We start from the raw sequence: 54,452 nt of genomic DNA, 5'->3' as shown, positions 1-54,452 counted from the left end.
TGGGAAAAGCCCATGGTTGTTCTCCTGATGAACGAGCGATGACGCGGTGGGTAGGGTTCAGAGGACCAGCTTGATATCGCTCAGGCCGACGTTTTCGTTGACCCCGCCCAGGTCGAGGGCGACCTGGTTGCTGCTGTCGGTGGTCACGCCGGTGACCAGCGCGTACTTCAAGGTCGTGGCGCTGACTGCGCTGTCGTCGGCGGTGGCGCTCACGCTGAAGGTGTAACTGCCGTCGGCGGCGGTGCTGCCGTCGTCCTGCACGCCGTCCCAGTACAGCGACTGGGTGCCGGCGCTCATGTCGCCCGCGTCCAGGGTGGCGACCACCTTGCCGGCGCTGTTCTTGACCGTGACGGTGACGTCGTCGGCATCGCTGCCCAGGGTCACGCCAAAGGCAGTGGCGACACCGCTGGCGACCTGGATGGTGTTGCCTTCGATCAGCACGCCGTTGCCCACCAGCGCCGAGGCCTGCAGGGTTTCGGCAGCGCTGATCTGGCCGGAAATGCCCTCCAGGGTGGTGGTCACTTCCTCGATGCTGCTGATGGTGCTGATCTGCGCGAGCTGGGTGACCATCTCGCTGTTGTCCAGCGGGTCGGTCGGGTCCTGGTTCTGCAATTGCGTGGTCAGCAGGGTGAGAAACTCATCCTGCAGCCCTGCCGCACTGGAGCTGGAACTCTCGCTGGTGTCGCTGCTGCTGTTCATGGTCGAGAGGACCGAACTTGCGATGGTGCTGGTCATGGATTACGCCTCGCCGAGGGTCAGGGTCTTGAGCATCAGTTCTTTGCTGGCGGACATGACTTCGACGTTGGCCTGGTAGGAGCGCGAGGCGGAGATCATGTTGACCATTTCGCCCACCGGCTCGACGTTGGGCATGGTGACGTAGCCCGACTCGTCGGCCAGCGGGTCGCCGGGGCGGTATTCCTGGCGCATCGGCGACTCGTCCTCGACCACCTGGCTGACCCGCACCCCGCCCACCTCGGTGCCGCCCTGGTACTGGCTCTCGAACACCACCTGGCGGGCGCGGTAGGCCTCGCTGTCGGGGCCGCTGGTGGTGTCGGCGTTGGCCAGGTTGCTGGCGGTCACGTTCATGCGCTGGGACTGGGCGCTGAGCGCCGAGCCTGCGATATCGAAAATGCTGAACATCGACATGCTGGGTTCCCCGGAGGTTATTCGGACTGCATCGCGGTCTTGAGCGACTGCAGGCGGTTGGTCAGGAAGGTCAGGCTGGCCTGGTAGCGCACGCTGTTGTCGGCGAACTGGGCGCGTTCGCGGTCCATGTCCACGGTGTTGCCGTCGAGGCTGGGCTGGTCGGGCACGCGGTACAGCAGCTCGCGGGTCGAGACGCCACTCGACGACGCCCGCAGGTGGCGATCCGACGTGGTGGCCAGCGACATGCCGCGCCCGCTGGCGCGGTCTTCGCTCAGGGAACTGGCGAGCTCGGCGGCGAAATCGAAGTCCCGTGCGCGGAAGTCTGGGGTATCGGCGTTGGCGATGTTGTTGGCCAGCACCTGCTGGCGCTCCGCGCGCAAGTTCAGCGCGTCTTGCTGGAAGCGCAGCTCGTTGTCGAGTTTGTCGATCATGCCCGCGGGCCCGTGCGTCTGTTTGAACGGCCAGCAGATTAGTGGCGCCAGGGACAGGGCAAAGGCAGGAACAGACCGCTATTTGGCGAGCAATTCGAGCTTTGCCCTGGCGTGGGGGCGCCTAGAATTGCGCGGTGGCTGGGGCAAGCATGTCGAGAACTCTTCCGGGTTTTCGAGATCGAGCGCCGCCCGCGCGGCGCATCGCCGGCAACGCCGGCTCCCACATTCGTTGCAACGCGCCATAGCCAGTGAGGTCTGCGCCGTCAGCCTTTGGATGCAAGACGATCTGTCGCTGAGACGTTTTTGAGGTCGACTCGATCGTGGGAGCCGGCGTTGCCGGCGATGCGCCGCAGAGGCGGCGCTCAATTTCAAGAACACCGCAACGCCTCCCTCAATGATTTCGAGACCTACTGATCCTTATGTCTATGAAAGGCACGATGTTGGCCGCACTGCTCTGCCTGCTTCAAACCGGCACCACGCTCGCCCGGGACAGCGGGTTGCAAACGCGGATAACGCAGTTGGTGGAGCAACACCTGGCCGCCGGCAGTCGCCTGACCAGCGTGGACATCGGCCAGCCGGCGGAGCGGATCCTGGCCTGCGTCGAGCCACGGCCCTATCTGGTGCATCCGCGTCGCCTGCCTGTCGGGCGGGTGGCGGTGGGTGTGAACTGCGGCGCCGATGAGGCCGTGCTCGGCTATTTGCAGGTCAAGGTCGCCGCGAGTGGCAGCTATGTGGTCAGCGCCCGCAAGATCGACGTCGGCGAGACGATCAGCAGCGACATGCTGGCCAGCCGTCGCGGCCCGCTGCAAGACCTGCCCAACGGCAGCGCCTTGCGCGCCGATCAAGTCGTCGGCCGGCAAGCCGCGCGGGGTGTCGGAGCCGGAAGCGTGGTGGCGCTCAAGGCGCTGCGCGAGCGCTGGCTGGTGGAGCGCAACAGCCGCGTGTCGCTGCGGGCCCAGGGCGCAGGATTCAGCCTCACCCGCGACGGCAAGGCGCTGGACAACGGCAGCCTGGGCAACACCGTGCGCTTCGTCGGCAACGACGGGCGGATGCTCGAAGCCCAGGTGGTCGGCAAGAACCAGTTGCGGCTGCGTGACTGAAATTTTTCATCGAAATCCTATCGCCGGCCAAAGGTGGCCCTCGCCAATGCCGATAGTTGTTGCAACCACAGCCAACCGAAGCCTCTATCGTGAAAATCATCAGCTCCCCGCCCCCCAGTCTTCCCCCTTCGACCGACAGCAGCCAGGCCGGCGCCGCGCCGGCGCGGGTCGAGTCGCAGGCGCTGGACTCGCTCCAGGACGGCGCCGTGCAGCTCTCGCAGGTCGCGACCCTCACCGAGTCCGACGCGGCGACGACGGTCGATCTGGAAAAGGTCGCCGCCCTGCGCCAGGCCATCGGCGACGGCAGCTTCAAGGTCGACCCGGAAAGCATCTACACCGGCCTGGTGGCCGACGCCCGGGAAATGATCGACATCGAGCCGACGTGAACGTCGGCGCGGCAGATCAGTTCTGAAAATGGAGTGTTTATGAGTCTGGACAGACACCTCGGCCTGCAACATCAGGTGGTCGAGCAGTTGTTGCAGTTGCTGGAACAGGAGCGCCTGACCCTGGCCCAGGCGCGGGTCGACGCCGAGCGTCTGCGCGAACTGGTGGCGGGCAAGCAGGCGGCGTTGCTGCGGCTGGAACAACTGGAGGCGATGCGCGTTGGCGCGCAGTTGAAGCTTGGCTACGGCCCCGGCCGGGAAGGCGCATTGCGCGCAGTACGCGAGGCCGACTGCCTCGCCGCCTGGCGCCGCCTGCGGCAATCGGCACTGCGGGCGCGGGCGCTGAACCGGGTCAATGGCGAGTCGCTGGGGATGCGCCTGAAGGGTAATCAACAGATCCTGGATTTTCTCGACCGGATCACCGCCGACCGGCTGTACGGCCCGAACGGGCGGCCATTGCCCAGCCTGTCGTAAGCGCTCGCGGCATCAGAGCGCTGTACGCCGGAAACCGTTCGGCGACACCCCGCTGAGCCGCCGGAAGAACCGCGAGAAATACGCAGGGTCGGCAAAGCCCAGGCTGTCCGACACCTGGGCCACGGTCATGTTGGTGTAGATCAGGTTGCGCCGCGCCTCCAGCAGCAGGCGCTGGTGGATGATCTGCAAGGCGCTCTGCCCCGCCGACTGGCGGCACAGGTTGTTCAGGTGCACGGCAGACATGCCCAGGCGGTGGGCGAAGGTCTCTACGGTCAGGTGCTCGCGATAGTGCTGTTCCACCAGCTTGATGAAACGCGCGAGCACATGACGGTTGCGCTCGTCGCGGCCACTGGCCGGGGCATTCTGCTGCTGGTGCCGGCTGATCCAGACCATGAGCACATTCACCAGCGAACCCAGCACCAGGTCGCGGGACGCGGCGCTGCCTTCGTACTCCTTGAGCAGGGCGTCGAACAGCGTGTTCAGGTAACGGCGGTTGTCGCCGGCCGGGTAGCAACCCGACGACGCCAGCACCGCCAGCGGGCCGCCCAACTGCTTTTCCAGTTGCTCCACCAGCGGCGCGCCCAGGGTCAGGACGTAGCCCTCGATGTTTTCGGAAAACTGAAAGCCGTGCACGCACAACGGAGGAATGACCTGAATCGACGGCTCGCCGATCTCGCTACGCCGCCCTTCTACCTCCACCACCGCCCGTCCGCGCTGCACGTACAGCAACTGGAACAGATCGGCATGCCGGTGCGGCTTGATCTCCCAGTGATGCAGGCTGCTGCGCTTGGGGATGGACTCGCAATGCAACAGGTCCGGCGTCGGCCAGGCCTGGCTCTCGCCGTAGAGTTTGAAAACAGGAACGCCTGGGTTGCCGGATTTCATGGTCGGGCCTGCGCGAGCACGTCGAAAAACGCGAAAGGCCGATAATCGGACACATTTTCCAAAAGTGCAATTTTCAAGCGGGATATCACCTTCTTTTCACGGTTTCGTCAGCAAAAAATACAGGTGCATCCCTAACAACAGGTTCGCGGCCACGACCCGCAACCCTCTGACGAGACAACAATAATGAACACTCAGGTTGCAATCATCGGGGCAGGTCCGTCCGGCCTGCTGCTCGGCCAGTTGCTGCACAAGGCCGGCATCGACAACATCATCATCGAACGCCAGAGCGCCGAGTACGTGCTCGGCCGCATCCGCGCCGGCGTCCTGGAACAGGGCACCGTGGACATGCTGCGCGAAGCCGGCGTCAGCCAGCGGATGGACGCTGAGGGCCTGGTCCATGAAGGCGTGGAACTGGTGTTCGATGGCAAGCGCGTGCCGATCCACCTCAGTGAACTCACCGGCGGCAAGAGCGTGATGGTCTACGGCCAGACCGAAGTCACCCGCGACCTGATGGACGCCCGCGCCGCCAATGGCGCGCCGATCATCTACTCGGCCAGCGAGGTCGAGTTGCACGAGGTCAAGGGCGAGTCGCCCCACGTCACCTTCGTCCAGGACGGCCAGCCACGGCGCATCGACTGCGACTACATCGCCGGCTGCGACGGTTACCACGGCGTCTCGCGCAAGACCATTCCCGAAGGCGTGCTGACCGAATACGAGCGCATCTATCCGTTTGGCTGGCTGGGCTTGCTGTCCGATACGCCGCCGGTCAACGAAGAGCTGATCTACGCCCAGCACGAACGCGGCTTCTCCCTGTGCAGCCAGCGCTCGCTGACCCGCAGCCGCTACTACCTGCAAGTGCCGCTCACCGACAAGGTCGAGGACTGGAGCGACGAGCGTTTCTGGGACGAACTCAAGGCCCGCCTGCCGCAAGAGGTGGCCGAGCGCCTGGTGACTGGTCCGTCGCTGGAAAAGAGCATCGCGCCGCTGCGCAGCTTCGTGGTCGAGCCAATGCAGTACGGCAAGCTGTTCCTGGTCGGCGACGCTGCCCACATCGTCCCGCCCACCGGTGCCAAGGGTCTGAACCTGGCGGCCTCGGACGTCTGCTACCTGTACCGCATCCTGGTCAAGGTCTACCGCGAGGGTCGCACCGACCTGCTGGAGAAATACTCCGAACTGGCCCTGCGCCGGGTGTGGAAAGGCGAACGCTTCAGCTGGTTCATGACCAACCTGCTGCACGACTTCGACGGCGCGAAGGACGCCTGGGACCGCAAGATGCAGGAGGCCGACCGTGAGTACTTCCTCAACTCCCACGCGGGGCTGGTGAATATCGCGGAGAACTATGTGGGGCTGCCGTATGAGGAAGTGCGATAGGTTCGATGCAAAAGGCCCGGAATCCCGGGCCTATGCAATACCTTGCCATGCATCACGCGGAGAGGACGAACTCGGCTCGCAGACTGGTGAGCAACTCAAACGTGTTCATGTAGGGGACATCGAACATCCGACAGATGTTGGGGATGATGAACTTGCGTTTCACCTCCAGATTCAACACCTCGTGAGTGACCACAGTGGCGCCTGTGGACATGGCTTTCGCGATCAACCACGGATCGGCGCCACTCAGGAACTCGTCTAGCGCACCGACCTTCATGGCGGCACTCAGCGGCGCAATGGCCTCAACCAGTTGCGCGAACGCATGCTGGGTCGGCGCGTCGCTGATGTCGTGGAAAAGAACGGGATTATCTTTGGCCCAGTCGGCCAGTTCATCCCTGCCTCTGGTAAGTTCGTCCTTCACGGGAACGATGCTGGCAAGCTCGAAAGCCTGGTTTTGCAAGACCAGCCACGACCAGTAGCCGGGACAGATCTTCATGCCGTAATAGCGATTCTTCGCTTCGATCAGCGTGTTGGCATCCAGTAAGTGCTTCATTCCATTACCCGGCTGGCGTAATTCCTGATCTTTGCCGGCTGCACACCCAATAGCCGGCCAGCGTCACGCAGTAGCATTCGCCCACTCAGTGCCTCCGCCACCACCGCTCTGCTCAGGCGCGCGCTGTTCTTGGCTTTGGCGGTGGCATAGAAGTCGCCTGCGCCACCTTCTTTTTCCTGAAACTCCCGGAGCACCTGACGGTAATAGGCGCCGTACTCCTCGCTGGGCACCAAGCCAAGATCGCGGGCTCGGCGACCGATCACCAGCTTGCTGACATGAAAGCGGGAAGAGAGCGGCGCAAGATTGGCCTGCCAGTGCACCTGTAGGTCCCAATGCGCTCTCAGCAGATCCTCGGGCACCAGGAACTCTCCCGCTACCGCATTGCAAAGCACTTCTTCTCGCCGACCACCCGGCTTTCCGCCATCGGAAACGCCGCTGCTGCCGATCCAGATATGCGCCATTTCGTGCATCAAGGTAAACAGCCGGGCCGCAGGGGCGTCGGCGCTGTTGATGAAAATGACAGGCGCGAAGACGTTGCTGATGGCAAATCCACGAAACTCCGCGACATCCAGTTTGCGATGGGTGTTGCCCAGAGCGACGCCACTGCGCATGACCAGAATGCCCAGCGACTCGGCAGCCTGGATCAGGGATCGGACATAAGCGTCGTAGTTGAGACGCGAGGCGTGGGCGTCGACGTTCAGTGTCTTGCGGATGTCGGCAACGACATCCCTGACAGGGCTGTTCGAGGTAAATCGTCCAACGAAAGGCAAGCGTTCAGCCTGATGATCCTGCAGGTACTCGAGATACCACTCCTGCTTGCGCAGTACGTCCTTCACCGTGTCCATCAGGTTCAGGCTTGGCTGTTCGGGAAGATGCCCCTCAATCGTGCGCAGATCCGGCAATGGCAGGTGCTCGACCGGCGGCTCCCTCAGGAACAGAAAGCCGAAAGGCACGTGAGCGATGCTTGCCCAGTGCTGCGCCTGCTTGAAGGTGGGCTTCTTCACTCCGGACTCCCAGGCAAGCACGCGCTCAGGCTTGGCGGGAAGTCTCCTGGCCAGCTCTTCGGTGCTCATGCCGGCCCGTTCACGGGACCAGGTGAGGATAGCGGGGTTGATAAGGGCAGCTTGGCTCATGCAGCAACTGTGGGGGTGTTCTGAAGGTTGGGTGACTATAGGTGCGGGTCTTCGGGGGCGTCAATTTCCATGGGCGTTGACTGACATACCTTTCAGACCGAACGCACACAGGGCCTTAAAAGTTTTGTCCATGACGCTTTTCAATCACCTTCATGCCGTTTTCAGCCTTGCCCCCAAGCCCCGCGTGCACGATTCTTGAGGTATCTGGCGTTCCGACACCCACCCCAACAGAGGGCGCGCAATGAAGACCGTGGCACAGCTATTGAAGTTGAAGTCCCAGCACGTTAACGAGGTGTACACCATCAAGCCTCACCAGACGGTACTGGAAGCCTTGATGGTGATGGCCGAGAAGAACGTCGGCGCACTGCCGGTGGTCGAGGACGGCAAGGTGGTGGGGATCGTCAGTGAACGCGACTATGCGCGCAAGATGGTGCTCAAGGGGCGCTCGTCGGTGGGCACGGAAGTGCGCGAGATCATGAGTTCGCCGGTCATCACCGTGGACTCGCACCAGAAAGTCGACACCTGCATGAACATGATGACCAACAGCCACCTGCGGCACCTGCCGGTGGTCGAGGATGGCAAGCTGCTCGGCCTGCTGTCGATCGGCGACCTGGTCAAGGAAGCCATCGCCGAGCAGGCCGATCTGATCCGCCAACTGGAACAGTACATCCGCGGCGAGTGATCGCCCGCCTCAGCGGTATTCGCCCTCCAGCTCGTCGAGCTGGTGGTCGAAGCTGCGCAACCGCGCCGACCAGGTGTACACCAGCACTTCAAGGTCGCGGTTGAGCACTGCGGCACCGCGCCTGGCACTTTGCTGCGAGTCGCACAGGTCCAGCTGATAACGCTCCCGCGCCATCGCCGCAGCCACGCTCGAGAGTTCACGGGCATTGTTCAGCCAGTGGCGGCGGCGGTCGTGGATTTCCTGGTCGAGCTCCTGGCACTGGGCCTTGAGGGCTTCGAGGCTGCGCTCCAGCGGCGTGCCTTCAAGCTCGCCCATGACTTCCTGGAAGGTGCGCCCGGGCTGCCAGTAACTTCCCCAGAAATAGCGGTCGAACACGGTTTCGACCCGGCGCAAGGCCACCTTGGTGTTCCAGATGGCTACCAGCGTTCGCCCCTGCTCCAACTGACGTCGACGCACCTTGAGCAGTTGCCAGCGCAACCACGCCAGTGAGGTCAGAGCGAGGGCCGCGATCAGACCGGCGGCACCGTAGAGGAACTGCCGGGCCTGATCGAGCTGGTGAACTTCCCTGACCCCGTAGAAATAACCGGCGGTCAGCAGGCCCAGGGCGGTCACGGCAGCCCAGAAGCCAACGGCGTAGGGGTCTTTCATTGGCGCTGTCCCCTTGTTGTTTTTTTCTGAGCATAGCAACGCCAATCGGGATCATAGGGTGCCGCTCAGCGTTTATTTCTGAGGGCGACGTTGAGTTGATCGATGGTCATGATCCAGTCCGAGTCGGCGATGTACTCGGCCTTGAGGAAGGCACGCTGGCTCTCGCTCCAGAACGGCGCGTCCACCAGCTTGATTTCGTTCTTGAGCGGGGAATGGCTGGTGAGGAATTGCTGGATGCTGGTGGCGTCCGAGGGCAGGCCAAGCTGCTCGAACAGGGCGGAAAATTCGTGGTGGGAAAGGTCCATGGGTCACTCCTTTGTGTGGGTCGGTCAAGGGATTGATCGCCTCGGGGAGTGAAAGTTTAGGCCAGGGAATGCTCATCGCCTGACACAAAACCTGTGGGAGCGGCTTCAGCCGCGAACGGCGGCAGAGCCGTCGTAAAACCTGAATCCCGGATTGGACTGACGCAACAGGGATTCAGGTTTTGTGGCCGCTGCGCGCCCATTCGCGGCTGAAGCCGCTCCCACAGGTCCAACCGCAGCAACAGGACAAACGGACTACCAGCCGCCGCCCAGGGCCAGGAACAGGCCGATCTGCCCCATCGCCACCTGGGTGTTGGCCGTCGCCAGTTGCGCACGCATGTCGGTGTAGGTGCGCATCGCTTCGAGGTCGGCGAGGAAGGAGGCCCGACCAGCCTGGTAGAAGCGGTGGGTCTGGTCGGCTGCCAGTTTTGCCGAACGCTCGGCCTCTTCCAGGGCATCGCGGCGGTCCAGCAGCGCGCTGTACTGGGCGAGGCTGGTCTGGGTCTCGCGGATGGCGTTGAGCACCACGCCGTCGAAGCTGGCCAGCGCCGCCTGGGTGCTGGCCTCGGCCTCGCGGATCCGGGCGCGCGAGCCGTTGGTCGGTACGGTCCAGGTCAGCAGCGGGCCGAAGCCCCAGCGGTTGGTGGCCGGCTTGCCAAGGTTTTCCAGGATACCGATGGTGCCCACCTGGGCGCCGATGCTGATGTCCGGGTAGAGCTGGCCGGTGGCGACGCCGATGGTGGCGGTGGCCGCCGCCAGTTGCCGTTCGGCACGGCGCACGTCCGGGCGGCGCTTGAGCAGCGCAGCGCCATCGCCCACCGGGATCAGTTGGGCGATGTGCGGCAGTTCGGCGCAATCGGCGGTGCCGGCCGGCAATTGGTCAACAGGCTTGGCCAGCAGCATGGACAGGGTGAACAGCCCGGCCTCCCGTGCCGCCTGATAACGCGGCAGCTCGGCCCGCAGCGACTTGAAGCGGGTTTCCGAACGGGTCACCTGGGTTTCGTCGCCACGCCCGGCATCGCGCAGGCGGCGGGTCAGGCTGACGCTCTGGTCCTGGAGGTCCAGCGATTCGCGGGCGATGTGCAGTTCTTCGTTGGCCGCGCAGACCTGGGTGTAGGCGCGCACCACGTCGGCGACCACGGTGATCCGGGCGGTGTCGGCCGCCGCCTGGGCGGCATCGGCGTTGGCCTGGGCCGCTTCGACACCACGCTTGAGGGTGCCCCACAGGTCGAACTGGTAGGACGCGCTGATGATCGCCTCGCCGATGTTCGCCACCGGCACCTTGTCGGCCAGCAGAAAGGCTTCGCCCGACTCCTGCAGGCGTTGCGCGCCCAGCTTCACGCCGCCATTGAAGCCACCCTGGGCCTGGGCTTCCTCGACCTGGGCGCGGGCCCGGCCGATGTTGGCCGCGGCCACCCGCAGCTCGGTATTGGCCGCCAGCGCCTGGCTGACCAGCGCATCGAGCCGCTTGTCCTGATACAGCCGCCACCAGTCGGCGGGCACCGGTGCCGAGACCACGCTGTCGGCGTCCGCTCGCAGCGGGCCTTGCAAGTCGCCGCGGTTGAAGGCGGCCTTCTCCGGCAGGTGGTAATCCGGCCCGACCATCTGGCAGGCCGACAGCATCAGGCCGATGCCCAGCAGCGACAGCCTTTTCATTGCCGCGCATCCTCGATGATCGACACCGTCGCGGTACGCCCGGCAATCAGGCGGAAGTCCGCCGGCACTTCGTCGAAGGCGATGCGCACCGGAATCCGCTGGGCCAGGCGCACCCAGCTGAACGCCGGGTTGACGTTGGGCAGCAGGTTGGCGCCGCTGCTGCGGTCGCGGTCTTCGATGCCGGCGGCGATGCTCTGGACATGACCGCGCAGCCGGGTGTTGTCGCCCATCACGCGGATGTCCACCGCCTGGCCGATCTGGATGCCGGACAGCTTGGTTTCTTCGAAATAGCCATCGACGTGGTACGACTCGCTGTCCACCACCGCCAGCACCGGGCGACCGGCGCTGACGAACTCGTGGGCCCGCGGCGCGCGGTCGTTGAGGTAGCCGTTGACCGGGCTGCGCACCACCGAGCGGTCGAGGTTGAGCTGGGCCGCGTCCACCGCTACCTGGGCTTCGTCCAGCGCCGACTGGGCACGGGCCTGGCGAGACTGGCTTTCTTCCAGTTGCTCGGCCGCCACCAGGTTGCCCAGGCCCTTGTTGCGCTTCGCTTCGCGCTGCGCCTGGGCCAGGGTTTCCTTGCGTTCGGCGAGGGTCGCCTGGGCCTGGCGCAGGGCCAGGCGGAAGCGGTCCTGGTCGATGGTGAACAACACGTCGCCGCGCTTGATCGGCTGGTTGTCGCGCACCTCGACCTGCTGGATCAGGCCGGAGACGTCCGGCGCCACCTGGATCACGTCGGCGCGGATATGCCCGTCGCGGGTCCAGGGAGCGAACATGTAGTACAGGACCATCTGCCAGACCAGCACGGTCGCCAGGGTCACCACCAGCAGGGTCAGGACCACGCGGCCCAGGGTCAACAAAGGTTTTTTCATGGCAGCATCAGGTTTCGGCAAAAGTGGTCCACCGTGCCGAGCAGCACGGCGTAGAGCGCAACGTTGAACAACGCCCGGTGCCAGACCAGGCGGTAGAAATGCACGCGGTTGAGCACCGCGTGGATAACGAGGAACAGTCCGTAGCTGGCCAGCATCATCACCAGCAGCGTGGGCAGGAACACCCCGCTGATATCCAGTTCACCGATCACAGGGGCGCTCCATCGAGGCCGTAAGGCAGTTGCGGTTGACGGTCGGTGGGCTCGAGCACTACTTCGACACCGGGCAGCAGCGCCAGGCGCAGGCCGCTGAGGGCGTGAAGCAGATGCCGACGGGCATCACCGTGGCCGTCCATGGCCTCGAGATTGAGGGCGCGACGCGCCAGTTCCATGCTGCCCAGCAACGCTGGAGGCGCGTGAAAGCGCTCGCGGGCGTCGAGGCAGGCCTGGAAGTGCGCGCCGACCTCGGCGATCACTGTTTCCAGCGCCGCCCGTGGTTGCGCTGCAGCCCGTGGCAGGTAGGCCAGCAGGTCGAGCAGGTTCAGGCCCACACGCAGGTCACGCAGGGCGCTGCCGCTGTCCTGCCCGGTCTGGCTCAGGCGCGGCAGGTGCTGCATCAGGCGATCGAGCATCTGTACGCCAAGGCGCCGGTGCTCGGCGAGGGTCGCCGGCTGGGTCATGCCGACGATGTCCTGCCAACTGAAACGGGTCAGGCGCTTGGCCGCCAGTTCGACGCCGAACGGGCGCATCACCAGGGTCCAGATAAAGGCGAACAGCAACCCCACGGGGCCGGCGATGTTGGCGTTGACGAAGGCCAGGAAGTCCGCGTCGTAGGCGCCCTGGATGCTGATGAACGAGGCCGTGTTGACGATGGTCAGCAACGTGCCGAGGTAGAAACGCGGCTGCACGGTCAGCGTGCCGACGCAGATGAACGGCACGGCGAAGGCCAGCACCAGCATCGGGAAGTCGTGCAGGTTGGGCAGCACCAGGAACAGGTAGAGGCTGGCGAACACCACCGACAGCGTGGTCCAGAAAAAGAACCGGTAGATCTGCGGCGCCGGGTCGTCCATGGCGGCGAAGAAGCTGCACGCGACCGCAGCGAGGATCACCGCACTGGCGCCGTCGGCCCAGCCCGTGAGGATCCACAGGGACGTGGCGGCGAGGATCGCGGTGAAGGTGGAGAACACCGAGTAGAGCATCAGGCCGCGGTCGAGGAACGGCGTCAGCCGGCTCAGGCGCCAGTGCCGGTACACGGCGCGCCAGGGCGACAGGTCTTCACTGGCGATGGCCTGCTTCAGGCTGCACAGGTCTTGCCACAGGTCGATCCATTCGCCGAGCCGGTACAGGGCGTTGGACAGCAGCAGGCCGGGGCGCTCGTCCATCTCGGCCACGCTGGGTTGCAGCCGGTCGAGTTGCTCGCGCAGCGCCTTCCAGCGTTCGACCGAGGCGTCTTTGGTGCTGCTCTGCAGCCAGTCGCGGGCGTCTTGCAGCAGGCCGTGGATCTGTTGCGCCTGCTGAGGCGCGCGGGCTTCAAGGGCGAGCAAGGCGTCGTCGAGGGCGTCGATCACCGGCAGCAGGTGGATCATCCGCCCACGCAGTTCGCGAGCGTTCTTCACCGTCTGCGGGCGGGCGCCTTCGTGGGAGAGCTGGCCGATCATCATTTCCAGCGAGTTGAAGGTGGTGACCATCGACCCGCGCAGGCCGGCCACGGCCTCGGCAGCGGTGATGCGCGAGAGAAAAGTGTCGCTGTAGCGGGTCGCCTCGGCGAACCAGTTGCCGGTGGCACCAACGAACACCGGGGTCAGCCGGCGCGGCCAGAACACGGCGCCGACCACCGCCGCGCAGACGATACCGAGGCAGATTTCCTGGGCCCGGGACGACGCGATGTCGAACACCGCCAGCGGGTTGTCCACCACCGGCAGGGCGATCATCGGCAGGGTGTAGCCGGCCAGCATCAGGGTGTAGCTGTTGGCCGTGCGCAGGTGCAGCGAGAGGTACAGCAGCGTGGCGGTCCACAGGGCGATGGCAATGGTCAGCAGCACCGGCGCCTGCACCAGCAGCGGCACCAGGAATACCGCGCCGGCAGCGCCGATCAGCGTACCGACGGCACGGTACAGCGCCTTGGAACTGGTGGGCCCGACGAACGGGCTGGAAACGATGTACACCGTCGCCATTGCCCAGTAGGGCCGTGGCAGTTGCAGCAGCAGCGCGATGTACAGGGCGATCATCGAGGCGGCGAAGGTGCGCACGCCGTAGAACCAGTCCCGCGCCGGCGGCATGGAGCTGAAGAAGTGCTTCACAGGGGCAGGCCCGGCGAGCGCTGGGCGGCGTCTTCGAACGCCTTGACCACCCGCAGGGCGGCTTCGAGGTCGGCGGCGGGAATGTCCTTGAGCACATCGCGGCGCAGGCGCACCAGTTCGTTTTCGATGGCTTCAGCCAGTTCGCGGCCGCTGTCGGTCAGGCTCAGCGCCTTGGCCCGACGGTCACCCGGGTCTTCGCTGCGGCAGACGAAACCGGCGCCGCACAACTGGTCCAGCAGACGTACCAGCGACGGGCTTTCCACCCCCACCGCCTGGGCAACCGCCACCTGATGCACGCCGTCACCCAGGCGCAGGATCATCAGCAAGGGCACCGCACAGGCTTCGGAAATGCCGAAGCGCGCCAGGGTGGTCTGGCAGATGCGCCGCCAGTTGCGGCTGGCTGCCACCATGCCGCTGCTGGTGTTCATTTGCAGTGCGTCGAGAGTCATGGGAGCGGTAGTGACCATATTCATAGTTTGCTAACTATCAATACTCTGCGATCACGCCCCTGAGCGTCAATAGCCTTTCGGCGTGGGCTCGATGAAAGCTGCGCCCTGCCCTCCTCAGATCCGTAACTGGTCTTCCAGTTTCAGGGTCAGCGCCAGCGGGCTGCCCAGGTTGATCGCCTGGTCCCGCCAGAACAGGTAGCGAAGCTGGTTGTCGGTGGCATTGAAATGCAGCGCCAGTTCTTCCGCCGCCTGGGTCACCCCGGCCACCGCCGCCAGCTCCAGCCAGTACACGCCGGCACGGGCGTCCGGGGCGACCTGCTGGCCGTGCAGCAGGCGATAACCGGTTTCGAAACGACAGCGCGCATCGCCACGCTGGGCCCCCCGCAGGAACCATTCATAGGCCTGCTGCAGATCCACCCACCAGAGGTTGCTGTCGCTGTCGCAGACCTCTTCTTCATACAGATCGCCCAGGGCGGCCGCAGCCTCGGCCAGGCCCGCCTCGAACGCATGCCGGTAGTAGTCGGCTGCGCTGGCATAGGAAATCTCCACGCCCTTGCCGAAGTAGAACTGCTGCCCGAGGTTGAACCAGGCCACCGCGCTGCCCTGCAACGCGGCCATGCGCAGCAGGTGCCCGGCGAGCACCGGGTCGGCGCGCCAGTAGCGGCCGTTGAGCCAGATCCAGCCCAGGTCGTTGAGCGCCGCGGCGCTGCCGTCCAGCGCTTGCTGGCGCAGGTCGCCGTAGACCGTCTGCAGGTCTGGCGCTTCGTCGAGCAGGCTGACCAGGCTGAAGCTCTCTCCCAACGCGGCCCGCTGCGCCGGCATGCCGACGCCGGTGTAGATCCGCCGTGCATGAGTACGACCGGGCGCAGGCACGACACGCTCGGGCAGCAGGCGTCCGAGCAGAGAATAGATATTGCTGGCAGCAGACATGTTCATCCTCATTGAGCCGCCCTTCCTGTTTTTTTCCGTGCGGGCGATGAGGCGTGATTCTGCTGAGTGTCACGACAAAACCTGTCGCGAACACGCTGGTCGGGCCAATTCAACGATTCGTCCCTGAGTGGATGAATTAGTGGCAAAATGCCATAACCTGTGACGCACCACAGGCTATCGCCGCAAGCCTAGACAAGGACTCACCGTTTTGCCCTCCGCCACCACCCGCGCCACCCTCAGCCGTCAATGGGAATTGCTGCGTCAACTCCCCAGCCGCTCGCCCGGCATCACCAGCGCGGAGCTGGTAATGCGCCTCAAGGACGCGGGCTTCAGCATCAGCAAGCGCAGCATCGAGCGCGACCTCAACGAGCTGTCGCTGATCTTCCCGCTGGAGCGCAACGACCGCAGCATTCCCTACGGTTGGTATTGGGCCGCGAATGCCTGCGTGGAGTTGCGTGGCCTGAGCGTCAGCGAGGCACTCAGCCTGGCGCTGGTGGAAGAAGCCGTGCGTCCGCTGCTGCCAGGCAGCATGCTCAAGGGCCTGGACGCCCGCTTCAGTCATGCCCGGCAGAAGCTCGAGCACCTGTCGGCGGAGAACAAGGCGGCGCGCTGGCTGGACAAGGTCGCCAGCGTGCGCCCGGACATGAACATGCAGGCCCCGGAAGTGCCCGACAGCATTCTGGAAACGGTGCAGAAAGCCTTGCTGGAGGAGTACCAGTTGCAGTGCCAGTACTACTCGGCACACAACGACCGCAACGTCGAGCTGACGCTCAACCCGCTGGCCTTGATCCAGCGCGGCCAGGTCGCCTACCTAATCGCCACGGCCACGCCGTTCACCGACATCCGCCAGTTCGCCGTGCATCGCTTCCGCCAGGTCAGCGTGCTCGACAGCCCGGCCCAGGGCCTGGACGAATTCGACCTGCAGCACTACCTGAGCAGCGATGCCCTGCAGTTCGGCAGCGCCGAGAAAATCGAGCTGCGCGCCAGGATCAGCGACAACCTCGCGCGCCTGGTGCGCGAGACGCCGCTGTCAGCCGACATGACCCTCACCCGCCAGGACGACGGCCACCGTCTGGCGGCGACCGTCAGCAACAGCTGGAGCCTGCGCTGGTGGCTGCTGAGCCAGGGCGACGAGCTGATCGTCGAAGCGCCGCCGGCATTGCGTCAATTGATCGCCAAGACCCTGAGCAACGCGGCGGCGCAGTACCAGGACGAGTGACTCAGCGCTGCATGCCCCAGCGCCGCACGGTCACCCGCTCCAGCGCATTGAACACCAGGCTCTCCACCAGCAGGCCGATGAGGATGACCACGGCCAGGCCGGCGAAGACCTTGTCGGTGTACAGCTCGTTGCGGTTCTGGAAGATGTACCAGCCCAGACCGCCCTTGCCGCTGGTGGCGCCGAACACCAGCTCGGCGGCGATCAACGTACGCCAGGCAAAGGCCCAGCCGATCTTCAGCCCCGAGAGGATCGACGGCAGCGCCGCCGGCACCAGGATGTGCAGCACCAGGCGCAGCCCGCGCAGGCCGTAGTTGCGCCCGGCCATGCGCAGGGTCTCGTTGACGCCAAGAAAGCCCGCATAGGTGTTCAGTGCCAACGCCCAGAGCACCGAGTGCACCAGCACGAAGATCAGGCTGTTCTCGCCCAGGCCAAACCACAGCAGCGCCAGCGGCAGCAGAGCGATGGCCGGCAACGGGTTGAACATTGAAGTCAGGGTATCGAGCAGATCACGGCCGATGCGGGTCGACACCGCCAGGCTGGTCAGACCGAAGGCCAGCAGAATGCCGAGCACGTAGCCCTTGAGCAGCACCACCAGCGACACGCCGACCTTCTCCAGCAGTTCGCCGCTGATCAGGCCCTCGTACAGCGCCTGGGCGGTTTGCAGGAAGGTCGGCAACAACAGGTCGTTGTTCTGGTAGCGGGCTACCGCCTCCCAGAGCACCGCCAGCACGATCAGGATCACGCTCTTGCGCAGCCAGCCGTGTTGCCACAGGCGCTGGATCAGTGGCAGTTCGCGCTCCAGGGCAACGCCGTCCCAGGGTTGCAGGGCAATCTCGTATTCCTGACGCGGGGTGGATGAAGTCGTCATGAAAAGGCTCCCGGTCAGTAGGCGATGCGGATGTCGTTGAAGCCCAGGTCGACCTCATCGGCCGGCCCCTGACCGTCTTCGAACAGCAGGTTGTGGATACGCCGGGCGCTGGCCTGGAAGTCGGCGCCACCCAGGCTGTGCAGGTCGTACTGGTGGCTGTGGACCTCGGCCCGCACGCGCCCCGGATGCGGCGACAGCAACAGGATGCGGTTGCCCACCACCAGCGCCTCCTCGATGGAGTGGGTGACGAACAACAGCGTGAAGCGCACTTCTTCCCACAGTTGCAGCAGCTCTTCCTGCATCTTGCGCCGGGTCAGGGCGTCGAGGGCGGCGAAGGGTTCGTCCATCAGCAGGATCTTCGGCTGCATCGCCAGTGCCCGGGCGATCGACACCCGCGCCTTCATGCCGCCGGAAAGCGTGTGAGGATAGGCGTCGGCAAAGGCCGCCAGGCCGACCTTCTGCAGATACTCCAGGGCCCGCTGCTCGGCTTCGGCGCGCTTGAGGGTGCCGGACACCAGCAGCGGGAACATCACGTTCTGCTTCACGGTTTTCCAGGGCGGCAACTGGTCGAACTCCTGGAACACCACGATGCGGTCGGGGCCCGGGCCGTGCACCGCCTGGCCTTGCAGGCGGATGGTGCCTTCGCTCGGCGGGATGAAACCGCCGACGGCCTTGAGCAAGGTCGACTTGCCGCAGCCGGACGGTCCGAGCAGGACGAACCGGTCGCCCTTGTCCACTTCGAAACTGACCTGGTGGGTGGCCCGCACCACGCGCTGCGCGGTGCGGTATTCCAGGCTGAGGTTGTCCACCTGCAACAGCGGTGGGGTGTCTACGCGGCTCAGCTTGCTGGCCGTGTGGCCTTGCAATCGGGCGGTCATGAACTCAGCTCCCCTGCAACGGTTTTTCGTCCTGGAAGAAGTAGTCCTTCCACGATTCCGGCTTGTGCTTGATGGCGCCGACCCGGTACAGGAAATCCGCCAGCTTGTAGGTGTTCTTCGGGGTGACCGTGAACTCGTATTTCGGGTTGTCGATGATCTTCAGCAGCTCGTCGCGGCTGATCTTGGCCTTGGTCACGCGGATGTAGGTGTCGGCGGCAGCCGCCTTGTCGTTCTGGGCGAAGTCCGCCGCTTCGGCCAGGGCCTCGACGAAGGCTTTGTAGGTCTTGGGATTGTCCTTGCGGAATTTCTCGGTGGTGAACAGCACGGTCGGCGAGTTGGGACCGAGCAGTTCGTAGGTGTCGAGCACCACATGCACGTCCTTGTTGCCCAGCGCCTGCTCCTGGAACGGCGGGTTGGAGAAGTGCCCGTTCAGCTCGGTGCCGCCGGCCAGCAGGGCCGCGGTGGCGTCCGGGTGCGGTACGGCCAGGGTGTATTTGTCGAGGCGGTTGTAGTCCTTGTCGCCCCACTGCTGGGCGGCGGCGTACTGCAGGAAGCGCGACTGCACCGAGACGCCCACCGCTGGCAGGGCGATGCGGTCTTTCTCGGTGATGTCGGCGATGCTCTTCACGTTCGGGTTGCTGCTGAGCAGGTAGTACGGGAAGTTGCCCAGCGAGGCCACGGCCTTGACGTTCTGGCGGCCGTAGGTGCGGTCCCAGATGGTCAGCAGCGGGCCGACGCCGGCACCGACGATGTCCACCGAGCCCGACAGCAGCGCGTCGTTGGTAGCGGCGCCACCGGAAAGTTGGGTCCAGTCGACTTTGATGTCGATGCCCTGCTCCTTGCCGTGCTTCTCGATCAGGCCCTGGTCACGGACCACGTTGAGCAGCAGGTAAACGATGCCGAACTGTTCGGCGATACGGATTTCGCCTTCGGCCTGGGCCGCGGCGGGCGCCACGAGGCTACCGGCGATCAGGCTCGCGCCCAGGCCGATGCTGGCCGCGAGGCGGCTGAATGATTTACGCATGATGAAGTCCTCGACGGATCAGAACGGGGCGTCGCCCTGGATGGTGGTGCGGTACAGCTTGCGACGCAGGTGCGCCGGGCAGCCGGTGGCCAGGTGGATCAATGAGCGGTTGTCCCAGAACACCAGGTCGTGGGGCTGCCATTGATGGCGGTAGATGTTCTGCTCCAGCACGCTGTGGGCGTACAGCTCGGCGAGGATCTGCCGGCTCTCGTCCTCGGGCAGGCCGACGATGCGGGTGGTGAAGCCCTCGCTGACGAACAGCGCCTTGCGGCCGTTTTCCGGGTGGGTGCGAACCACCGGGTGAATGACTTCCTGAACCTGGGCCAGTTGCTCGGCGGTCAGGGTCGGACGCCAGTTGCCTTCGAATTTGGTTTCGCTGTAGCGGGCGGTGTAGGAGTGCGCCGCACTGCGGCCTTCGACCGCCTTGCGCAGGTGCTGCGGCAGGCCGTCCCAGGCCTTGTGCATGTCGGCGAACAGGGTGTCGCCGCCTTCACTGGGCAACTCCTGGGCGTGCAGCATCGAACCCAGGCTCGGCAGCTCCTTGTACGACAGGTCCGAGTGCCAGAACTTGCCGGCATCGCCCAGGCCGATGTTCTGGCCGTTTTCGACGATGTTGGAGACGATGAGGATTTCCGGGTGGTTGGCCAGCAGGAACTGCTTGAGCACATGGATCTGCAGCACGCCGAAACGGCGGCTGAAGGCGATCTGTTGTTCGGGGGTTATGCGCTGGTCGCGAAAGACCAGGACATGGTGGTCGAGGTGTGCCCGGTGGATCTTGGCGAAGTCTTCGCCGTTGACCGCAAGGGACAGGTCCAGGCCGATGATCTCGGCGCCGACTGCGCCGTTGAAAGGCCGGATTTCGAAGGCTTGCTGCTGTGCGCTGTCGTTGGACGACAAGGCGTTAGAGGCCGCTGACATGATTCACTCCCACGCAGAGCGCGCCCAATAGGTGCGCGCATCGATCAAGAAACTCACGGGTTTGCCGTGTTCGTTCGTGTTCGTGCGGCGCGCCGATTGGTCGGCGGGTACGCAGGGGACCGACTATAAAGGCATAAGAAAAATTATTTAAATACCTTTAAGAAATATGAATATGAGGTTTTTGTGGTGCTCTTCAGGGCCTCATCGCCGGCAACGCCGGCTCCCACAGGTATCGCGTACATCACCGAGCCTTGTGGGAGCTGGCATTGCCAGCGATGAGGCCTTCATGGCCAATCATCCACTCAGCCCATGCCCGGTAGCCTGCAATCCCGCCAACAACAACCGCTGGTACAACTCCTCCTTCAACCCCTCCGGATTCTCCAGCCCCATCCGCGCCAACTGCGCCGGCCATTCCTGCGCCGGTGGTGCATCCAGCGCCGCCTTGCCCAGTTCCAGCACCTCGCTCAGCTTGAACTTGCTCTTGAGCCAGTTCAGCGCCCGCAGCAGGTCACGTTCTTCGGCGGTGAAGTCACAGCCCAGCGGGTACTCGGGGAACAGCCGCCCATGCCGCTGGCGCAATAGTTCCAGACGCTGCGGCGTGTTGTTGCAGAAACGCTGGTCCAGTTCGAAATCCTCGGCCAGCTTGCCGGCCTTCTGCGCCTGGGCCTGCAAATGCGGCTGGAAACGCGAGTCGCTGATGGCCAACAGGCGGGCGATCACCTCGGCGTCGGTCTGGCCACGCAGGTCGGCGATGCCGTATTCGGTGATCACCACGTCGCGCAGGTGCCGGGGGATGGTGCAATGGCCGTAGTCCCAGACGATATTGGAACTCACCTCCCCGCCCGCCTCGCGCCAGGAGCGCAGCAGCAGGATCGAACGAGCGCCCTCCAGCGCATGCCCCTGGACCACAAAGTTGTACTGCCCGCCGACACCACTGAGCACCCGACCGTCCTCGAGCTGGTCAGCCACGCCAGCGCCCATCAGGGTCATGGTGAACACGGTATTGATGAAGCGTGCATCACGGCGCTGCAAGCGCTTGAGGGGCTCCTGGCCGTACAGCTCGTTGATGTAGCTGATGGCGGTCATGTCGATCCGTGCCCGGCTTTCCAGCGGCAACTCGCGCAGCCGCTGATAGAACGCCTGCGGGCCGAGGAAGAAACCGCCGTGCACCAGCACGCCGTCGTCGCTATCCGCCGCTCCGGCGTTGGCCGCCTGCTGCCGCACCGCATCGGCGTACACAGGGCGCCGGATGATCCCCGCTTCCAGCAGCGCCAGCAGGCCGTTGACGAACATCTCGCTGCAGCCATAGAGGCCGTGCTCGAATGGCAATACACCGCCTTCGCGCTCGATCAGGCCATGCCACGGCGACAGGTCCAGATCGCCCAGCAGCGCCTGGTAGCCCTCGCCATCCGCCTGCCGCGCCAGCAATGCCGCCGCCAGCGCATCCCCCATGGCGCCGATGCCGATCTGCAGCGTGCCGCCATCGCGCACCAGGGTGCTGGCATGCATGCCGATGAAATGGTCCTGGGTACTGACCGGCATGTTCGGCGTGGAAAACAGCCGTGTGCGGTCCGGCGTATCGATCAGCAGATCGAAGGCCTCGCGGGGCAGCTCGGAGCGACCCGGCATGTACGGGAGTTCGGCATGCACCTGGCCCAGCAGCAGGATGGTTTCGCCGGCAGCGCGCCGGCGCTCGATCATCGGCAGCAGGTCGAGGGTGATATCGGGGTTGCAGCTCAGGCTGAGGTGGTCAGGACGGGCATCATCCCCGGCGACGATCTGCGCAATCAGGTTCAGGCCCTTGGCGTTGATGTCGCGGGCGGCATGGCTGTAGTTGCTGCTGACGTAGTCCTGCTGTGCCTGCGGGCTGTGCAGCAGGCTGCCGGGCTGCATGAAGAACTGTTCGACGCGGATGTTCGGCGGCAGCCGGCTGGCGCGCAGGTCGGCCAGGTAATCCAGTTCCGGGTAATCGGCGAACACGCGCTCGACGAAGGGCTCGAGAAAACGCCGCTGCAGACCATCACCCAGGTCGGGACGGCCCAGGGACAGTGCGGTATAGATCGTCAATTGCCGCTGCGGCAGTTCCCGCACCCGCGCATACAGCGCGTTGACGAACAGGTTGGGCTTGCCCAGGCCGAGCGGCAGGCCCATGTGAATATGCGCCGGCAGCCGCGCCAGCACCTGCTCCACTGCGTCTTCGATCGAGTAGCTGTGCACTGTGCCTTTTCTCCTCAAGGGGGTCCGTGGGTACAGCTTGGACCGGGCGACCGAATGAATTACTGCACAGTAGCCAGAAACGACGAAGCCCGCACAAGGCGGGCTTCGTGGCGGGATTCGCGAGGCTTACAGGCCGGACATCTTCTTGATGGCGCCCTTGAGGTCGTCATCCGAGCAGTCGGCGCAGGTGCCTTTTGGCGGCATGGCGTTGATACCGGTGATGGCCTTGGCGAGGATGCCGTCCAGACCACCCTGGTGGTCGGCGCGCTCTTTCCACGCGGCGGTATCGCCGATTTTCGGCGCACCCAGCAGACCGGAGCCATGGCAGGCATTGCAGTGCTTGGCGATGATTTCATCCGGGGTCTTGGCAGCGCCCCCGCCTGCGGTGGCAGCAACTTCCATGCCCTTGCATTCCTGGCCCTGGACACAGACCTGGCCGACCGGCTCCAGCCGCTTGGCAATCTCGTCGTTGGTCGCAGCATGAACACTGACAGCCCAAAGGGCCACTACGGCAGCTGGTACGGCCAGCATTTTCTTGATTGGATTCACACGTACACCCTCATGGTGGCTAGTCACGCCCGCGGCCACGGTATTCGCAGGCGGCGCAAGTATAGCGGGAACCCTGCCGCGCCGAAACAACCCTATGAACTAAAGGGGTTTAGCCGCGACAATCAGCCGCGCCACCCTGGTGACGAACCGGACCTCAGAAGTTCGCCGGAGTGGCCGCGCTGATAAGCCGTGCCGGCTCGTCGTAGGGGTTACGGAAGCGGTGCGGCTTGGTGCTCTCGAAATAGTAGCTGTCGCCCGCCTCGAGGATGAAAGTTTCCAGGCCCACCACCAGCTCCAGCTTGCCTTCAAGCAGGATGCCGGTCTCCTCACCATCGTGGGTGAGCATTTCTTCGCCGGTGTCGGCGCCCGGCGGGTAGATCTCGTTGAGGAAGGCAATGGCCCGGCTCGGGTGCGCCTTGCCGACCAGCTTCATGGTCACGGCGCCGTCCGAAATGTCGATCAGTTCGTGAGCCTTGTAGACGATCTGCGTGGGGTTCTCTGTCAGCAGGTCTTCGGAAAAGAACTCCATCATCGACATCGGAATGCCGCCCAGCACCTTGCGCAGCGAGCTGATGGACGGGCTCACGCTGTTTTTCTCGATCATCGAGATGGTGCTGTTGGTCACGCCCGCGCGCTTGGCGAGTTCCCGCTGAGACAGGCCCTTGAGCTTGCGAATGGCTTGTAGTCGTTCACCGACGTCCAATGCTGGAGCCCTCCTGAAGAACGAATGGGGTCGAAATGTGCGCCATCATCGCAACAGCGTTCAGTATTTACAACACTCCGACCCGCAGCTCGTCAGGGATGGCGCCTCACTCTCCGGTATAGATCAAAGGCACCCGGCGCAGGTTGCAAAAGATTTGATACGGGATGGTCTCGGCCTTCGCCGCCACTTCGCTGGCCAGCACCCGCTTGCCCCACAGCTCCACCGGGCTGCCCAGGCCGGCTTGCGGCACATCGGTCAGGTCGATGCACAGCATGTCCATGGAAACCCGGCCGATCAGCTGGCTGCGCTGGCCGGCGACCACCACCGGCGTACCTGTGGGCGCGTGACGCGGATAGCCGTCGGCATAGCCCATGGCAACCACGCCGACCCGCGTCGGACGCTGGCTGATGAAACGCGCGCCATAGCCAACCGGCTCGCCGGCGGGCAGCTCACGCACACTGATGACGCGGGATTTGAGGGTCATTACCGGCTGTAGCCGATCGGCCTCGGCGTTCGGGGTTTCGAACGGGGTGGCGCCATACAGCATGATGCCCGGACGTACCCAGTCACTGGGAATCTGCGGCCAGCCGAGCACCGCGGGCGAGTTGCGCAGGCTGACTTCAGCGTCGAGGCCCTGGCGCGCGGCCTGGAACACCGCCACCTGCTCGTTGCTGGCCTCGCTGTCCAGCTCGTCGGCGCGGGCGAAGTGGCTCATCAGCACGATCTTCGACACCTTGCCGCTGGCGTGCAGGCGACGGTAGGCGTCCTGGTAGTCCTTCGGATGCAGGCCGACGCGGTGCATGCCCGAGTCAAGCTTGAGCCAGACCTGAATGGGCCTGGCCAGCGCAGCCTTCTCGATCGCCTCCAGTTGCCACAGCGAATGCACCACGCACCAGAATTCGTGCTGGACGATCAGCGGCAACTCATCGGCTTCGAAAAAGCCTTCGAGCAACAGCACCGGTGCCTTGATGCCCGCCTCGCGCAACGCCAGCGCTTCTTCGATGCAGGCCACGGCAAAGCCGTCGGCCTCGGCTTCCAGCGCCTGGGCGCAGCGCACCGCGCCATGACCATAGGCATCGGCCTTGATCACCGCCAGGGCACGGGCCCCGGAGAGTTGACGGGCAATCTGGTAGTTGTGGCGCAGGGCCTGGAGATCGATCAGGGCACGGGCGGGACGCATGACGGCAGCCTTCTGGCAGTCTGGTAGGAAAAAAAGGCCCGGTGCCGGAACGACACCGGGTGAAGACGAGAGAGCAACGCTTACGGCAGTGCAGCGACCACCGAGATTTCAACCAGGATTTCCGGCTCGCACAGCTTGGCCTGAACCGTGGCGCGAGCCGGCGCGACGCCTTTTGGCAGCCAGGTGTCCCACACCGAATTCATGCCCTGGAAGTCGGCATCGATGTCCTTCAGGTAAATGGTCGCCGACAGCAGACGAGTCTTGTCGGTGCCGGCCAGATCCAGCAAACGCTCGATGTTGCCAAGGGTTTCGCGGGTCTGCTGTTCGACGCCGGCATTCATGTTGTCACCCACCTGGCCCGCCAGATACACGGTGCCGTTGTGGGTGACGATCTGACTCATGCGTTCATTGGTGAGCTGGCGCTGGATTGCCATGCTTGGCGATCTCCTGATTGTGTCCATAACGGGAAATGTCGAGGCCCTCGGCGCTGATCTGCGGCTTTTTCCGTGCCATCAGATCGGCCAGCAGGCGACCGGAGCCGCACGCCATGGTCCAGCCGAGGGTGCCATGTCCAGTATTGAGGAACAGATTGCGGAACGGCGTTGCACCGACGATCGGTGTGCCGTCCGGCGTGGTCGGGCGCAGGCCGGTCCAGAACTCGGCCTCGCGCAGATTGCCGCCCAGAGGATAGAGATCGTTGACGATCATCTCCAGCGTTTCGCGCCGACGCGGATTCAGCGACAGGTCAAAACCGGCGATTTCAGCCATGCCGCCGACGCGAATGCGGTTGTCGAACCGGGTGATCGCGACCTTGTAGGTCTCGTCGAGAATGGTCGAGGTCGGGGCCATGTCCGGGTTGGTGATCGGCACGGTCAGCGAGTAGCCCTTGAGCGGGTACACCGGGGCCTTGATGCCCAGCGGCTTGAGCAGTTGCGGCGAGTAGCTGCCCAGGGCCAGCACGTAGCGGTCGGCGGTTTCCAGCTTGCCGTCGATCCACACGCCGTTGATGCGGTCGCCAGCAAAGTCCAGGCGCTGGATGTTCTGGCCGAAGCGGAACTCGACACCCAGCTTGACCGCCATCTCGGCCAGGCGAGTGGTGAACAACTGGCAGTCGCCGGTCTGGTCGTTGGGCAGGCGCAGGGCGCCGGCGAGGATATCGGAAACGTTGGCCAGGGCCGGCTCGACCCGGGCGATGCCGTCACGGTCCAGCAACTCGTAGGGCACGCCGGCTTGCTCAAGGACGGCGATGTCCTTGGCGGCGTTATCGACCTGGGCCTCGGTCCGGAACAACTGGGTGGTGCCGAGGGTGCGGCCTTCGTAGGTGATGCCGGTTTCGGCGCGCAGTTCGTCGAGGCAGTCGCGGCTGTACTCGGACAGACGGACCATGCGCTCCTTGTTCACGGCATAACGGTTGGCGGTGCAGTTGCGCAGCATCTGTGCCATCCACAGGTACTGGTCGACGTCACCGGTGGCCTTGATCGCCAGTGGCGCGTGGCGCTGCAGCAGCCACTTGATGGCCTTGAGCGGCACGCCCGGCGCGGCCCAGGGCGAGGCATAACCTGGCGAAACCTGGCCGGCGTTGGCGAAGCTGGTTTCCATGGCTACCGCTGGCTGACGGTCGACCACCACGACTTCGAAACCCTGCCGTGCCAGGTAATACGCACTGGCGGTTCCGATCACACCGCTACCCAGTACCAGAACGCGCATGTTGTTATCCCTCGAAGCGGCGCACCGCAGACATTTGTTGTGAATGGCATGAATGCGCGCAGTGTAAAAAACTCGAGGCAGTGCATTTCACTATATAAAAACCTATATTTGGCGAGAATTCTCGGCAAAGTCGGCTTTTACGGAGGGGCATCCACTATGAGAACCCAGCATCAAAGCAAGCGTGAACTGGACAAGATCGACCGCAATATCCTGCGCATCCTGCAGACCGACGGGCGGATTTCCTTCACCGAGCTGGGCGAAAAGGTCGGGCTTTCGACCACCCCGTGCACCGAGCGCGTCCGCCGCCTGGAGCGCGAAGGCATCATCATGGGCTACAACGCCCGGCTCAATCCGCAGCACCTCAAGGGCAGCCTGCTGGTGTTCGTCGAGATCAGCCTGGACTACAAGTCCGGCGATACCTTCGAGGAATTCCGCCGCGCCGTGCTCAAGCTGCCCCACGTACTGGAATGCCACCTGGTGTCGGGGGATTTCGACTACCTGGTGAAGGCGCGCATCTCCGAAATGGCTTCGTACCGCAAGCTGCTCGGCGACATCCTGCTGAAGCTGCCGCACGTGCGCGAGTCGAAGAGCTACATCGTGATGGAAGAAGTGAAAGAGAGCCTGAACCTGCCGATTCCGGACTGACCCCGCTTACACCAGCACCTGCCGGGTGGTCGCGATGAACTGGTGCACCAGTTGCTCCGCGCCCGGATCGATCATCTCGTCCGGCCCCCGCCCCCGCGGGCACGGCAGCCGCGGCGTGGTGCCGAACAGGCGGCAGATCAGCGGGCGTTCTTCATAGACCGTGCACCCCTGCGGGCCGAGATGCACGCAATTGAGTTCGTCCAGCGCCGCCTGCTGCTCGGCGGCGCTCTTGCGCGGCAGGCGGGCCATTTCTTCGCTGGAGGTGGTCACAGGGCCACAGCAGTCGTGGCAGCCGGGCACGCAGTCGAAGGACGGGATCTGCTCGCGCAGGAAGCGGATTTTGTGGCTGTTGCAGGACATGGGTGGACGCTGGCGAAAATGCAGGAAGGGTATTTTGCCCGACGGTTGCCTGCACCCGAAAGTGCGGCCTATGCTGCCGCGACCTCACGACACCAGCCTCAGGATGACGTCCATGGACGCCCGCGTTCAGCAACCCGCCTCCCATACCGCCTCCTACTACGCTGCCAGTAGCGCCCCCCAACCGGACTACCCACTGCTGACCGGCGAACAGCGTTGCGACGTCTGCGTGATCGGCGGCGGCTACTCGGGCCTGAATACCGCCATCGAGCTGGCCGATCGCGGCTTCAGCGTCATCCTGCTGGAAGCCCGCAAGATTGGCTGGGGCGCCAGCGGACGCAACGGCGGTCAGCTGATTCGCGGCGTGGGTCACGGGCTGGACCAGTTCCGCCAGGTCATCGGTGAAGACGGCGTACGGCAAATGAAGCTGATGGGGCTGGAGGCGGTAGAGATTGTCCGTCAGCGGGTCGAGCGCCATGACATTCCCTGCGACCTGACCTGGGGCTACTGCGACCTGGCCAACAAACCCGCCGAGTTCGACGACTTCGCCGAAGAGGCCCAGGCCCTGCGCGAGCTGGGTTACCGCCACGAATTGCGCCTGGTTCAACCCGACCAGATGCACACCGTCATCGGCTCCGATCGCTATGCTGGCGGCCTGATCGACATGGGCTCCGGCCATCTGCATCCGCTGAACCTGGCGCTTGGCGAGGCGGCGGTGGCGACGCAACTGGGCGTACGGATCTTCGAGCAGTCGGCGGTCACCCGCATCGACTATGGCACGCAAGTCACCGTGCACACCGGCCAGGGCCAGGTCCGTGCCAGCACCCTGGTACTGTGCTGCAACGCCTACCTCAACGACCTGAACCGCGAACTGGGCGGCAAGGTCCTCCCTGCCGGCAGCTACATCATCGCCACCGAACCACTGGGCGAAGACCGTGCCCGGCAACTGTTGCCGCAGAACATGGCGGTTTGCGATCAGCGGGTAACCGTCGATTACTTCCGCCTTTCCGCCGACCGCCGCCTGCTGTTCGGCGGCGCGTGCCACTACTCGGGGCGTGACCCGAAAGATATCGCCGCCTACATGCGGCCGAAGATGCTCAAGGTATTCCCGCAACTGGCAGACGTGCGCATCGACTTCCAGTGGGGCGGAATGATCGGCATCGGTGCCAACCGCCTGCCGCAGATCGGGCGGCTGCGCGAGCAGCCCAATGTGTATTACGCCCAGGCCTACGCCGGCCATGGGCTGAATGCCACGCACCTGGCCGGGCGGCTGTTGGGCGAAGCGATCAGCGGGCAGGCAAGCGGGCGTTTCGATCTGTTTGCCCGGGTGCCGCACATTACATTCCCTGGCGGGAAATACTTGCGCTCGCCCATGTTGGCGTTGGGGATGATGTGGCATCGCCTGAAAGAGTTGATCTGACAGACGCGCCCCTTGTGTCGCCCTCAAGCCGCTCGCCAGAACGGCTTGAGCCCCTCCTCCAGCGCCTGCGCGCGCGTCAGGCCGATGTCCCGCAACTGCTCCGGCGTCAGTTCCAGCAAGGCGTGACGGGTTTTCCAGCGATGCAGCATCAAGCCGAACCGCCCAAGACCCGCGGGCGCCCTGACCAGTGACCGGCACAGCGCCTGCCTTTCCAGCTCGGCGCCATACACGCTCAGTCGCACATCACTCAAACCGTTCATCGCAGCACTCCTCGTCGGGTGGGAAACCGTAAGGAAATGATGCGTCCGTCCGGAAAAACCTTACAGATTCAAGCGACAAGTATTATTTCCATACAGACAGAGAAATTTCCGCACTGAATGATGTATTTTTCCCACATCTGTACCGGTTAATTCCTGCGGCCTTGCCGGGAGTACGCCCATGACGCTCTACATCAACCTCGCCGAACTCCTGGGCGCCCGCATCGAGCAGGGCCTGTATCTGCCGGGCGACCGCCTGCCCTCGGTGCGCGCCCTGAGCCTGGAACACGGCGTCAGCCTGAGCACCGTGCAACAGGCGTATCGCCTGCTGGAAGACAACGGCCTGGTGGCGCCACGGCCCAAGTCCGGGTACTTCGTGCTGCAGCACCGCAACCTTCCGGCCCTGCCAGCAGTGGGCCGGCCGGCGCAGCGCCCTGTGGATATCTCCCAGTGGGAACATGTGGTGGAACTGGTGCGCAGCGTGCCGCGCAACGACGTGGTGCAACTGGGCCGCGGCATGCCGGATGTCGACAGCCCGACGCTGAAACCACTGCTGCGCAGCCTCGCCCAACTCAGCCGTCGCCAGGACATGCCCGGCCTGTACTACGACACCATCAGCGGCAACCAGAGCCTGCGCGAGCAGGTCGCCCGGCTGATGCTCGACTCCGGCTGCACGGTGAGCGCCGAGGACCTGGTGATCACCACCGGCTGTCATGAAGCACTTTCGGCCAGCATCCGCGCCGTGTGCGAGCCCGGCGACATCGTCGCGGTGGACTCGCCAAGCTTCCACGGCGCCATGCAGACCCTCAAGGGCCTGGGCATGAAGGCCATGGAGATTCCCACCGACCCGCTCACCGGCATCAGCCTCGAAGCCCTGGAACTGGCCCTGGAGCAATGGCCGATCAAGCTGATCCAGGTCACCCCGAGCTGCAACAACCCGCTGGGCTACATCATGCCCGAGGCCCGCAAGCGCGCCTTGCTCAACCTGGCCCAGCGCTTCGACGTGGCGATCCTCGAAGACGATGTGTATGGCGACCTGGCCTACACCTACCCACGCCCCCGGACGATCAAGTCCTTCGACGATGACGGGCGGGTATTGCTGTGCAGTTCCTTCTCCAAGACCCTCGCCCCCGGCCTGCGCATCGGCTGGGTGGCGCCGGGGCGGTATCTGGAGCGGGTGTTGCACATGAAGTACATCAGCACCGGCAGCACCGCGCCGCAGCCACAACTGGCGATCGCCGACTTCATCGAGGCCGGCCACTACCAGCCGCACCTGCGGCGGATGCGCAGCCAGTACCAGCGCGGCCGCGACCTGATGATCGACTGGGTCACCCGCTATTTCCCCGAAGGCACCCGCGTGAGCCGGCCTCAGGGCAGCTTCCTGCTGTGGGTCGAGTTGCCGGAACACTTCGACACCCAGCGCCTGAACCGCGCCCTGCTCGAACAAGGCGTGCAGATCGCCATGGGCAGCATCTTTTCCGCCTCCGGCAAGTACCGCAACTGCCTGCGCATGAACTACGCGGCGCGGCCTACGGCGGTCATCGAGGCAGCGGTGCGCAAGGTTGGCGAAACCGCCATTCGTCTACTGGCCGAGGAGGCAAGCGGCGGGTAACGTTTCGCCGCTTCGCGCGGTCTACAGTTCAGATGCCCCGCGACTACGGAATCCTCATTTGACCAGTCATCGGCTCCTGCCCTTCCTGCTCACCCTGCTGCTGACCCTCGGCGGTTGCGCCACCGTCAGCGGCCCCCGCGATGTCAGCCAGGCGTTGCCGGCCAGCGACTCGGCGTTCGGCCGTTCGGTGCAGCGCCAGGCGGCGGCCTATGAAGGGCGCTCGGGCTTTCGCCTGCTGCCCAACAGCAACGAAGCGTTTCGCGCCCGTGCCGAGCTGATCCGCAATGCGCAAAGCAGCATTGATCTGCAGTACTACATCGTCAACGACGGCCTCAGCACCCGCGCCCTGGTGCACGAGCTGCTGGCGGCGGCCGACCGAGGCGTGCGCGTGCGCGTCCTGCTCGACGACACCACCAGCGATGGACAGGACACGCTGATTGGCGTGCTCGCCGCCCATCCCAACATTCAGATCCGCGTCTTCAATCCCCTGCAACTGGGCCGTGCCACCGGCGTCACCCGCGCCATGGGCCGGCTGTTCCACCTCTCGCGCCAGCACCGGCGGATGCACAACAAGCTATGGCTGGTGGACAACAGCATGGCCATCGTCGGCGGTCGCAACCTGGGCGATGCCTATTTCGACGCCGAGCCCAACCTCAACTTCACCGACATCGACCTGCTGGGTGTCGGGCCGGTGGCCGAACAGTTGGGGCACAGCTTCGACCAGTACTGGAACAGCGCCCTGAGCAAACCCATCGGCGACTTCCTCTACAGCCAGCCGACCGCCGACGACCTGCGCGCCAGCCGGCAGCAACTGGAAACGTACCTGGCCGAGGCGCGCCACCAGCGCAAGGCGCTGTACGACCGTTTGATGGCCTACCAGACCCAGCCACGCCTGGACGTGTGGCGCAACGAACTGATCTGGGCCCACAGCCAGGCATTGTGGGACGCGCCGAGCAAAGTGCTGGCCGACGACGAGCCCGATCCACACCTGCTGATGACCCGGCAACTGGCGCCGGAACTGAACGGCGTGCGCAAGGAGCTGATCCTGATTTCCGCCTACTTCGTGCCCCGAGAAGAAGGCCTGCTGTACCTCACCAGCCGCGCCGACGCAGGCGTGCAGGTGGACCTGCTGACCAATGCGCTGGAGGCCACCGATGTGCCGGTGGTCCACGGCGGCTATGCGCCCTATCGGCGGGCGTTGCTGGAGCATGGCGTGAAGCTCTTCGAACTGCGCCGCCAGCCCGGCGATCCGGGCCAGCCGCGCTATGGCTTCAGCGGCGCGTCGGACTCGAGCCTGCACAGCAAGGCCATCGTCTTCGACCGCCAGAAAACCTTCATCGGCTCATTCAATTTCGACCCGCGTTCGGTGCTGTGGAACACCGAGGTCGGCGTGCTGGTGGACAGCCCGGAACTGGCCCAGTACACCCGCGACCTGGCGATCCAGGGCATGGCGCCGGCGGTGGCGTACCAGGTGGAACTGCAGGACGGCAAGCTGGTGTGGGTTACCGAGGACAATGGCCAGCGCCATGTGCTGACCACCGAGCCGGGCGGGTTGTGGCGACGCTTCAATGCGTGGATCGCCAAGGCTGTTGGGTTGGAGAAGATGCTTTAGGTGGCGGCTGTCGGCATCGATTCAGTCCAGCCGCCAGTCGTCGTCGCCTTCGATCAGCGTGCCGCCATGGCTGGTGGTATCGCCCAGGCGGGCGACGGCCTTGCCTTCGATCAGCGTGTCAGCCGACCCGGTCTGGATAACCGCCCCGCAACTGATCGAATCCCCCACGCGGGCGATGGGCTTGCCATTGATCCAGGCATCGGTGGCGCCGGTGGTGACGTGGCCTGGGCCGTGGATGGGGCAGCGGTGTTGATGGCCCAGCAGGACGACGGGTTTCATAAGCGGTTTCCTTGGGGTGATGGGGAATTGGCGGCCGCTGCGGTAGTCAGGGTGCCGTTCTCGATTCGTGGTCCATTTCGGCGGGCCAGTTGACCTTTGGGGCCAGCAGCATGGCGATGTTGCACCACAGCACATCGTTGTGGTCCCACGGCGGGCCGGGTGGCGGCAGTGCGTCGGGGCCTTGTTGCATGTAGGTGCAGACATAGGCCCAGGCATGCGCGTCGGCGCCCATGGCGGTCAGGGGGAAGCGATCGATGACCTGGTTGGTACCAGGTTTGACGACGGAGAGTTCGACACCGAACTGGATGATGGCTCCACCCTGGGCGGTGAAGTGGGTTCTTCTCCAGCGTTCGGCTCGGACTTGGGACCAGTCGTAGGCGACGGGCACTACCCGCCATTTTTCGAAGGGGTTCCACCAGCGGTATTTGAAGTTGTAGGCGTAGAGGCGTTGGCGGGCTCGGTTGAAGCGGAGTGGTAAATCCCGAGGAGGGTACACGTCAACTTTCACACAAAAGAGGAGAGACCAGACGCCAACAAGAACTCCGAGAACCAATAGCCCCCACAACTCGAAGCTTGCGGTCTGCTCAATTGACAAAAAATCTGCCAACAGCGTGATCAGGTAGATGCACATCACTGGCGCAAACCAAATTACCAAACCCCTGACAAGCGCCGATGCACGTGGAAGTTCCAAAACGACTTCATCTTGGTAGTTTGGCGTATAAAAACCCAAGGCCGGTGTGACGATTGGCTGCTCGTCAGGACCAGGAAGATCTTCCTGCCAGCCAGGGCATGGAGGATTTAGCTTAGGTTTCTTTGCATTGCTCAAGGCGCGGTCCTCGACTCCCGGTCCATCTCGGCAGGCCACTTGACCTTCGGCGCCAGCAGCATCGCAATGTTGCACCACAGCACATCGTTATGGTCCCAGGGCGGTCCCGGTGGTGGCAGTGCGTCGGGGCCTTGTTGCATGTATGTGCAGACATAGGCCCAGGCATGCGCGTCGGCACCCATGGCGGTCAGGGGAAAGCGGTCGATGACCTGATTGGTGCCGGGTTTGACGATGGACAGTTCGACACCGAACTGGATGATGACTCCACCTTGGGCAGTGAAGCTGGTTCTTCTCCAGCGTTCGGCTCGGACTTGTGACCAGTCGTAAGCGACGGGCACTACCCGCCATTTTTCGAAGGGATTCCACCAGCGGTATTTGAAGTTGTAGGCGTAGAGGCGTTGGCGGGCTCGATTGAAGCGCAGTGGCAGATCTCGGGGCGGTACTGTTTCGACTTTCACACAGAAAAGAAATGACCAAACTCCAACAAACGCTCCAGCGATGAACATGAACCACTCTTCAGTCACTAGCGTTCGCTCAGCTGATAAGTAGTTCCAGCATATTATGAGGGTCAAAATTCCTTGAACTGGTGAGAACCAGATAAGCCATCCTCTGGCAAGTGCTGAAGCACGGGGTAACTCGAGCAAAACCTCGTCCTGATGGTTGGGGGCATCAAGCCCGAGGGACGGAGCGACGGCTGGTAGCTCGTTGGGAGCGGGTAAGTCCTCTCTCCAACCAGGGCATGGAGGATTTAACTTAGGTTTCTTTGCATTGCTCAAGGCGCGGTCCTCGACTCCCGGCCCATCTCGGCAGGCCACTTGACCTTCGGCGCCAGCAGCATGGCGATGTTGCACCACAGCACATCGTTGTGGTCCCACGGCGGACCAGGTGGAGGCAGCGCATCGGGGCCTTGCTGCATGTAGGTGCAGACATAGGCCCAGGCATGCGCGTCGGCACCCATGGCGGTCAGGGGAAAGCGGTCGATGACCTGATTGGTGCCGGGTTTGACGATGGACAGTTCGACACCGAACTGGATGATGACTCCACCTTGGGCAGTGAAGCTGGTTCTTCTCCAGCGTTCGGCTCGGACTTGTGACCAGTCGTAAGCGACGGGCACTACCCGCCATTTTTCGAAGGGATTCCACCAGCGGTATTTGAAGTTGTAGGCGTAGAGGCGTTGGCGGGCTCGATTGAAGCGCAGTGGCAGATCTCGGGGCGGTACTGTTTCGACTTTCACACAGAAAAGAAAAGACCAAACTCCAACAAACGCTCCAGCGATGAACATGAACCACTCTTCAGTCACTAGCGTTCGCTCAGCTGATAAGTAGTTCCAGCATATTATGAGGGTCAAAATTCCTTGAACTGGTGAGAACCAGATAAGCCATCCTCTGGCAAGTGCTGAAGCACGGGGTAACTCGAGCAAAACCTCGTCCTGATGGTTGGGGGCATCAAGCCCGAGGGACGGAGCGACGGCTGGTAGCTCGTTGGGAGCGGGTAAGTCCTCTCTCCAACCAGGGCATGGAGGATTTAACTTAGGTTTCTTTGCATTGCTCAAGGCGCGGTCCTCGACTCCCGGCCCATCTCGGCAGGCCACTTGACCTTCGGCGCCAGCAGCATGGCGATGTTGCACCACAGCACATCGTTGTGGTCCCACGGCGGACCAGGTGGAGGCAGCGCATCGGGGCCTTGCTGCATGTAGGTGCAGACATAGGCCCAGGCATGCGCGTCGGCGCCCATGGCAGTCAGGGGAAAGCGGTCGATGACCTGGTTGGTGCCGGGTTTGACGATGGACAGTTCGACACCGAACTGGATGATGGCCCCACCCTGGGCCGTGAAGTGGGTTCTTCTCCAGCGTTCGGCCCGGACCTGTGACCAGTGGTAGGCCACTGGCATCACCCTCCACTTCTCAAAAGGGTTCCACCAGCGGTATTTGAAGTTGTACGCGTAGAGGCGTTGGCGGGCTCGGTTGAAGCGCAGTGGCAGGTCTCGAGGCAGGGCCGTTTCGACCTTCACGCAAAACACGATTGACCAAACTCCAAGGGCCATCGATGAGATAAATATTCCCCACTCTTCGATAGTCACCACACGCCAGTCCGACAAGAAAAACCAAGAAAAAACGACTAAGTAAGTACTCATGAAGGGTGCAAACCAGATCAACCAGCCTCTGGCACGAGCCAATGCACGCGGTAGTTCCAGAAGAATTTCATCCTGGTAGTTGGGCGTATCAAAGCCCAGAGCCGGTACTACGATTGGGCGCTCGTCAGTATCAGGAAGATCTTCCTGCCAGCCGGGACAAGGCGGTATGAGTTTGGGTCCTTTCATTCTGCTCAAGGCGCGGTCCTCGACTCCCGATCCATCTCGGCAGGCCACTTGACCTTCGGCGCCAGCAGCATGGCGATGTTGCACCACAGCACATCGTTGTGGTCCCACGGCGGGCCGGGTGGCGGCAGTGCGTCGGGGCCTTGTTGCATGTAGGTGCAGACATAGGCCCAGGCATGCGCGTCGGCGCCCATGGGGGTCAGGGGGAAGCGATCGATGACCTGGTTGGTACCAGGTTTGACGATGGAGAGTTCGACACCGAACTGGATGATCGCCCCACCCTGGGCCGTGAAGTGGGTTCTTCTCCAGCGTTCGGCCCGGACCTGTGACCAGTGGTAGGCCACTGGCATCACCCTCCACTTCTCAAAAGGGTTCCACCAGCGGTATTTGAAGTTGTACGCGTAGAGGCGTTGGCGGGCTCGGTTGAAACGCAGTGGTAAGTCCCGGGGAGGAGTTACATCAACTTTCACACAAAACACGAGTAACCAGATTGTAATTACCACACCCGTGATCAGCATGATCCATTCTTCAAGTAACAATACACGCCAGTCTAAAACGATGAACCACAACAATCCGATTAGGAGGATGCTCATGACAGGCGCGAACCAGATCACCACTCCTCTAACAAGCACCGAAGCACGAGGTAGTTCCAGTAGAACTTCATCCTGATGATTGGGAGTATCAAAGCCTAGGTCCGGGGTTACGACTGGTAATTCGTAGGGGCCGGGCAGATCTTCCCTCCAACCGGGACAAGGCGGTATGAGTTTCGGTCCTTTCATTCTACTCAAGGCGCGGTCCTCGACTCTCGATCCATCTCGGCAGGCCACTTCACCTTCGGCGCCAGCAGCATCGCAATGTTGCACCACAGCACATCGTTGTGGTCCCACGGCGTGCCAGGTGGAGGCAGTGCATCAGGGCCTTGTTGCATATAGGTACAGACATAGGCCCAGGCATGTGCGTCGGCACCCATGGCGGTCAGGGGAAAGCGGTCAATTACCTGGTTGGTACCGGGTTTGACGATGGAAAGTTCGACACCGAACTGGATTATGGCCCCGCCTTGGGCGGTGAAGCTGGTTCTTCTCCAGCGTTCGGCCCGGACTTTTGACCAGTCGTAGGCGACGGGTACCACCCGCCATTTTTCGAAGGGGTTCCACCAGCGGTATTTGAAGTTGTAGGCGTAGAGGCGTTGGCGGGCGCGATTAAAGCGGAGAGGTAGGTCTCGAGGAGGGGCCGTTTCTACTTTCACAGAAAAGAAAATTGACCACACCGCAACTAATAAACTAAAGCCAAACATGATCCATAGCTCAAAGCTAAAAGGCTGTTCGATTGTTATCGCAAGCCACAAAAGAACGACAAAAAAAACAGTCATTACTGGCGCAAACCAAATCACCAGACCTCTGACAAGCGCCGAGGCACGTGGAAGCTCCAAAAGAACTTCATCTTGATAGTTAGGCGTATCAAAACCTAAGGCCGGGGTGACGACTGGCTGCTCGTCAGGACCAGGAAGGTCTTCCTTCCAACCGGGACAAGGCGGTATGAGTTTCGGTCCTTTCATTCTGCTCAAGGCGCGGTCCTCGACTCCCGATCCATCTCGGCAGGCCACTTCACCTTCGGCGCCAGCAGCATCGCAATGTTGCACCACAGCACATCGTTATGGTCCCAAGGCGGCCCGGGTGGTGGCAGTGCATCGGGGCCTTGTTGCATGTAGGTGCAGACATAGGCCCAGGCATGCGCGTCGGCGCCCATTGCGGTCAGGGGAAAGCGGTCGATGACCTGGTTGGTGCCGGGTTTGACGATGGACAGTTCGACACCGAACTGGATGATCACCCCACCCTGGGCCGTGAAGCTGGTTCTTCTCCAGCGTTCGGCCCGGACTTGTGACCAGTCGTAAGCAACGGGTATTACCCGCCACTTTTCGAAGGGATTCCACCAGCGGTATTTGAAGTTGTAAGCGTAGAGGCGTTGGCGGGCTCGGTTGAAGCGGAGCGGCAAGTCTCGGGGCGGGGCCACATCGAACTTCCAGAAGATAGGGATTAACCAAACGCCTAAAATAATGCAGAAGATGCAAGTTACCCACGCCTCAACGCTCAGCGTCTGTCTAGCTGAAAACACAAGAAACAGTATGAATGCCAGCAAAATACTCATTGCCGGCACAAACAAGATCACCACTCCCCTGATAAGGACCGAAGCACGAGGCAACTCCAAAAAAACACTGTCCTGATGGTTGGGCGTACCAAGTCCGAGGGACGGAGCTACGACTGGTAATTCGTCGGGGAGGGGTAAGTCCTCTCTCCAGCCAGGGCATGGAGGATTTAACTTAGGTTTCTTTGCATTGCTCAAGGCGCGGTCCTCGACTCCCGGTCCATCTCGGCAGGCCACTTCACCTTCGGCGCCAGCAGCATCGCAATGTTGCACCACAGCACATCGTTATGGTCCCAAGGCGGCCCGGGTGGCGGCAGTGCATCGGGGCCTTGTTGCATGTAGGTGCAGACATAGGCCCAGGCATGCGCGTCGGCGCCCATGGCGGTCAGGGGAAAGCGGTCGATGACCTGGTTGGTGCCAGGTTTGACGATGGACAGTTCGACACCGAACTGGATGATGGCCCCACCTTGGGCAGTGAAGCTGGTTCTTCTCCAGCGTTCGGCCCGGACTTGTGACCAGTCGTAGGCGACGGGTACCACCCGCCATTTTTCGAAGGGGTTCCACCAGCGGTATTTGAAGTTGTAGGCGTAGAGGCGTTGGCGGGCTCGGTTGAAGCGCAGTGGCAAGTCTCGAGGAGGGGCTACATCAAACTTCCAGAAAAACAGAACTGACCACACTCCGAAGGGGACAGAGAAAACAAGCATCATCCACTCTTCAAGACTGAGTTCACGCCAGCCTGACAAGAAAAGTAACCACATAGCCAGTAGAAGGATGCTCATGATCGGTACGAACCAGATCACCACTCCCCTAACAAGTGCCGAAGCACGTGGAACCTCCAGAAAAGTATCGTCTTGATGATTAGGTGTATCTAGCCCAAGTGCCGGAGCTACAGCCGGCAATTCATCGGGGGCCGGCAGGTCCTCCTGCCAGCCTGGGCACGGAGGAGCAAGTTTAGGTCTTTTCATACCAACCCCGTCTTGCTTGGCCCTTGAATTTGTCCTCTCGGACGAAGAGCTGGGCAAAGCCCGACTTATCACTCTTGTCAGGCCAGTAGGACACTTGAAGCTCAAAAGCATTAATTTCAAGAAAGCCGAAGAAACTGATGGAGCCACGAATCTCGAGTGCTTGGGCATCGTGAGTAATGACAGGGGCTGTTGTTTCGGGGCGATATCCGGGATTTCTCCAAGTTACGGGAGGTGGTAATGGGCCATTTGTTCCTCCGCTACGACCACTCGCGATGGTTTCCCCCAAAGCCTGGTTAGGCCGGTAGACCTGCAAAGCCCATTCGTAACTCGACACATCAGCCTTATACCCAGGCAGGACGAGCCTGTAGTCCAGGAAGAGCCCGACAGGAACTGCATCACCGATGGGAAGCCCACCTGCCTGCTCGGCTTTCACGATCATTCCTACATCCGCAGTCAAGCCCAACAGTGCCGCATTCAATTCACCGATTGCTGCATCCATCTCTTCATGAGTTGTCCAGCGGCGGTGTTCTGTAGCTAGACCCCAGAGGGAGTGTCGAGCCCACAGTTCGAGAGGTTGTGATTCCCGCCTTTTTGCCCAAATTGCCAGTCCGAGTGCGGCAATACCTAGCAGTACGGATAGCCCAAGCGGCATCAGCGCTATTGCAGCAGGAGCGAGCGAACCGACAAACCCAAATCCCGCTGAGCCTGCCGCAATGAGCGTCGCGAATGCATAAATATTTCTGGAAGTCACATCACCCGCTCTATGGGTACGCCCCGCCGCAAACGCATACTGCAACCCCTCCAACGCACTCGCCAACGCCACCAGCGCCCCACCGTACTGCACAATCCGGGCACCTACCCCTGCCGTTTGCTCGATCGTTACGCCCAGACCAGGCCGTACCATCTGAATCGCCCCTCCGACCACCTCGACGCTTGCCCCCATCACGCCAATCGATGCCGACATGACCGCCGCCACGGCTTCGGGATGTTTGTCGCCCACGGTATCGAGCAGGCTTTGATAACTCCGGCGCAGGGTGTCCTGCTGGAACCACAGACTGATCAGCCCTAGCCCCATGGCGCTGGCGCCGGGTGTGCCAGCGACTGCGGCGTTGCGCAAGCTATGCATCGATTCCCGAGCCAACTGGGTGGCGCCCTCGGCATTGAGGGTCACCTTGCGCGCAAGGTTTTCCATGGCCCCTTGGACTGCTTCGGCGCCAATAGTGGCAGTGCGCAAGGCATCGCCAATGCCGTCGCTGACCCCGGTGCTGAGCTTGTCCAGCCGGGTCTTCAGGGCGTCGGCTTTTTCCATGGTCCAGAACGTGACTTCGACCAGCTTTCCAGGCGTGCCCGGCACGGCCGCCGACAGGGTGTTGCTCAGCAGCATGGCGCGCACCTTGCGCTGGGCCGGCTTGCGGAACTGTTGGTCGAGCCGGGTCATGTAGCGGTCGGTGCTCTGCTGAAGTACCTCGTTGAGCAGGGAGAGGTACTCACCCACCTTGAGAGGCACGGTGACCCGCGTGACCTCGATACCGAAGTAGCGCAACAGGGCCTCGCGGTGCAGGTGGCCGACCATTTTCCGCGCTTTGTCCGACAGATGGGCGCCGAGACGACTGCTGGCCGTCGCCATCGCGGACAGCAGTTGGCCGATGGCGTCCTGCACGGGCCCCGTCATGAGGTCCTTGGCCTGCTGGGTGGTGATGAAGGTCTTGATGGCGTGGTAGACCCGGGTCCGCTCATCACCGGCGAGGGCATCATGGAACTCCTCGAACAGCATCCTGTTCTTCCCGGTCAGGGCCTGGTAAAGCAGGCTTTCTGGGTTTTCCAGCTGGGCCTTCCACAGGCGCAGGGTCGGGCCCAGTTTGCCGTCCACGATGTGGTCGGTCGGGCCACCGGACAGGGACATCCCCATCATCCGGGCGAACAGCGCAACCGAGCGCTCGTCGGTGACGCTGTAGTCATTCAGGGCCGCGCGCTGATAGGCCGCGTCGTAATAGTGGCGCTCATAGTGTTCGGCAACGTCGTTGATGACCTGTTGCCAGCCGGCGAGGGTGTGCTGGAAGTCCGCCTCGAAGTCTGCACGGGCCTGCTCGTCGTAGCGTTCTTCCAGCCGCTCCCTGGCCTTCGCTTGCCTGATCGGGGCCAGGCGCGCGGTTACCGCCTCGACATCGAGCATGGGCAGGTTCGGATTGAGCACCGGATTGGTGTTCTGCTCGCTCCGCCACTTGTTTGCGTCCTCCGCGTGCTTCTTCGTCCTGGCCCTCTCGACTTCCATCTGATGCCCACGAATCGCGAGCAAGGCCTGGGAGGTGAAGTACTTGAAGCTGCGCTGCGGTTCGGCACACCATTGCAGCATATCCTCGTGGCGAATCAGCCGCTGGGCCGTGAGCTCCTGGACCACGCCGATGGGGTCAGGCAGCACCAAGGCCAGTACGCCGTTGGGCAGTTCCTGCTCCTGGATCACGTTGCGCAGATGCCCCTTCATGGCGCGCAGGCGGTGCTGGCGACCATAGAAGCCATGCACGCTGCGGAAATCGCCGGGGATGTTTTGTGCGTACTCGAGCACCTGCTGAAGCTGCGGGTCGCTTTCGGTCATGGCGATGCCGACGCTGGCAGGGTCGTTGCGAGCGGCCTTGAGGTCGAGCCGGTGGAAGCGTTCGTCGAGGTTCACGCCGCCGACCACGCCGCCACGCTGGTAGCTCTCCAGCACCGCCTCGGGCCAGGGATCGTTGGCGATGGCCAGCCAGGCGGTGGAGTACTTGCGGGTGTCGATATTGATGAAGGCGGCGGGAATATCGTGATCTTCGCGAATGCAGGCCTCGCACAGCGGGCGGGGTTCCTCGCGCGGCATCTGGTACGGGCGGAACTGGCTCAGCGCCCCTTCGGGCGAGATCTCGTAGGCCTGCCATTCGCGCCGGTCGAGCAGTACATAGAGGTAGCCCTGGCGCAGGGTGCGCGGTTGATCGAGGCGCAGGTTGACGGCCTTGACCTCGGGGGTCTTGGGCAATGGCCGCAACTGGGTCTCCCAGGGCTCCGGGGCATAGGCGGCGCGCAGGGGCAGGATGGGCAGGCCGCTGCGCTGGCAGGTGGGGCAGACGTCGCTGAGAACCGGGCACCCTTCGTCGGTGGCAATGTCGGAGAAGACACTGAAGCTGATGGTCATGAATAGTCCTTCGCGCGGGGCAGGTCGGTGAAAGTGCGCTTCCACAGGGCTTCGTCGTAGTGGCTGGCGAAATGGCTTTGCAGGTCCAGGGCACCTGATCTGGCCTTGGTGACGAGCGCCTGGATTTCCGGGTGCCGCCACAGCAGCGGGTGGATGAATACCTGGTGCAGGCACAGCGCAATGATGTCGCGGTGATTACGAAGGCCGAGCCCGTAAGCAGCGCGAATCAGGCGCAGGGCATGCTGGGCTGCCTGGGGTGGGAGGATGGTTTTGCCGGTCCAGCGCCATGGGGCGAAGCCGACAGGGCGCTGCTGGAGGTGTTGCCAAATGCCGAGGAAATTATTGATCAGCGGCACCCAGTACTGGGCTTGCCGGGCCGACGCCGGCATGACCACCTCGACCGGGTTGTCGGTGCCGCGTACCACGGTGTGAGGGCCCCAACTGAGCGGTAACAACCAGTAGCGGATGGGGCACAGCAGCCAGCCTATCTCGCTCGCCGCCGTCGAGCACAACAGCTCCAGCCTCAGTGGCTCGAACCAGGGCGAAGGACGTCCGCTCTCGGTCGCTGTGGTGTGGCAGTCGGTCGCGATCTGCTCGGCGATGACCTCAAGTGGTTGCGGGCTGAGCAGCCAGCCGCAGACATAACGCTTGTGATAGCCAAGGTCTTTCGATGAGCACTCGGCGCTACATTCGAGAGAGTGCAGCGCCGGCGATTCACCGGGTTTGGCCAGTTGAACCAGCGCTGGACAGACCTCGGGCGTGTGGGCGAGGTCCGGGCGCAGTACGCGGGTGACTGCAGCCTCGCCGAGCGACTGGGTCAGGGACTGCACGCTGAGCGGGTGCTCCGGGGCACACTCGGCCAGGCCGTCCAGCAGCAGATAAAGGTAGTCATCCGGCTTGCGGTATTTTTCGAGAAAGTAGGTAACAGACTCGCTGCTCATTTGATTTTCCTTTCGCAGGTGTCTTGCTCGCCTTCCAGCACGGTGCTGACCTGCGACAGGCTGTTGCCGCTGCCCCCTGGCGGCTTGTTCATGGGGCCCTTGAGCGTGAGCTCGATGCCATCCAGGGTGATGCCCGAAGCATCGATGCGCAGCGTGCCGCCAGGTCCCTTGAGCGTGAGCGTGTCGGCCGCATGGATTTCGAGCACCCGGGTGCGATGCACGATGCGTTGGCCCGCTTGCAGGCTGACCTCGCCTTGCACCTGCTGTTGCAGGTGCCCGCCGATCTCGATGTAGTGATCGGCGGTCGTCCTGTCATAACGGTGATTGCCAACCGTTTCGGTACGGTCACCCGCGGTGCTGATGCTGTGATTGCGATCGATCACCAGTTCATCGTCTTCGCCGATGCGGTGTCGGCGGTTACGCCCGATGAGCAGGGTTTCGTCATTGCCCACGGTGTCCTTGCGGTCGTGGCCGACGGTGAGGGTCTCGTCGTTCTCCACCTGCTCGCTGCGGTCATGCCCCACGAAGGTGGTTTCGTCATGCTTGACGACGTTGTTCTGGTCCTTCTGCGCGTGAATGAACACCTCTTCCAGCCCCGCCTCGTCCTCGAAGCGCAGCTCGTTGAAGCCATTGCCCTTGTGGCTCTGGCTCTTGATGGTCATGCGGGTCTTGTGCCGGGGCAGTTCGTAGGGCGGGCGCTGCAGGGCGGTGTAGACCCTGCCGGTGATCACCGGCTGGTCGGGATCGCCGTCGAAGTTGGACACGATCACTTCCTGGCCGATGCGCGGGATCGCCATGTGTCCCCACAGCGCACCGGCGATGTTCTGCGACACGCGGATCCAGCAGGAGCTGTGCTCGTCTTCCTTGCCTTCCCGGTCCCAGGGGAACTGCACTTTCACCCGGCCGTATTCGTCGCAGTAGATTTCCTCGCCTGGCGGGCCTACCACCCGGGCTGGCTGCGGACCGTCGATGCGGGGTTTGGGCAGGGCTTCGGGGCGCCACTCGGTGTCGTCGGGCACCAGGGTGGCGATGCAGTTGTAGTGGGTGCCCTGGCGGGCATCGGCGCTGTCTTCGGCAAGGCTGGTGTACTGCTTGCCGTGGTGCTCCAGGTGAATCGGGCGCCAGCCGCGGTTGAGGTCTTCGCGGGGATGGCCGACGAGGTCGAAACAGATGCCCGGCACCAGCCGCGCATCGTCACCTTCGGCGATGACCTGGCAGGCATCGCCCCGCAGCCCGCGCAGGCGGTCGCGGGTGAAGGCCTCGCCGGTTTCGCCCTTGTAGCGGCCGGGGTAGTCGTAGCGCTCGTAGCCGCGCTCCTGGTGGTCGAGGTCGCTGGCCTCGCGGCGGGTCTGCTGGTTGTACTTGGGGTTCTTGAAGCTATAGTCGCGCTGCACCTGGCGGGCCGTGCGCACGTTCTCGGTGTAGATGAACCGGTGCAGGGCCGGGCCCGGGCGGTCGCCGCCGGGCTTGGCGTTGTATTCCACCGGCGGATCGGGCTGCTTGCCGAAGATCCACAGGCGGTCGCAGTGGATCAGGCGGTGGCCCTCGGCGCTGTGCCGGAAGCCGTAGAAGAAGCCCTCTTCCCTCATGATCCGCTCCAGAAACAAGTAGTCGCTACAGCCTGCCTGGAGGCAAAATTCCCGGGTTTCATGGGGGTTGGTAACGCGCTGCTCGTAGTCGAGGGTCAAGGCGTGTTTCCTCAGCATCGCGGTGGCGATGTCGGGCACGTTGAGGGTCTGGAAGATGCGCCAGTCGGAGGTGAGTTTCAGGCGCGCCAGACGCGGCTCGATCACGGCGTGGTAGCGGGTGCGGCGAAAGCCGGTGTCGCCTTGCTGGAACGAGCTGACCGAACCGTGCACGTAGCGCACCGGCTGCTCGCCTTGCCAGAGGGTGAACAGCGCCGGGCGGTCGAGGATTTCGGCGAAGTCGACGGCAGGGTTGGTGCAGCTCAGGTCGATGTCGAGACGGAAGGTTTCGGACAGGCCTTCGGTCAGGCGGAATTCGACGACGTCGAAAACGTCGTTGCTACCTGCGGTAAAGGTAAAGCGCAGATCGGATTGAGCAGCCATGCCGTGAGGATCTCCATGGAAAGCATTTCCTGGAGATCCTGCAGGTCAGTCAGCGGTGTAGATATAGGAAAATTCCTAACTAATGCCGTGAAACGGCTGAGCGTGCGAGCGGCTCGCTCGGCCGGGTCAGTCAGAGAGTGCCGTCGCCGGCTCGAACGCATTTGGCCGCCGTGACAGCAACACCAGGCCGATCGCGCCAATCGCCATGAACCACAGCAAGGCGTGCCCGCTGACCCACTGGCTACCCGCCCCCGCCGCCAGCGGCCCGATCAGGCAACCGATGCCCCAGAGCTGCGCCACATGGGCATTCGCCCGCACCAGCGCATCGTCACGGAAGCGCTCGCCGATCAGAATCAGCGACAGGGTAAACAGCCCACCGGCACTGGCGCCGAACAACACCCACAGCGGCCAGATCAGCGGCGTTTGCAGCAACAGCGGAATCGCCAGGCTGGACAGCGCCAGGGTCACCGCGCAACCGCTGAACAGCGTGCGCCGCGACATGCGGTCGGCCAGCGCGCCGATGGGCAGTTGCAGCACGGCATCACCCACCACCACCGTGCTGACCATGAACAACGCCACTTCGGCAGTGAAACCCTGTTGCAGGCAATACACCGGCAACAGGGTCAGGATCATTGCCTCGAATGCGGCGAACAGCGCAATGGCCCAGGCGATCACCGGCAGGTTGCGGCAGAAACCGAACAGGTCGCGGAATGTCACGGCACCCGCTTCGGCGCTGGGCGCGCCGCCACGCCCGAACAGCAACAGCGGCGACACCAGCAGCAGGCCGACGCCAATCCAGAAGCCGAGATCGTCCTCGGAACCCACCACGCCCAGCAGCAACGGCCCGGCCAACTGGCTCAGGGCATAACTGCTGCCATACAGCGCCACCAGGCGGCCGCGCCATTCTTCCACGACCAACTGATTGATCCAGCTTTCCCCAAGGATGAAGACGATGGTCAGCACCACCCCGATCAGCAGCCGCAGCACCAGCCACACCGGATAGCTGGGCAGCAGCGCCAGCGCCCCGATCGACAGCGCCCCGGCCCACAGGCACAGGCGCATCAGCCCCGGCGTGCCGAAGTACGATGCCAGCCGGCTGGACAGGCTGGCTCCGAGCAGCACACCCACCGCCGGCATCGCCGCCATCACGCCGATGGCGAAGCTGCCGTAGCCCCAGCTTTCCAGGCGCAAGGACACCAGCGGCATGCTGACGCCCAGTGCCAGGCCGACACTGAGCACCGCAGCCAGCACGGCGAAGTAGGTCCCCCAACGCATCTCACACTCCTTAGGAATCGTCGGACATCAAAGACGACAAAGCCGGGCCTGCTTTACGGCAAGGCCCGGCTGCATGACCGGATCGGACAGACGCGGCCTTATGGCCGCGCCCGAATGACTACAGCTTGATCCAGGTCGCTTTCAGCTCGGTGTACTTGTCCAGCGCGTGCAGCGACTTGTCGCGGCCGTTGCCCGATTGCTTGAAGCCACCGAACGGCGCGGTCATGTCGCCGCCGTCGTACTGGTTGACCCAGACGCTGCCGGCGCGCAGCGCCTTGGCGGTCTGGTGGGCCTTGGTGATGTTCGAGGTCCACACGCCCGCGGCCAGGCCATAAGGGGTGTCGTTGGCGATGGCGATGGCTTCTTCGACGGTGTCGAAGGTGATCACCGACAGCACCGGGCCGAAGATCTCTTCCTTGGCGATACGCATGGCGTTGTTCACGCCGTCGAAGATGGTCGGTTCGACATAGGTGCCACCGGTTTCTTCGAGGATGCGTTTGCCGCCGACCAGCAGTTTGGCGCCGTCGGTGTGGGCCGATTCGATGTAGCTCAGCACGGTGTTCATCTGCTGGGTGTCCACCAGGGCGCCGACGGTGGTCGCCGGATCCAGCGGGTTACCCGGTTTCCAGGCTTTCAGGGCTTCGAGCACCAGCGGCAGGAACTGGTCCTTGATCGAGCGCTCCACCAGCAGGCGCGAACCGGCGGTGCAGACTTCGCCCTGGTTGAAGGCGATGGCACTGGCGGCAGCTTCGGCGGCGGCTTTCAGGTCAGGCGCATCGGCGAAGACGATGTTCGGGCTCTTGCCGCCGGCTTCCAGCCAGACGCGCTTCATGTTCGACTCGCCGGCGTAGACCATCAGTTGCTTGGCGATCTTGGTCGAGCCGGTGAACACCAGGGTGTCTACGTCCATGTGCAGGGCCAGGGCCTTGCCCACGGTGTGGCCGTAGCCTGGCAGCACGTTGAGTACGCCAGCCGGGATACCGGCCTCCACCGCCAGTTGGGCGATGCGGATGGCGGTCAGCGGGGATTTTTCCGACGGTTTGAGGATCACCGAGTTGCCGGTCGCCAGGGCCGGGCCGAGTTTCCAGCAGGCCATCAGCAGCGGGAAGTTCCACGGCACGATGGCCGCGACCACACCCACCGGCTCGCGGGTCACCAGGCCGAGCTGGTCGTGCGGGGTGGCGGCCACTTCGTCGTAGACCTTGTCGATGGCCTCGCCATTCCAGGCCAGCGCGTTGGCGGCGCCTGGAATGTCGATGGTCGACGAGTCGCCGATCGGCTTGCCCATGTCCAGGGTTTCCAGCAGCGCCAGCTCTTCCACGTTCTGCTTGAGCAGGTTGGCGAAGCGAATCAGCGTGGCCTTGCGCTTGGCCGGCGCCAGGCGCGACCAGACACCGGAATTGAAGGTGGCGCGGGCGTTTTCCACGGCGCGCTGGGCATCGGCTTCATCGCAACTGGCGATGTGCGCCAGGAAGCGGCCGTCGACCGGGCTGGAACATTCGAATGTTTCGTTGGAGACGGCGGCGGTGTACTCGCCATTGATGAAGGCACGGCCTTCGATCTTCAGTTGCTGGGCACGCTGCTCCCAGTCCGCACGGGTCAGGGTGGTCATCGCAAACTCCTCCTGTTGTAGAAAAGCAGCGTCGCAGGTGAGGTCGGCGACGCTGTCAGAAAATTCTGCCGGAGCGGTCATCGCTCTACAGCATTCGACACCCTAAACTACTGGGACCCGGATTATCAATATATTTGACACTAAGCCGATAAATGCTTAGTCATGTTCATTTTATTTAACAATCAGGTAGGCCGCTTCATGAATATCCAGCAGATCGTCGACTTTTCCAACGCCCTGACCGAAGCCGAACGCTACCGCCCCGCAGCCGAGAAGGTGCTCAAGGGCGATCCCGAGCAGGCGGTCTGGAACCACTATTCCAGTCCGTGCAGCCAATTTGCCGCTGGGGTCTGGGAAGGCGCCGTGGGCCAGTGGACCGTCAACTACACCGAGCACGAGTACTGCGAGATCGTTCAGGGCGTTTCGGTGCTGCGCGACGAACAGGGCCAGGCCAAGACCCTGCGCGCCGGCGATCGCTTCGTGATTCCGGCAGGCTTCAAGGGCACCTGGGAAGTGCTCGAACCCTGCCGCAAGATTTACGTGATGTTCGAACAAAAATAGATATGTACCGCTGAAGGCACATGCGCGGGCCAGAACATGGCGACGTCCATCCGGACACTCAATCCTGCAAGGAAGACACGCCATGAACAACGAACAAGTCATCGCAGCCCTCGCCGACCTGGTTGGCACCACCTACAGCGAAGCGGTCAAAGCCTGCATCGCCGAACGCACCGGGCGCACCCGTGTCGTCGGTCCTGCCGAGGTCGCGACCAAGGAGTTCGACGAAAAACGCATCAACGTGATCGCCGGCGGCAACGGCGTGATCGAAGGCTTCGACTTCGGCTGATCCCCTGAAGCAATGAAAAACGCCCGGCGCAGTGCGCCGGGCGTTTTTTTGCTGGCCGCAGGCCATAAAAAAGGCCCGTATCCAATGGATACGGGCCTTTTCTGAAAACCAGACCAATTACTTGATCTTGGCTTCCTTGTACGTCACGTGCTTACGGACGACCGGATCGTATTTCTTGATCTCGATCTTGTCCGGAGTAGTGCGTTTGTTCTTGTCGGTGGTGTAGAAGTGGCCAGTACCAGCGCTCGACACCAGACGGATCAATTCACGCATGACTTTCTCCCTTAAACCTTGATGCCGTTACGGCGAATGTCGACCAGAACGGCGTCGATGCCGCGCTTGTCGATGATACGCATGCCCTTGGCGGAAACGCGCAGACGCACGAAACGCTTCTCGGACTCGACCCAGAAGCGATGATGCTGCAGGTTCGGCAGGAAACGACGACGGGTTTTGTTGTTTGCGTGGGAAATGTTGTTCCCGGTTACTGGACCCTTACCAGTAACTTGACAGACTCTCGACATGCCTCAGCCCTCTAAAACCACATGCCCAACCCGGCATGGGTTGGCCGCTTAATCTCTCAGTCTTTGGCGCCAGGCGCCGTGTTTCTTCGGGGTCTTACCGGCTACACCCGAGGATGCTACACACCGGGCCCCTAGAAAAGAGCGCTGCTTTATACCAGAAAGACCAGAGCACAACAACACAAGATGTGTTTGTGCCTGGGGCGCGGCACGCCCACGCTACGCGGTAAACGGCCCGCACGGCAGATGACCGCTCGTCGCGCGATTGCTGAAAAATGAGTTGGCGATTTGTAATCCAGCGCACTAGGGTAGGACTTTTCCACACTGCACAGGCAGATGGGCCATCGTTCAGCCTGAGGAACCCTTATGCGTCCCGCCGTTCTACCCCTGTTGTTCGCCGCCCTGCTCGGCCCCGCCATCGCCCAGGCCGCTCCCCTGAGCGTCTGTACCGAGGCCAGCCCCGAGGGCTTCGACGTCGTGCAGTACAACTCGCTGACCACGACCAACGCCTCCGCCGACGTGCTGATGAACCGCCTGGTGGAGTTCGACGCGACCCATGGCAAGGTGGTGCCGAGTCTCGCCGAAAGCTGGACGGTCTCCCCTGACGGTCTGGTATATGAATTCAAGCTGCGCCCGGAGGTGAAATTCCACACCACCGCCTACTTCAAGCCCAGCCGTACGCTGAACGCCGACGATGTGCTGTTCAGCTTCCAGCGCATGCTCTACCCGGCACACTCCTGGCACAAGATCGCCCAGAGTGGCTTCCCCCATGCCCAGTCCCTGCAATTGCCCGAGCTGATCAAGCAGATCGAGGCGCCAGACCCGCTGAGCGTGCGCTTTACCCTGAGCCACCCGGACGCCACCTTCCTCGCCACCCTGAGCATGGGCTTTGCCTCGATCTATCCGGCCGAATACGCCGACCAACTGCTCAAGGCCGGCACTCCGGAGAAGCTCAACAGCCAGCCCATCGGCACCGGCCCGTTCATCTTCACCCGCTTCCAGAAAGACGCCAGCATCCGCTACAAGGCCAACCCGGACTACTTCGGTGGCAAGCCTGCGGTGGATCCGCTGATCTTCGCCATCACCCCGGACGCCAACGTGCGCCTGCAGAAACTGCGGCGCAACGAGTGCCAGATCGCCTTGTCGCCCAAGCCGCTGGACATCGCGGCGGCCAGTGAAGACCCATCGCTGAAGGTGGAGAAAACCGAAGCCTTCATGACCGCCTTCCTTGCCATCAACAGCCAGCACCCACCGCTGGACAAGCCGGAAGTGCGCCAGGCGATCAACCTCGCCTTCGACAAGGACAGCTACCTCAAGGCCGTGTTCGAAGGCACCGCCGTCGCCGCCAGCGGGCCGCTTCCGCCCAATACCTGGAGCTACGACAAGAACTTGCCGGGCTACCCGACCGATGTCGCCAAGGCCCAGGAACTGCTGAAGAAAGCCGGCCTGCCGGAGGGTTTCAGCACCACGATCTGGACGCGCCCATCCGGCAGCCTGCTCAACCCCAACCCGAGCCTGGGCGCGCAGTTGCTGCAAGCGGACCTGGCGAAAGTCGGGATCAAGGCGGAAATCCGCGTGATCGAATGGGGCGAGCTGATCCGCCGCGCCAAGGCCGGCGAGCACGACCTGCTGTTCATGGGCTGGGCGGGCGACAACGGCGACCCGGACAACTTCCTGAGCCCGCAATTCTCCTGCGCGGCTGTCACGTCCGGGACCAACTTCGCCCGCTATTGCGACCAGCGCCTGGATCAACTGATCAGCGCCGGCAAGACCACCGCCGACCAGAGCGTACGCAGCCGCCTGTACCAGCAGGCGCAAGCCCTGATCCAGCAGCAGGTCCTGTGGCTGCCGCTGGCGCACCCCACTGCGGCGGTGCTGACCCGCAGTGGCGTGGAAGGCTATCAGGTGAGTCCGTTCGGGCGTCAGAACTTCGCGACGGTCAACGTGAGTCGCTGACGAAGCAGCCGTGCTCGCGCATCGACAGCGGTTCTCCGTCGCCGATGATGAAGTGGTCGAGCACGCGCACGTCGATCATCTCGAGCGCGTCCCGTAGCCGGTGGGTCAGGCGGATGTCCGCCTGGCTCGGCTCGGGATTGCCGGACGGATGGTTGTGGCAGAGGATCAGCGCGGCAGCGTTGTGCGCCAGCGCCCGCTTGACCACTTGCCGGGGATAGACGGCGGCGCTGTCGATGGAGCCGTGAAACAGCGCTTCGAAACCCAGCGAACGGTGCCGGGTGTCGAGAAACAGACACCCGAACACTTCATGCTTCTCATGTCGCAGTTGCGCCTGCAGATAGGCCCGGACCGCCGTGGGGCTTTCCAGGGCAGAGCCGCGATTGAGGTCTTCGCCCAGATGACGCCGGGCCATTTCCATGACGGCCTGCAGCAACGCGTACTTGGCCGGCCCCAACCCCAGCTCCTTGTTGAAGCTGTTCTGATCGGTTTCCAGCAGCCCGCGCAGCCCTCCGAACCGCGTCAACAGATGCCGGGCCAGATCCACCGCGCTGCGCCCCGGCACCCCGGTACGCAGGAAAATCGCCAGCAGTTCCGCGTCGGAAAGCACCGCCGCGCCCTGTTTCAACAACTTCTCCCGTGGCCGTTCGGCCTCGGGCCATTCCCTGATGCTCATGACAATTCCCTCTGTCTGTCCGTTACTGCTCTCGGCGCTCTTGCAGGGAGCAGCCCTGTGATATCTTAGCGACCACTTTTTGCGCAGCGATTCGGCCAGGGGAGGCGTCGGCGCTGTGCACAACTTTCCATCAGAAAAAAGGCAGGCCTATGCAGCGGCTGTATCGGAAACGCATCGTTCTCGGCGTCGGCGGCGGCATCGCAGCCTACAAGAGCGCCGAGCTGGTTCGCCGGCTTCTGGAACACGGCGCCCAGGTGCGCGTCGTCATGACCCGTGGCGGTGCAGAATTCATCACCCCACTGACCATGCAAGCCCTGTCCGGGCACCCCGTGCACATGGACCTATTGGATCCCGCTGCCGAAGCGGCGATGGGCCATATCGAACTGGCCAAGTGGGCTGACCTGGTGCTGATCGCACCCGCCACCGCCGACCTCATCGCCCGCCTCGCCCAGGGCGTGGCCGACGACCTGCTGACCACCCTGGTGCTGGCCACCGATGCCACGGTCGCCGTCGCCCCGGCCATGAACCAGGCCATGTGGCGCGACCCGGCCACCCAGAACAATCTGGAAACCCTGCAAAAACGCTCGATCCAGGTCTTCGGCCCGGCGTCGGGCAGCCAGGCCTGCGGCGACGTCGGCCTGGGCCGCATGCTCGAAGCGACCGACCTGGCCTGGTGTGCTGCAGAATGCTTCAAGCGCGAGTCGCTGACCGGCAAGCATGTGTTGATCACCGCCGGCCCGACCCAGGAAAACATCGACCCGGTGCGCTACATCACCAACCACAGCTCCGGGAAAATGGGCTTCGCCCTGGCCGAAGCCGCGGTGGAAGCCGGCGCCCGCGTGACCCTGGTCACCGGCCCGGTGCACCTGCCAACGCCCGACCGCGTCACCCGGATCGACGTGGTCAGCGCCCGCGACATGCTCGCGGCCTGCGAGGCGGCGATTCCCTGCGACCTGTTCATCGCCTCGGCGGCCGTCGCCGACTACCGCCCTGAGGTCGTTGCCCCGCAAAAACTCAAGAAAGACCCTACGACCGGTGATGGCCTGCTGCTGCAGATGGTGCGCAACCCCGACATCCTGGCCACCATCGCCACCCGTCCCGACCGTCCGTTCAGCGTCGGCTTCGCCGCCGAGACCGAACACCTGCTCGACTACGCTGCGCGCAAGCTCAAGGACAAGAACCTCGACCTGATCGTCGCCAATGACGTGGCCAACCCCAGCATTGGCTTCAACAGCGAGGAAAACGCCTGCAGCGTGATCGACCGTCAGCTCCACGAAACCCTGTTCGCGCAGACCAGCAAGGGCAAGATCGCCCGCCAGCTGATCGCTTTCATCGCCGAACGCCTCAACCAGGTTTGATTCAATGCACGCTCTCCAAGCCAAGATTCTCGATCCACGCATCGGCGCCGAATTCCCGCTGCCGCACTACGCCACCCCGGGCTCGGCCGGCCTCGACCTGCGCGCCATGCTCAAGCAAGACACCGTCCTGGAGCCGGGCCAGACCCTGCTGATCCCCACCGGCCTGTCGATCTACATCGGTGATCCGGGCCTGGCGGCCATGATCCTGCCGCGCTCCGGCCTGGGCCACAAACACGGCATCGTGCTGGGCAACCTGGTCGGCCTGATCGACTCGGACTACCAGGGCGAGCTGATGGTGTCCTGCTGGAACCGCGGCCAGACCGCCTTCACCATTGCCGTTGGCGAGCGCATCGCGCAACTGGTCCTGGTGCCGGTGGTACAGGCGCATTTCGACATCGTCGAAACCTTTGACGAGACCCAGCGTGGCGCGGGCGGCTTCGGTCATTCCGGCAGCCATTGATCCCTTGATCGCCCCCGACGTCCTGTCGGGGGCGAACTCTCCGGCAGAATGGCCGTCCAAGCGTTCCATACGCCCGAAAGCCATCGAGACTGGAGTTCCGTGATGAACGATATGGCCCAACTGATCCCCGCACTGCCTGACAGCATCTTCCGTGCCTACGACATCCGTGGGGTGGTGGGAGAGACTCTGCACGCCGAAACGGCTTACTGGATCGGCCGCGCCATCGGTGCCCAGAGCCTGGCCCAGGGCGAGCCGAACGTCTCGGTTGGCCGCGACGGTCGCCTGTCCGGACCGATGCTGGTGGAGCAACTGATCAAGGGCCTGGCCGATGCCGGTTGCCAGGTCAGCGACGTCGGCCTGGTGCCGACCCCGGCGCTGTATTTCGCCGCCAACGTGCTGGCCGGCAAGTCCGGCGTCATGCTCACCGGCAGCCACAACCCGTCGAACTACAACGGTTTCAAGATCGTCATCGCCGGCGACACCCTGGCCAACGAGCAGATCCAGGCACTGCTGACCCGCATCAAGACCCAGGACCTGCCACGCGGTGCCGGCACGGTCGAGAAAGTCGACATCCTGCCGCGCTA

At 63.4% G+C, this 54,452-nt stretch carries 59 protein-coding genes and 1 pseudogene (2 of these 60 running past the window's edge); 16 read left to right on the top strand and 44 right to left on the bottom strand.

The annotated features are described in order from the left end of the window. The 4 genes in view from flgE to flgB are tightly spaced (at most 43 nt apart) and all read right to left on the bottom strand, a layout consistent with a single transcriptional unit that may run on beyond the window. Window positions 1-14: the 5' portion of a flagellar hook protein FlgE gene (flgE, locus tag AC05QJ_RS01855; RefSeq protein ID WP_476745307.1), read on the bottom strand. Its footprint begins 1,135 nt before the window's first position; the window shows 14 of its 1,149 coding nt (coding positions 1-14); its start codon is at window positions 12-14; its stop codon lies beyond the left edge, outside the window. Between the two features lie 43 nt (window positions 15-57). Further along, window positions 58-735 carry a flagellar hook assembly protein FlgD gene (locus AC05QJ_RS01850; RefSeq protein WP_476745306.1) on the bottom strand — a complete coding sequence of 226 codons (678 nt, stop codon included), beginning with the start codon at window positions 733-735 and terminating at the stop codon, window positions 58-60. A 3-nt stretch (window positions 736-738) separates the two neighbouring features. Further along, entirely contained in the window at window positions 739-1,146 is a 408-nt protein-coding gene (gene flgC, locus AC05QJ_RS01845; RefSeq protein ID WP_476745305.1) for a flagellar basal body rod protein FlgC, read from the bottom strand. A 17-nt stretch (window positions 1,147-1,163) separates the two neighbouring features. Further along, window positions 1,164-1,577 carry a flagellar basal body rod protein FlgB gene (gene flgB / locus AC05QJ_RS01840; RefSeq protein WP_476745304.1) on the bottom strand — a complete coding sequence of 138 codons (414 nt, stop codon included), beginning with the start codon at window positions 1,575-1,577 and terminating at the stop codon, window positions 1,164-1,166. Window positions 1,578-2,014: 437 nt separating this feature from the next. Here flgB and flgA point away from each other — a divergent pair, with 437 nt between their 5' ends. The 3 genes from flgA (at window position 2,015) to flgN (ending at window position 3,534) form a co-directional block, all read left to right on the top strand. Continuing rightward, window positions 2,015-2,677: a flagellar basal body P-ring formation chaperone FlgA gene (flgA, locus tag AC05QJ_RS01835; protein ID WP_476745303.1), complete on the top strand. Its 663-nt coding sequence runs from the start codon at window positions 2,015-2,017 to the stop codon at window positions 2,675-2,677. 89 nt (window positions 2,678-2,766) lie between these two features. Next, a complete protein-coding gene (gene flgM / locus AC05QJ_RS01830) occupies window positions 2,767-3,063 on the top strand; it encodes a flagellar biosynthesis anti-sigma factor FlgM (RefSeq protein WP_476745302.1) in 297 nt (98 codons plus the stop codon). A gap of 39 nt (window positions 3,064-3,102) precedes the next feature. Continuing rightward, window positions 3,103-3,534: a flagellar export chaperone FlgN gene (flgN, locus tag AC05QJ_RS01825; protein WP_476745301.1), complete on the top strand. Its 432-nt coding sequence runs from the start codon at window positions 3,103-3,105 to the stop codon at window positions 3,532-3,534. A 12-nt stretch (window positions 3,535-3,546) separates the two neighbouring features. On the opposite strand, the gene AC05QJ_RS01820 is transcribed toward flgN, so the two are convergent. Beyond that, a complete protein-coding gene (locus AC05QJ_RS01820) occupies window positions 3,547-4,419 on the bottom strand; it encodes a helix-turn-helix domain-containing protein (protein WP_476745300.1) in 873 nt (290 codons plus the stop codon). Window positions 4,420-4,602: 183 nt separating this feature from the next. Here AC05QJ_RS01820 and pobA point away from each other — a divergent pair, with 183 nt between their 5' ends. After that, window positions 4,603-5,790 carry a 4-hydroxybenzoate 3-monooxygenase gene (gene pobA, locus AC05QJ_RS01815; RefSeq protein WP_476745299.1) on the top strand — a complete coding sequence of 396 codons (1,188 nt, stop codon included), beginning with the start codon at window positions 4,603-4,605 and terminating at the stop codon, window positions 5,788-5,790. Between the two features lie 52 nt (window positions 5,791-5,842). On the opposite strand, the gene AC05QJ_RS01810 is transcribed toward pobA, so the two are convergent. Together AC05QJ_RS01810 and AC05QJ_RS01805 are read right to left on the bottom strand one after the other, a co-directional pair. Then, complete coding sequence (locus AC05QJ_RS01810; protein ID WP_476745298.1) at window positions 5,843-6,340, bottom strand: DUF4411 family protein; 498 nt, start codon at window positions 6,338-6,340, stop codon at window positions 5,843-5,845. Beyond that, on the bottom strand, window positions 6,337-7,473 hold the full coding sequence (locus AC05QJ_RS01805) for an ImmA/IrrE family metallo-endopeptidase (protein ID WP_476745297.1): 1,137 nt from the start codon (window positions 7,471-7,473) through the stop codon (window positions 6,337-6,339). The genes AC05QJ_RS01810 and AC05QJ_RS01805 overlap by 4 nt, the downstream gene beginning before the upstream one ends. 241 nt (window positions 7,474-7,714) lie before the next feature. Between AC05QJ_RS01805 and AC05QJ_RS01800 the strand changes: the two genes are divergently transcribed. Continuing rightward, entirely contained in the window at window positions 7,715-8,155 is a 441-nt protein-coding gene (locus tag AC05QJ_RS01800) for a CBS domain-containing protein (RefSeq protein ID WP_476745296.1), read from the top strand. Window positions 8,156-8,164: 9 nt separating this feature from the next. Here the strand turns inward: AC05QJ_RS01800 and AC05QJ_RS01795 are convergent, their stop codons facing one another. The 8 genes from AC05QJ_RS01795 to AC05QJ_RS01760 form a co-directional block, all read right to left on the bottom strand. Continuing rightward, on the bottom strand, window positions 8,165-8,803 hold the full coding sequence (locus AC05QJ_RS01795; protein ID WP_476745295.1) for an NADH:ubiquinone oxidoreductase subunit N: 639 nt from the start codon (window positions 8,801-8,803) through the stop codon (window positions 8,165-8,167). Between the two features lie 65 nt (window positions 8,804-8,868). Next, window positions 8,869-9,108, bottom strand: a complete 240-nt coding sequence (locus tag AC05QJ_RS01790; RefSeq protein ID WP_458979663.1) for a DUF2789 domain-containing protein — start codon at window positions 9,106-9,108, stop codon at window positions 8,869-8,871. A gap of 252 nt (window positions 9,109-9,360) precedes the next feature. After that, a complete protein-coding gene (locus AC05QJ_RS01785; protein ID WP_476745294.1) occupies window positions 9,361-10,761 on the bottom strand; it encodes an efflux transporter outer membrane subunit in 1,401 nt (466 codons plus the stop codon). Further along, the gene (locus tag AC05QJ_RS01780; protein ID WP_476745293.1) at window positions 10,758-11,633 is read right to left on the bottom strand and encodes an efflux RND transporter periplasmic adaptor subunit; all 876 of its coding nucleotides are present in this window, start codon (window positions 11,631-11,633) and stop codon (window positions 10,758-10,760) included. Before AC05QJ_RS01780 ends, AC05QJ_RS01785 begins: the two co-directional genes overlap by 4 nt. Next, window positions 11,630-11,842: a DUF1656 domain-containing protein gene (locus tag AC05QJ_RS01775; protein ID WP_476745292.1), complete on the bottom strand. Its 213-nt coding sequence runs from the start codon at window positions 11,840-11,842 to the stop codon at window positions 11,630-11,632. The genes AC05QJ_RS01780 and AC05QJ_RS01775 overlap by 4 nt, the downstream gene beginning before the upstream one ends. After that, window positions 11,839-13,929 carry an FUSC family protein gene (locus AC05QJ_RS01770; protein ID WP_476745291.1) on the bottom strand — a complete coding sequence of 697 codons (2,091 nt, stop codon included), beginning with the start codon at window positions 13,927-13,929 and terminating at the stop codon, window positions 11,839-11,841. Before AC05QJ_RS01770 ends, AC05QJ_RS01775 begins: the two co-directional genes overlap by 4 nt. Then, the gene (locus AC05QJ_RS01765; protein WP_476745290.1) at window positions 13,926-14,378 is read right to left on the bottom strand and encodes a MarR family winged helix-turn-helix transcriptional regulator; all 453 of its coding nucleotides are present in this window, start codon (window positions 14,376-14,378) and stop codon (window positions 13,926-13,928) included. The genes AC05QJ_RS01770 and AC05QJ_RS01765 overlap by 4 nt, the downstream gene beginning before the upstream one ends. A 114-nt stretch (window positions 14,379-14,492) precedes the next feature. Then, on the bottom strand, window positions 14,493-15,308 hold the full coding sequence (locus AC05QJ_RS01760; RefSeq protein WP_476745289.1) for a tetratricopeptide repeat protein: 816 nt from the start codon (window positions 15,306-15,308) through the stop codon (window positions 14,493-14,495). A gap of 208 nt (window positions 15,309-15,516) precedes the next feature. On the opposite strand from AC05QJ_RS01760, the gene AC05QJ_RS01755 reads away from it, so the two are divergent. Continuing rightward, window positions 15,517-16,527, top strand: coding sequence for a helix-turn-helix transcriptional regulator (locus tag AC05QJ_RS01755; RefSeq protein WP_476745288.1), 1,011 nt, complete (start codon window positions 15,517-15,519; stop codon window positions 16,525-16,527). Window position 16,528: 1 nt separating this feature from the next. Here the strand turns inward: AC05QJ_RS01755 and AC05QJ_RS01750 are convergent, their stop codons facing one another. From AC05QJ_RS01750 to dadA, 10 genes are all read right to left on the bottom strand, one after another. Continuing rightward, a complete protein-coding gene (locus tag AC05QJ_RS01750) occupies window positions 16,529-17,395 on the bottom strand; it encodes an ABC transporter permease (RefSeq protein WP_476745287.1) in 867 nt (288 codons plus the stop codon). A 14-nt stretch (window positions 17,396-17,409) separates the two neighbouring features. After that, window positions 17,410-18,273, bottom strand: coding sequence for an ABC transporter ATP-binding protein (locus AC05QJ_RS01745; RefSeq protein WP_476745286.1), 864 nt, complete (start codon window positions 18,271-18,273; stop codon window positions 17,410-17,412). A 4-nt stretch (window positions 18,274-18,277) separates the two neighbouring features. After that, window positions 18,278-19,297 carry an ABC transporter substrate-binding protein gene (locus tag AC05QJ_RS01740; RefSeq protein WP_476745285.1) on the bottom strand — a complete coding sequence of 340 codons (1,020 nt, stop codon included), beginning with the start codon at window positions 19,295-19,297 and terminating at the stop codon, window positions 18,278-18,280. 18 nt (window positions 19,298-19,315) lie between these two features. After that, window positions 19,316-20,215 carry a TauD/TfdA dioxygenase family protein gene (locus AC05QJ_RS01735; protein WP_476745284.1) on the bottom strand — a complete coding sequence of 300 codons (900 nt, stop codon included), beginning with the start codon at window positions 20,213-20,215 and terminating at the stop codon, window positions 19,316-19,318. A gap of 294 nt (window positions 20,216-20,509) precedes the next feature. Next, entirely contained in the window at window positions 20,510-22,432 is a 1,923-nt protein-coding gene (locus AC05QJ_RS01730) for an acetyl-CoA hydrolase/transferase C-terminal domain-containing protein (RefSeq protein ID WP_476745283.1), read from the bottom strand. 126 nt (window positions 22,433-22,558) lie between these two features. Further along, on the bottom strand, window positions 22,559-22,981 hold the full coding sequence (locus AC05QJ_RS01725; protein WP_476745282.1) for a c-type cytochrome: 423 nt from the start codon (window positions 22,979-22,981) through the stop codon (window positions 22,559-22,561). A gap of 154 nt (window positions 22,982-23,135) precedes the next feature. Further along, window positions 23,136-23,684 (bottom strand): cupin domain-containing protein, encoded by a 549-nt coding sequence (locus AC05QJ_RS01720; protein WP_476745281.1) that lies wholly within the window; start codon window positions 23,682-23,684, stop codon window positions 23,136-23,138. A 106-nt stretch (window positions 23,685-23,790) separates the two neighbouring features. Continuing rightward, on the bottom strand, window positions 23,791-24,864 hold the full coding sequence (alr, locus tag AC05QJ_RS01715; RefSeq protein WP_476745280.1) for an alanine racemase: 1,074 nt from the start codon (window positions 24,862-24,864) through the stop codon (window positions 23,791-23,793). Window positions 24,865-24,944: 80 nt separating this feature from the next. After that, window positions 24,945-25,298: a RidA family protein gene (locus AC05QJ_RS01710; protein ID WP_476745279.1), complete on the bottom strand. Its 354-nt coding sequence runs from the start codon at window positions 25,296-25,298 to the stop codon at window positions 24,945-24,947. Beyond that, window positions 25,270-26,571 carry a D-amino acid dehydrogenase gene (gene dadA, locus AC05QJ_RS01705; RefSeq protein WP_476745278.1) on the bottom strand — a complete coding sequence of 434 codons (1,302 nt, stop codon included), beginning with the start codon at window positions 26,569-26,571 and terminating at the stop codon, window positions 25,270-25,272. Before dadA ends, AC05QJ_RS01710 begins: the two co-directional genes overlap by 29 nt. Window positions 26,572-26,727: 156 nt before the next feature. On the opposite strand from dadA, the gene dadR reads away from it, so the two are divergent. Further along, complete coding sequence (dadR, locus tag AC05QJ_RS01700; protein ID WP_042121505.1) at window positions 26,728-27,216, top strand: transcriptional regulator DadR; 489 nt, start codon at window positions 26,728-26,730, stop codon at window positions 27,214-27,216. 6 nt (window positions 27,217-27,222) lie between these two features. Here the strand turns inward: dadR and AC05QJ_RS01695 are convergent, their stop codons facing one another. Beyond that, a complete protein-coding gene (locus AC05QJ_RS01695) occupies window positions 27,223-27,576 on the bottom strand; it encodes a YkgJ family cysteine cluster protein (protein WP_476745277.1) in 354 nt (117 codons plus the stop codon). Window positions 27,577-27,688: 112 nt separating this feature from the next. Between AC05QJ_RS01695 and AC05QJ_RS01690 the strand changes: the two genes are divergently transcribed. Then, window positions 27,689-28,993, top strand: coding sequence for an NAD(P)/FAD-dependent oxidoreductase (locus AC05QJ_RS01690; RefSeq protein ID WP_476745276.1), 1,305 nt, complete (start codon window positions 27,689-27,691; stop codon window positions 28,991-28,993). Window positions 28,994-29,016: 23 nt separating this feature from the next. Here AC05QJ_RS01690 and AC05QJ_RS01685 read toward each other — a convergent pair whose 3' ends face one another. Then, window positions 29,017-29,253 carry a DUF1127 domain-containing protein gene (locus tag AC05QJ_RS01685; protein ID WP_476745275.1) on the bottom strand — a complete coding sequence of 79 codons (237 nt, stop codon included), beginning with the start codon at window positions 29,251-29,253 and terminating at the stop codon, window positions 29,017-29,019. A 178-nt stretch (window positions 29,254-29,431) separates the two neighbouring features. Here AC05QJ_RS01685 and AC05QJ_RS01680 point away from each other — a divergent pair, with 178 nt between their 5' ends. Both AC05QJ_RS01680 and AC05QJ_RS01675 read left to right on the top strand, forming a co-directional pair. Next, window positions 29,432-30,862, top strand: a complete 1,431-nt coding sequence (locus AC05QJ_RS01680; RefSeq protein ID WP_476745274.1) for an aminotransferase-like domain-containing protein — start codon at window positions 29,432-29,434, stop codon at window positions 30,860-30,862. 58 nt (window positions 30,863-30,920) lie between these two features. After that, complete coding sequence (locus AC05QJ_RS01675; RefSeq protein WP_476745273.1) at window positions 30,921-32,474, top strand: phospholipase D family protein; 1,554 nt, start codon at window positions 30,921-30,923, stop codon at window positions 32,472-32,474. Between the two features lie 21 nt (window positions 32,475-32,495). On the opposite strand, the gene AC05QJ_RS01670 is transcribed toward AC05QJ_RS01675, so the two are convergent. The 14 genes from AC05QJ_RS01670 to AC05QJ_RS01605 form a co-directional block, all read right to left on the bottom strand. Beyond that, window positions 32,496-32,753, bottom strand: coding sequence for a PAAR domain-containing protein (locus tag AC05QJ_RS01670; RefSeq protein WP_476745272.1), 258 nt, complete (start codon window positions 32,751-32,753; stop codon window positions 32,496-32,498). Between the two features lie 46 nt (window positions 32,754-32,799). Beyond that, window positions 32,800-33,579 carry a DUF6708 domain-containing protein gene (locus AC05QJ_RS01665; protein ID WP_476745271.1) on the bottom strand — a complete coding sequence of 260 codons (780 nt, stop codon included), beginning with the start codon at window positions 33,577-33,579 and terminating at the stop codon, window positions 32,800-32,802. Further along, the gene (locus AC05QJ_RS01660; RefSeq protein ID WP_476745270.1) at window positions 33,576-34,085 is read right to left on the bottom strand and encodes a DUF6708 domain-containing protein; all 510 of its coding nucleotides are present in this window, start codon (window positions 34,083-34,085) and stop codon (window positions 33,576-33,578) included. Before AC05QJ_RS01660 ends, AC05QJ_RS01665 begins: the two co-directional genes overlap by 4 nt. Before the next feature lie 266 nt (window positions 34,086-34,351). Then, window positions 34,352-34,861, bottom strand: coding sequence for a DUF6708 domain-containing protein (locus AC05QJ_RS01655; RefSeq protein WP_476745269.1), 510 nt, complete (start codon window positions 34,859-34,861; stop codon window positions 34,352-34,354). Window positions 34,862-35,127: 266 nt separating this feature from the next. After that, window positions 35,128-35,622, bottom strand: a complete 495-nt coding sequence (locus AC05QJ_RS01650; RefSeq protein WP_476747849.1) for a DUF6708 domain-containing protein — start codon at window positions 35,620-35,622, stop codon at window positions 35,128-35,130. Window positions 35,623-35,903: 281 nt separating this feature from the next. Further along, window positions 35,904-36,413 (bottom strand): DUF6708 domain-containing protein, encoded by a 510-nt coding sequence (locus tag AC05QJ_RS01645; RefSeq protein ID WP_476747848.1) that lies wholly within the window; start codon window positions 36,411-36,413, stop codon window positions 35,904-35,906. A 266-nt stretch (window positions 36,414-36,679) separates the two neighbouring features. After that, window positions 36,680-37,450, bottom strand: coding sequence for a DUF6708 domain-containing protein (locus tag AC05QJ_RS01640; protein WP_476747847.1), 771 nt, complete (start codon window positions 37,448-37,450; stop codon window positions 36,680-36,682). 5 nt (window positions 37,451-37,455) lie between these two features. Then, complete coding sequence (locus tag AC05QJ_RS01635) at window positions 37,456-37,905, bottom strand: DUF6708 domain-containing protein (RefSeq protein WP_476745268.1); 450 nt, start codon at window positions 37,903-37,905, stop codon at window positions 37,456-37,458. 326 nt (window positions 37,906-38,231) lie between these two features. Next, window positions 38,232-38,816, bottom strand: a complete 585-nt coding sequence (locus tag AC05QJ_RS01630) for a DUF6708 domain-containing protein (RefSeq protein WP_476745267.1) — start codon at window positions 38,814-38,816, stop codon at window positions 38,232-38,234. 172 nt (window positions 38,817-38,988) lie between these two features. Beyond that, entirely contained in the window at window positions 38,989-42,162 is a 3,174-nt protein-coding gene (locus AC05QJ_RS01625) for a T6SS effector BTH_I2691 family protein (RefSeq protein ID WP_476745266.1), read from the bottom strand. Then, complete coding sequence (locus tag AC05QJ_RS01620; RefSeq protein ID WP_476745265.1) at window positions 42,159-43,103, bottom strand: hypothetical protein; 945 nt, start codon at window positions 43,101-43,103, stop codon at window positions 42,159-42,161. Before AC05QJ_RS01620 ends, AC05QJ_RS01625 begins: the two co-directional genes overlap by 4 nt. Next, the gene (locus AC05QJ_RS01615) at window positions 43,100-45,172 is read right to left on the bottom strand and encodes a type VI secretion system Vgr family protein (protein ID WP_476745264.1); all 2,073 of its coding nucleotides are present in this window, start codon (window positions 45,170-45,172) and stop codon (window positions 43,100-43,102) included. Before AC05QJ_RS01615 ends, AC05QJ_RS01620 begins: the two co-directional genes overlap by 4 nt. Before the next feature lie 126 nt (window positions 45,173-45,298). Beyond that, window positions 45,299-46,447, bottom strand: coding sequence for an MFS transporter (locus AC05QJ_RS01610; protein ID WP_476745263.1), 1,149 nt, complete (start codon window positions 46,445-46,447; stop codon window positions 45,299-45,301). 118 nt (window positions 46,448-46,565) lie between these two features. Beyond that, the gene (locus AC05QJ_RS01605; protein WP_476745262.1) at window positions 46,566-48,059 is read right to left on the bottom strand and encodes an aldehyde dehydrogenase; all 1,494 of its coding nucleotides are present in this window, start codon (window positions 48,057-48,059) and stop codon (window positions 46,566-46,568) included. A gap of 198 nt (window positions 48,060-48,257) precedes the next feature. Between AC05QJ_RS01605 and AC05QJ_RS01600 the strand changes: the two genes are divergently transcribed. Continuing rightward, complete coding sequence (locus tag AC05QJ_RS01600) at window positions 48,258-48,617, top strand: cupin domain-containing protein (protein ID WP_476745261.1); 360 nt, start codon at window positions 48,258-48,260, stop codon at window positions 48,615-48,617. Window positions 48,618-48,699: 82 nt separating this feature from the next. Continuing rightward, window positions 48,700-48,903, top strand: a complete 204-nt coding sequence (locus AC05QJ_RS01595) for an I78 family peptidase inhibitor (protein ID WP_476745260.1) — start codon at window positions 48,700-48,702, stop codon at window positions 48,901-48,903. A gap of 117 nt (window positions 48,904-49,020) precedes the next feature. Here AC05QJ_RS01595 and rpmG read toward each other — a convergent pair whose 3' ends face one another. Then, window positions 49,021-49,176 carry a 50S ribosomal protein L33 gene (rpmG, locus tag AC05QJ_RS01590; RefSeq protein ID WP_021702025.1) on the bottom strand — a complete coding sequence of 52 codons (156 nt, stop codon included), beginning with the start codon at window positions 49,174-49,176 and terminating at the stop codon, window positions 49,021-49,023. An 11-nt stretch (window positions 49,177-49,187) separates the two neighbouring features. After that, window positions 49,188-49,424: a 50S ribosomal protein L28 gene (rpmB, locus tag AC05QJ_RS01585; protein ID WP_037058999.1), complete on the bottom strand. Its 237-nt coding sequence runs from the start codon at window positions 49,422-49,424 to the stop codon at window positions 49,188-49,190. A gap of 363 nt (window positions 49,425-49,787) precedes the next feature. On the opposite strand from rpmB, the gene AC05QJ_RS01580 reads away from it, so the two are divergent. After that, complete coding sequence (locus AC05QJ_RS01580) at window positions 49,788-51,377, top strand: ABC transporter substrate-binding protein (protein ID WP_476745259.1); 1,590 nt, start codon at window positions 49,788-49,790, stop codon at window positions 51,375-51,377. Here AC05QJ_RS01580 and radC read toward each other — a convergent pair. Continuing rightward, window positions 51,361-52,050 (bottom strand): RadC family protein, encoded by a 690-nt coding sequence (radC, locus tag AC05QJ_RS01575; RefSeq protein WP_476745258.1) that lies wholly within the window; start codon window positions 52,048-52,050, stop codon window positions 51,361-51,363. The genes AC05QJ_RS01580 and radC overlap by 17 nt on opposite strands. A 149-nt stretch (window positions 52,051-52,199) precedes the next feature. On the opposite strand from radC, the gene coaBC reads away from it, so the two are divergent. The 3 genes and pseudogenes from coaBC to AC05QJ_RS01560 form a co-directional block, all read left to right on the top strand. Beyond that, entirely contained in the window at window positions 52,200-53,408 is a 1,209-nt protein-coding gene (gene coaBC, locus AC05QJ_RS01570; RefSeq protein WP_476745257.1) for a bifunctional phosphopantothenoylcysteine decarboxylase/phosphopantothenate--cysteine ligase CoaBC, read from the top strand. A 4-nt stretch (window positions 53,409-53,412) separates the two neighbouring features. Continuing rightward, the gene (gene dut / locus AC05QJ_RS01565; RefSeq protein WP_476745256.1) at window positions 53,413-53,868 is read left to right on the top strand and encodes a dUTP diphosphatase; all 456 of its coding nucleotides are present in this window, start codon (window positions 53,413-53,415) and stop codon (window positions 53,866-53,868) included. Window positions 53,869-53,994: 126 nt separating this feature from the next. After that, window positions 53,995-54,452 (top strand): annotated as a pseudogene (locus AC05QJ_RS01560) (phosphomannomutase/phosphoglucomutase); its annotated part runs 916 nt beyond the window's last position; the annotation flags it as partial.

The organism is Pseudomonas sp. TUM25319, from assembly GCF_056388475.1.
This window is presented reverse-complemented; position numbering and strand designations above follow the sequence as displayed.

Excerpts from the sequence above, each read along its gene's own strand:
- AC05QJ_RS01850 (WP_476745306.1), bottom strand. The coding sequence starts at position 735 with ATGACCAGCACCATCGCAAGTTCGGTCCTCTCGACCATGAACAGCAGC.
- flgC (WP_476745305.1), bottom strand. The coding sequence starts at position 1,146 with ATGTCGATGTTCAGCATTTTCGATATCGCAGGCTCGGCGCTCAGCGCC.
- flgB (WP_476745304.1), bottom strand. The coding sequence starts at position 1,577 with ATGATCGACAAACTCGACAACGAGCTGCGCTTCCAGCAAGACGCGCTG.
- flgA (WP_476745303.1), top strand. The coding sequence starts at position 2,015 with ATGTTGGCCGCACTGCTCTGCCTGCTTCAAACCGGCACCACGCTCGCC.
- flgN (WP_476745301.1), top strand. The coding sequence starts at position 3,103 with ATGAGTCTGGACAGACACCTCGGCCTGCAACATCAGGTGGTCGAGCAG.
- AC05QJ_RS01820 (WP_476745300.1), bottom strand. The coding sequence starts at position 4,419 with ATGAAATCCGGCAACCCAGGCGTTCCTGTTTTCAAACTCTACGGCGAG.
- pobA (WP_476745299.1), top strand. The coding sequence starts at position 4,603 with ATGAACACTCAGGTTGCAATCATCGGGGCAGGTCCGTCCGGCCTGCTG.
- AC05QJ_RS01810 (WP_476745298.1), bottom strand. The coding sequence starts at position 6,340 with ATGAAGCACTTACTGGATGCCAACACGCTGATCGAAGCGAAGAATCGC.
- AC05QJ_RS01805 (WP_476745297.1), bottom strand. The coding sequence starts at position 7,473 with ATGAGCCAAGCTGCCCTTATCAACCCCGCTATCCTCACCTGGTCCCGT.
- AC05QJ_RS01800 (WP_476745296.1), top strand. The coding sequence starts at position 7,715 with ATGAAGACCGTGGCACAGCTATTGAAGTTGAAGTCCCAGCACGTTAAC.
- AC05QJ_RS01795 (WP_476745295.1), bottom strand. The coding sequence starts at position 8,803 with ATGAAAGACCCCTACGCCGTTGGCTTCTGGGCTGCCGTGACCGCCCTG.
- AC05QJ_RS01790 (WP_458979663.1), bottom strand. The coding sequence starts at position 9,108 with ATGGACCTTTCCCACCACGAATTTTCCGCCCTGTTCGAGCAGCTTGGC.
- AC05QJ_RS01785 (WP_476745294.1), bottom strand. The coding sequence starts at position 10,761 with ATGAAAAGGCTGTCGCTGCTGGGCATCGGCCTGATGCTGTCGGCCTGC.
- AC05QJ_RS01780 (WP_476745293.1), bottom strand. The coding sequence starts at position 11,633 with ATGAAAAAACCTTTGTTGACCCTGGGCCGCGTGGTCCTGACCCTGCTG.
- AC05QJ_RS01765 (WP_476745290.1), bottom strand. The coding sequence starts at position 14,378 with ATGACTCTCGACGCACTGCAAATGAACACCAGCAGCGGCATGGTGGCA.
- AC05QJ_RS01760 (WP_476745289.1), bottom strand. The coding sequence starts at position 15,308 with ATGTCTGCTGCCAGCAATATCTATTCTCTGCTCGGACGCCTGCTGCCC.
- AC05QJ_RS01750 (WP_476745287.1), bottom strand. The coding sequence starts at position 17,395 with ATGACGACTTCATCCACCCCGCGTCAGGAATACGAGATTGCCCTGCAA.
- AC05QJ_RS01745 (WP_476745286.1), bottom strand. The coding sequence starts at position 18,273 with ATGACCGCCCGATTGCAAGGCCACACGGCCAGCAAGCTGAGCCGCGTA.
- AC05QJ_RS01740 (WP_476745285.1), bottom strand. The coding sequence starts at position 19,297 with ATGCGTAAATCATTCAGCCGCCTCGCGGCCAGCATCGGCCTGGGCGCG.
- AC05QJ_RS01735 (WP_476745284.1), bottom strand. The coding sequence starts at position 20,215 with ATGTCAGCGGCCTCTAACGCCTTGTCGTCCAACGACAGCGCACAGCAG.
- alr (WP_476745280.1), bottom strand. The coding sequence starts at position 24,864 with ATGCGTCCCGCCCGTGCCCTGATCGATCTCCAGGCCCTGCGCCACAAC.
- AC05QJ_RS01710 (WP_476745279.1), bottom strand. The coding sequence starts at position 25,298 with ATGGCAATCCAGCGCCAGCTCACCAATGAACGCATGAGTCAGATCGTC.
- dadA (WP_476745278.1), bottom strand. The coding sequence starts at position 26,571 with ATGCGCGTTCTGGTACTGGGTAGCGGTGTGATCGGAACCGCCAGTGCG.
- dadR (WP_042121505.1), top strand. The coding sequence starts at position 26,728 with ATGAGAACCCAGCATCAAAGCAAGCGTGAACTGGACAAGATCGACCGC.
- AC05QJ_RS01695 (WP_476745277.1), bottom strand. The coding sequence starts at position 27,576 with ATGTCCTGCAACAGCCACAAAATCCGCTTCCTGCGCGAGCAGATCCCG.
- AC05QJ_RS01690 (WP_476745276.1), top strand. The coding sequence starts at position 27,689 with ATGGACGCCCGCGTTCAGCAACCCGCCTCCCATACCGCCTCCTACTAC.
- AC05QJ_RS01685 (WP_476745275.1), bottom strand. The coding sequence starts at position 29,253 with ATGAACGGTTTGAGTGATGTGCGACTGAGCGTGTATGGCGCCGAGCTG.
- AC05QJ_RS01680 (WP_476745274.1), top strand. The coding sequence starts at position 29,432 with ATGACGCTCTACATCAACCTCGCCGAACTCCTGGGCGCCCGCATCGAG.
- AC05QJ_RS01670 (WP_476745272.1), bottom strand. The coding sequence starts at position 32,753 with ATGAAACCCGTCGTCCTGCTGGGCCATCAACACCGCTGCCCCATCCAC.
- AC05QJ_RS01660 (WP_476745270.1), bottom strand. The coding sequence starts at position 34,085 with ATGTTCATCGCTGGAGCGTTTGTTGGAGTTTGGTCATTTCTTTTCTGT.
- AC05QJ_RS01655 (WP_476745269.1), bottom strand. The coding sequence starts at position 34,861 with ATGTTCATCGCTGGAGCGTTTGTTGGAGTTTGGTCTTTTCTTTTCTGT.
- AC05QJ_RS01650 (WP_476747849.1), bottom strand. The coding sequence starts at position 35,622 with ATGGCCCTTGGAGTTTGGTCAATCGTGTTTTGCGTGAAGGTCGAAACG.
- AC05QJ_RS01645 (WP_476747848.1), bottom strand. The coding sequence starts at position 36,413 with ATGCTGATCACGGGTGTGGTAATTACAATCTGGTTACTCGTGTTTTGT.
- AC05QJ_RS01640 (WP_476747847.1), bottom strand. The coding sequence starts at position 37,450 with ATGAAAGGACCGAAACTCATACCGCCTTGTCCCGGTTGGAAGGAAGAC.
- AC05QJ_RS01630 (WP_476745267.1), bottom strand. The coding sequence starts at position 38,816 with ATGAGCATCCTTCTACTGGCTATGTGGTTACTTTTCTTGTCAGGCTGG.
- AC05QJ_RS01625 (WP_476745266.1), bottom strand. The coding sequence starts at position 42,162 with ATGACCATCAGCTTCAGTGTCTTCTCCGACATTGCCACCGACGAAGGG.
- AC05QJ_RS01620 (WP_476745265.1), bottom strand. The coding sequence starts at position 43,103 with ATGAGCAGCGAGTCTGTTACCTACTTTCTCGAAAAATACCGCAAGCCG.
- AC05QJ_RS01615 (WP_476745264.1), bottom strand. The coding sequence starts at position 45,172 with ATGGCTGCTCAATCCGATCTGCGCTTTACCTTTACCGCAGGTAGCAAC.
- AC05QJ_RS01610 (WP_476745263.1), bottom strand. The coding sequence starts at position 46,447 with ATGCGTTGGGGGACCTACTTCGCCGTGCTGGCTGCGGTGCTCAGTGTC.
- AC05QJ_RS01605 (WP_476745262.1), bottom strand. The coding sequence starts at position 48,059 with ATGACCACCCTGACCCGTGCGGACTGGGAGCAGCGTGCCCAGCAACTG.
- AC05QJ_RS01600 (WP_476745261.1), top strand. The coding sequence starts at position 48,258 with ATGAATATCCAGCAGATCGTCGACTTTTCCAACGCCCTGACCGAAGCC.
- AC05QJ_RS01595 (WP_476745260.1), top strand. The coding sequence starts at position 48,700 with ATGAACAACGAACAAGTCATCGCAGCCCTCGCCGACCTGGTTGGCACC.
- rpmG (WP_021702025.1), bottom strand. The coding sequence starts at position 49,176 with ATGCGTGAATTGATCCGTCTGGTGTCGAGCGCTGGTACTGGCCACTTC.
- rpmB (WP_037058999.1), bottom strand. The coding sequence starts at position 49,424 with ATGTCGAGAGTCTGTCAAGTTACTGGTAAGGGTCCAGTAACCGGGAAC.
- AC05QJ_RS01580 (WP_476745259.1), top strand. The coding sequence starts at position 49,788 with ATGCGTCCCGCCGTTCTACCCCTGTTGTTCGCCGCCCTGCTCGGCCCC.
- radC (WP_476745258.1), bottom strand. The coding sequence starts at position 52,050 with ATGAGCATCAGGGAATGGCCCGAGGCCGAACGGCCACGGGAGAAGTTG.
- coaBC (WP_476745257.1), top strand. The coding sequence starts at position 52,200 with ATGCAGCGGCTGTATCGGAAACGCATCGTTCTCGGCGTCGGCGGCGGC.
- dut (WP_476745256.1), top strand. The coding sequence starts at position 53,413 with ATGCACGCTCTCCAAGCCAAGATTCTCGATCCACGCATCGGCGCCGAA.